The sequence below is a fragment of the Nocardioides sp. ChNu-153 genome (assembly GCF_030466625.1).
In the GTDB taxonomy this organism is placed as follows: domain Bacteria; phylum Actinomycetota; class Actinomycetes; order Propionibacteriales; family Nocardioidaceae; genus Nocardioides.
In genome coordinates, this window is sequence record NZ_JADEVT010000001.1 from 1 (window position 1) to 55,457 (window position 55,457).

Consider the following 55,457-nt stretch of genomic DNA (forward strand, 5'->3'; position numbering starts at 1 on the left):
CGACCGGTGCCCGCCTGGCCTGGGTGCCGCGCCGCGCCGGCGACCGCGGCGCCCTCGAGGCCGGCTGCCTGCCCACCCTGCTGCCCGGCGGCCGTCCGGTGGCCGACCCGGCCGCCCGCGTCGACGCGGCCACCGCCTGGGGCGTCGGCTCCCTGCCCGAGACCCCCGGACGTGACACGGACGGGATCGTGGCCGCCGCCGCGGCCGGCGAGCTCGCCGGCCTCGTCGTCGGCGGGGTCGCGGGGGAGGACCTCGCCGACCCGGCCGCGTTCACCGCCGCGCTGCGCGCCGCACGGTTCGTCGTCAGCCTCGAGCTGCGGGCCACCCAGGCCACCGCCCACGCCGACGTCGTGCTGCCCGTGGCCGCCGCCGCGGAGAAGGCCGGCACGTTCGTCACCTGGGAGGGCCGGGCCCGGCCGTTCCCCGTCGTGCTGCGCGGCAACGACCGCCTCCCGGACTCGCGCGTGCTCGCCGGCATCGCGGAGGAGATGGGCCACCCGCTCGGCTTCCGCACCGTCGACCAGGTGCGCGACCACCTCGAGGCCCTCGGCGGCTGGGACGGCGCCCGCCCGGCGCTGCCCGCGGCCCGTGGCGCTGACGCGGGCGCCGATGCGGGCGCCGGTGCGGGGAGGGGCGCCCCGGCTGCCCGCCCCCTGCCGGGCGCGCAGGTCGCCGACGGCGTGCTCGAGCTCGAGCTCGCCACGTGGAAGCAGCTCGTCGACCGCGGTTCGCTGCAGGACGGCGACGAGGCCTACCTCGCCACGATGCGCCCGGCGGTCGCGCTGCTCGGCACGGCGGCGTACGACGCCCTCGGCCGCCCCGCGGCCGTCACCCTCGCGGGGCCGCGGGGGAGCACGACGCTGCCCGCCGCGCACGAGCCGACCCTCGTCGACGGGGTCGTCTGGGCGCCCACCCGCGCCAGCGGCCGCGGCTTCCTCGCCGAGCTCGCCGGTCCGGGCGCCGTGGTGCGGGTCGCCCCGGCGGCCGCCGACCCGGTGCTCCCGAGCGGGCCCACGGGCGGCGCGACGGCGGTGACCGCGTGAGCTCCCTCGTCCCGGCGCCGGGGGGCCTGACGCCGATGGCACTCGAGGCCTTCGGCGACGACTCGATCTGGGTCGTGCTGCTCAAGGCCGTGCTCATCTTCGTGGTGCTCGTGCTGCTGACGCTGTTCAACATCTGGTTCGAGCGCCGCGTGGTGGCACGGATGCAGCACCGCATCGGCCCCAACATGCACGGCCCGTTCGGCCTGCTGCAGAGCCTGGCCGACGGCGTGAAGCTCGCGCTGAAGGAGGACATCATCCCGAAGGCGGCCGACAAGGTCGTCTTCGTGCTGGCCCCCGTCATCTGCGTGGTGCCGGCCTTCGTGACGTTCGCCGTCATCCCCTTCGGGCCCGAGGTGCGGATCCCGTTCACCGACACCGTCACGCCGCTGCAGCTGACCGACATGCCGGTGGCGGTGCTCTTCGTCATGGCGATCGCGTCGATCGGCATCTACGGGATCGTGCTCGGCGGCTGGTCGAGCGGCTCGACGTACTCGCTGCTCGGCGGCCTGCGCTCGAGCGCCCAGATGATCTCCTACGAGGTCGCGATGGGCCTCGCGCTCGTCAGCGTGTTCCTGTACGCCGGGTCCGCGTCGACCTCGGAGATCGTCGAGGCGCAGAGCGACGTCTGGTACGCCTTCTCGATGGCGCCGGCGTTCGTCGTCTACTGCATCGCGATGGTCGGCGAGGTCAACCGCGCGCCGTTCGACCTCCCGGAGGCCGAGGGCGAGCTGGTCGGCGGCTTCCACACCGAGTACAGCTCGCTGAAGTTCGCGCTGTTCTTCCTCGCCGAGTACATCAACATGGTCACCGTCTCGGCGCTGGCCACGACGCTGTTCCTCGGCGGGTGGCGTGCCCCCTTCGGCATCGGCACGCTGTGGGAGGGCGCGAACGAGGGCTACTGGCCGCTGCTGTGGTTCTTCGGCAAGGTCTTCTTCTTCATGTTCCTGTTCGTCTGGCTGCGCGGCACGCTGCCGCGGCTGCGCTACGACCAGTTCATGGACTTCGGGTGGAAGCGCCTCATCCCCGTGGCGCTGGCCTGGGTCGTCGTCGCGGCCGTCATGCGCCTCGTGCTGAACGACGACTCGGTCGACCGCCGCACGCTCATGCTGGTCTTCGGCACGGTCGCGGTCGTGCTGCTGGCGCTGACGTTCCTGCTGCCCTCGGGCTCGGCCGATGGCCCTGGCGACCCCGACCACCCCGACGACCTCGGGGACCCCGCCGACCCCCACGGCACCGGCGTACCCGCCCCGGCCCACGGCACGGGCGCCTACCCCGTCCCCCCGATGCCGTCCGGCGGTGCCGTCCGCGGCGCGGCCGCCCCGCTCACGTTCACCCACGCGCCCGGACCCGTGCGGTCCGGCGCCGAGGAGGAGAGCTGATGTCCGAGAAGGACCCGCACCGCGCGACGCCGTCGCCGTCGATCAAGGAGCAGGTCTGGGACCCGGTCGCCGGGTTCGGGGTCACGCTCACGACGATGTTCCGCAAGCCGGTCACGGAGCAGTACCCGCGGGAGAAGAAGCCGACCGCGCCCCGCTTCCACGGCCGCCACCAGCTCAACCGCTACCCCGACGGGCTGGAGAAGTGCATCGGCTGCGAGCTGTGCGCCTGGGCCTGCCCGGCGGACGCGATCTACGTCGAGGGCGCGGAGAACACCGAGGCCGAGCGCTACAGCCCCGGCGAGCGCTACGGCCGCGTCTACCAGATCAACTACCTGCGCTGCATCCTCTGCGGGCTGTGCATCGAGGCCTGCCCGACGCGGGCGCTCACGATGACGAACGAGTACGAGCTGGCCGACGACGACCGCGCGTCGCTCATCTACGAGAAGTCCGAGCTGCTCGCGCCGCTGGCCGAGGGCATGGAGCAGCCGCCGCACCCCATGCGCCTCGGCGCCGACGCGGGCGACTACTACCGCGGCGCGTTCTCGGTGCCCGAGCCCGGCGAGAAGATGACCGTCCCGGAGGGTGGTCGATGATCGCCTTCTGGCTGCTCGCCCCCGTCATGGTGGTGGCGGCGCTCGGCGTGCTGTTCGTGCGCAAGGCCGTGCACGCCGCGCTGTTGCTCGCCGTCGTCATGATCGGCCTCGCGGTGCTGTACGCCGCGCTCGAGGCCCCGTTCCTCTTCGCCGTGCAGATCGTCGTCTACACGGGCGCCATCATGATGCTGTTCCTCTTCGTGCTGATGCTCGTCGGCGTCGACGCGTCGGACTCGGTGGTCGAGACGATCCGCGGGCAGCGCGTGCTGGCCGTCGTCGTCGGCGGCGCGTTCGCAGCGCTCGTCGGCGTGCTGCTGGGCCAGGTCACGCTGGGCACCGCGGTCGGCCTGGAGGGCGCCAACGAGGGCGGCAACATCGAGGGCCTCGCCGACGTCCTGTTCTCCCGCTACGTGCTGGCCTTCGAGGCCACGGCGGCGCTGCTCGTCACGGCCGCGCTGGGCGCCATGGTGCTCGCCCACCGCGAGCGCCTCACGCCCCGGGAGACCCAGGCCGACCGGGCCCGCGCCCGGGTGCGCCTCTACGGCGAGGGCGGCGAGCACCTGGGCCCGAAGGCGGCGCCGGGGGTCTACGCCCGGCACAACGCGGTGGACACCCCCGCCCTGCTGCCCGACGGCACGCCGGCGGAGAGCTCGGTGCCGTCGATCATCTCGGCGCGCGGCACGGCCCGCAGCGCTCCGGCGTACCGCGACGTCGACGCCGTGGTGGGCCAGCTCGAGGCCGCGGACCACGACCGCGCCGACGGCGACCCGCGCCGCCGCCGCTCCGGGGACACCCAGGCCACCGGCGACGCCGACCGGGCCCGCGCCGACGGGGCCGCCGACGGCGCCCGTGACGGCGCACCCGGGGGAGGGGACGCGTGATGGACGACCTGACGCCCTACCTCGTGCTCTCCGCGATCCTCTTCAGCATCGGCGCCGTCGGGGTGCTGGTGCGCCGCAACGCCATCGTCGTGTTCATGTGCGTCGAGCTGATGCTCAACGCCTCGAACCTGGCGCTCGTGGTCTTCGCGAAGCAGCACGGCAACCTCGAGGGCCAGGTCGCGGCCTTCTTCGTCATGGTCGTCGCCGCCGCCGAGGTGGTCGTCGGGCTCGCCATCATCATGACGATCTTCCGCTCCCGCCGCTCGGCCTCGGTCGACGACGCCAGCCTGCTGAAGTACTGAGAGGGCAGCCGTGATCGCGACGCTCCCCCTGGCCGCCGAGGGCGGCCACCACTCCGTCCCGCTCGTCGACCCCGGTGCTGCCGACGGCGTGCTCGGCCTCGTGTGGCTGGTCATCGCGCTGCCGCTGGCCGGCGCCGTGGTGCTGCTCGTCGGCGGCCGGCGCACCGACCGCTGGGGCCACTGGCTGGGTACGGCGACCGTCGCCGCCTCGTTCGCGCTCTCCGTCGCGATGCTCGTCGCGCTGCTCGGCCGCGAGGAGGGCGACCGACAGGTCGGGCGGCACCTGTGGGACTGGGTGTCCGTCGGGGACTACCGGGTGGGGATGGACCTGCTCTACGACCCGCTGTCGGCGCTGTTCCTGCTGCTCATCACGGGCGTCAGCACGCTGATCCACGTCTACTCGATCGGCTACATGGCGCACGACGCGCGCCGCCGCCGGTTCTTCGGCTACCTCAACCTCTTCGTCGCGGCGATGCTGCTGCTCGTCCTGGCCGCCGACTACCTCGGCGTCTTCCTCGGGTGGGAGGGGGTCGGGCTCGCGTCGTACCTGCTCATCGGGTTCTGGCAGCACAAGCCCAGCGCGGCGGCCGCCGCGAAGAAGGCCTTCGTCATCAACCGCGTCGGCGACATCGGCATGAGCCTCGCGATCATGCTGATGTTCGTCACCTTCGGCACCACGGCGTTCGCCGGCGTGAGCGCCGCCGCGGGGGAGGCGCCCGAGTCGACGATGACCGCGATCGGCCTGCTGCTGCTGCTCGGCGCCTGCGGCAAGTCGGCGCAGGTGCCGCTCCAGGCCTGGCTGCTCGACGCGATGGAGGGCCCGACCCCGGTCTCCGCCCTCATCCACGCGGCCACGATGGTGACCGCGGGCGTCTACCTGGTGACGCGGTCCAACTTCGTGTTCGAGAACGCGCCGGTGGCGCAGACGGCCGTCGTGGTCGTGGCGTGCGTGACCCTGCTGTGGGGTGCGGTCATCGGCTGCGCGAAGGACGACATCAAGAAGGTGCTGGCCGGCTCCACGATGAGCCAGATCGGCTACATGATGCTCGCCGCCGGCCTCGGGCCCGCGGGCTACGCCTTCGCGATCTTCCACCTGCTCACGCACGGGTTCTTCAAGGCCAACATGTTCCTGGGCGCCGGCTCGGTGATGCACGGGACGGGCGACGACGTCGACATGCGGCACTACGGGGCGCTGCGGCGCGCCATGCCGGTCACGTTCCTGACCTTCGCGATGGGCTACCTCGCCATCATCGGCTTCCCCGGCTTCTCCGGGTTCTGGAGCAAGGACAAGATCGTCGAGGCCGCCATCGGGGAGAACTACCTCGTGGGCGCGGCCGCGCTCGTCGGCGCCGGGGTCACCGCGTTCTACATGACCCGCCTCATGCTCATGACGTTCTTCGGCGAGGCCCGCTGGGAGCCCGGCGTGCACCCGCACGAGTCCCCGAAGGTGATGACGGTGCCGCTGCTGGTGCTCGCGGCCCTGTCGGTGCTCGGCGGCCTCCTGCTGCTCGGCGACTGGATCGTCGACTGGCTGACGCCGGTGGTCGGGCCGGTGGAGCACCACGAGCTGCCGGTGCCGGTCTGGGCGATCACGCTGCTGGTGACCGCCGTCGTCGCCGTCGGTGTCGCCGTCGCCGTCCTGCTCGTCGGGCGGCGGCCGGTGCCGCGCGAGGCCCCCCGCGACGTCTCGTTCGCGACCCGGGCGGCCCGCGCCGACCTCTACGGCGACGCGATCAACCACGGGCTGGTGGTGGCGCCGGGCGGCGCCCTGGTCCGCGGCCTCGTCGCCACCGACCGGCACGGCGTCGACGGCGTCGTCGAGGGCGGTTCCGGCCTCGTCGGCGCGCTGTCGGACGTCCTCCGGCGCGCGCAGAACGGTTACGTCCGCACGTACGCCCTGTCGGTGCTCGGAGGTGCCGTGATCGTCGTCCTCGCCATGGTGGCGGTGAGCTGGTGATGCTGCTCGCCCTCGTCCTCGTCCCCCTCGTCGGCGCCGTCGCCGCCGCCGTCCTCGGCCGCCGGGGCGGCACGACGGCCCGCCTCGTCGGGCTCGTCGGCGCCCTCGCCACGCTCGGCGTCGCCGTGGCGGTGACCCTGGCCTACGACCACTCCGGCTCCGGGATGCAGCTGACCACCGAGCACGACTGGATCGGCCCCGTCGGCGCCCACCTCGCGCTCGGCGTCGACGGGCTCGCCCTCGTCATGGTGCTGCTGACCGTCGTGCTCGTGCCGATCGTGCTCGTCGCCGAGTGGCGCACCGGCGAGGCCGACGGCCGCACCGGCAGCTTCGCGGCCTGGGTGCTCGGCCTCGAGGCCACCGCCCTGGCGGTCTTCCTCGCCACCGACGTCTTCCTCTTCTACGTGGTCTTCGAGGCGACGCTGATACCGGCGTACTTCCTGGTGGGCGGCTTCGGCGGCCGCGGGCGGGCCAAGGCGGCCACGAAGTTCCTCGTCTACCAGCTCGCCGGCGGCCTCGTGATGCTGCTGAGCGTCGTGGGGCTCTACGTGGTCTCCGCGCAGCAGGGGGCGCCGTCGTACCTGGTCGACGACCTCGCCGGGCTCGACCTGTCCGAGGGCACGGGCCGCTGGCTGTTCCTCGGCTTCTTCGTCGCGTTCGCGGTGAAGGCGCCCCTGTTCCCGGTGCACACGTGGCTGGCGGACACCACCCAGGCGGCGACGCCGGGCACGAGCGTGCTGCTCATCTGCATCCTCGACAAGATCGGCACGTACGGGATGATCCGGTTCTGCCTGGGCCTGTTCCCCGAGGCCTCGGTGTGGGCGACGCCCGCCGTCGTGACGCTGGCGCTGATCTCGATCGTGTACGGCGCGCTCGTCGCCATCGGGCAGGACGACCTGCTGCGACTCGTGGGCCTCACGTCGCTGTCGCACTTCGGCTTCATCGTGCTCGGCATCTTCGTGCTCACCGACCAGGGCCACACCGGCGCGATCCTCTACATGGTCAACCACGGCATCGCGACGGCCGCACTGTTCCTCGTCGCCGGATTCGCGATCCGGCGCTCGGGCACCGCCTCGATCGCCGCGATGGGCGGGATGGAGAAGGCGGCCCCCGTGCTGGCCGGGCTGTTCCTCGTCGCCGGCATGGCGACGCTCGGCCTGCCGGGGCTCGCGCCCTTCGTGTCGGAGTTCCTGGTGACGCTCGCGGCCTTCGACTACGCCTGGTACGCCGGCGCGATCGCCGTGACCGGCATCGTGCTGGCCGCGATCTACGTGCTGTGGGCCTACCAGCGCACGATGACGGGCCCGCCGCGCGGCACCCCCGTCGTCGCGGGCGACCTCGACCGCCGCGAGGTCGGCGTGCTCGTGCCGCTCGTCGTGGCCCTCGTGGGCCTCGGGTTCTTCCCGTCGCTGCTCACCGACGTCGTCGAGCCCACCACGCAGGTGGTGCTCGAGCACGTGGGGGAGAACGGCGGACCGGCCGACGACGGGCCCGACGTGCCCGCGGCCGACAGCGAGCAGGGAGGTCGTTGACATGGGTGGCGAGTTCACGGCCCCGGAGTTCGCGTGGGCGCAGCTGTGGCCCCTGCTCGTCGTGTTCGGCACGGCGCTGGCCGGGGTGGGCGTCGAGGCGTTCGCGCCGCGGTCGGCGCGCCGGCTGCTCCAGGCGGGTCTCGCCGGGGCGGGCCTGCTGGCGGCCCTCGTCGGCACGATCGTCGTCGGTGCCGACCTCACCGAGCGGGGCGACGGTGCCGCCCGCGGCGAGGTGACGGCCGCGGGCGCGGTCGTCGTCGACGGCCCGACGGTGTTCCTGTGGGGCCTGCTCGTCGTAGTGGCCGCCGGGGGCCTGCTGCTGTTCGCCGAGCGTCGCGTCGACGCGGGCCTGCCGGTGTTCGCCGGCCAGGCCTCCGTGCCGCCGGGGACCTCCGCCTCGCCCGCCGGGGCGGGCGGTGCGGGTGACGCCGCCGGTGCGGGGGGCGCGGCGGGCGAGGCTCCGTCGTACGAGCGGTGGGAGCACACCGAGGTCTACCCGCTGCTGGTCTTCGCGCTCGCCGGGATGATGCTTTTCGCCGCGGCCGGCGACCTGCTGACGATGTTCGTCGCCCTCGAGGTCCTGTCGCTGCCGCTCTACCTGCTCTGCGGCCTGGCGCGCCGTCGCCGCCTGCTGAGCCAGGAGGCGGCGATGAAGTACTTCCTCCTCGGCGCCTACTCCTCGGGCTTCTTCGTCTACGGCGCGGCGCTGCTCTACGGGTACGCCGGCACCCTGTCGCTCGCGGGCATCGCGGCGTCCGTGCGCGCGGGCGCCGGCCCGGAGGTGCTCCTGCTGGCCGGCACGGCCCTCGTGCTCGTCGGGCTGTTCTTCAAGGTCGGCGCGGTGCCGTTCCACGCCTGGACGCCCGACGTGTACCAGGGCGCTCCGACCGCGGTGACCGCCTTCATGGCGGCCGCCACCAAGATCGCCGCCTTCGGCGCCATCCTGCGGCTGCTGCACGTGGGCCTGGGCGACGCGCGGTGGAACTGGACGCCGCTGCTGTGGGCCATCTCGATCCTCACCATGGTCGCCGGCGTCGTGCTCGCCGTGGGCCAGACCGAGGTCAAGCGACTGCTCGCCTACTCCTCGATCGCCCACACCGGGTTCCTGCTCACCGGCGTGCTCGGGCTGCGTGCGGCCGGGGACCTCGGCGAGGGCCAGGTGGGCTCGCTGCAGGCGGTGCTCTTCTACCTCGCGACGTACGGCGTCGCCACGGTCGGCATCTTCGCCGTCACGACCCTGGTGCGGGACCCGGGCGGGGAGGCGGGCGACGTGGCGCGCTGGTCGGGCCTGGGGCGCAGGTCGCCGCTGGTCGCCGGCACCTTCGCGGTCTTCCTGCTGAGCCTCGCCGGGATCCCGCTCACGGCCGGCTTCGTCGGCAAGTGGTCGGTCTTCGCGGTCGCGGCGAGCGCGGGCGCCTGGCCCGTCGTGGCGGTGGCCGTCACCTGCAGCATCGTGGCCGTCTACTTCTACGTGCGCCACATCGTGCTGATGTTCTTCGCCGACCCGCCGGTCGACCCGCCGGCCGTGGTCGTCCCGTCGCCGGCGACGTCGGTCACCATCGGCCTCGCGCTGGTCGCGACGGTCGCGCTCGGGGTCGTCCCGGGCCCGCTGCTCGACCTCGCGGGGCATGCGGGATCATTCCTCAGGTGAGCCCCATCGCATCCGGCCTGGCCCTCCCCGTGACCGACGCCGCCCTGGCGGAGCGGCTGCGCGAGCGCCTGGCCGTGGTGGAGCAGGCGCTGGCCGGGCACGTCGAGGGCTCGGCGCCCTTCGTCACCGAGGCCGCGGCCCACCTGCTGTCCGCGGGCGGCAAGCGCTTCCGGCCGCTGCTCGTGCTGCTGGCCGCGGAGGTCGGCGAGCGCCCCGACGCCCCCGAGGTCGAGACGGCGGCCTGCGTCGTCGAGCTCACCCACCTCGCGTCGCTCTACCACGACGACGTGATGGACGAGGCGCTGCTGCGCCGCGGGGCCGACTCGGCCAACGCCCGGTGGGGCAACCACGTCGCGATCCTCACCGGCGACTTCCTCTTCGGCCGCTCCTCGGAGCTGACCGCCGACCTCGGCCCGGAGGCGGTGCGCATCCAGGCGCGCACGTTCTCCCGCCTCGTCGAGGGCCAGATCCTCGAGACCGTGCCCCCGGCCGCGGGCGCGGACGCGGTGGCCCACCACCTCGCCGTCGTCGCCGGCAAGACCGGCTCGCTCATCGCCACCTCCGCGCGCTACGGCGCCATGTTCTCCGGCGCCGCGCCCGAGGTCGTCGAGGCGCTGCGGGCGTACGGCGAGATCGTCGGCTCGGCGTTCCAGCTCTCCGACGACATCCTCGACATCGCCTCCGACTCCGCGGAGTCGGGCAAGACGCCGGGCACGGACCTCAAGGAGGGCGTGCCCACGCTCCCCGTCCTCTACGTGCAGTCCGCGCAGGACCCGGCCGACGCGCGCCTGCGCGAGCTGCTCGACCCGGCGCGCAGCGACCTGGCCCACGACGAGGTGCTGCACGCCGAGGCCCTGCAGCTGCTGCGCGCCCACCCGGCGCTGGCGCGTGCGCGGGCCTACGTCGTGGCGATGGCCGAGGAGGCCAAGGCCCACCTCGCCGTGCTACCGCAGGGGCCGGTGCGCGACGCGCTCGAGGCGTTCGCCGACATCGTGGCGACGCGCTCCGCCTGAGCCGTCGGGGACGTCATACCGATCGTGGTGCTGGGCCTCGCGTTCGGATGACGTCCGGGGTACGGCGCAGCGTGGGGCGGTGGGCTGCCCGGCGGCGGCCGCGGGACGTCGTACCGATCGTGGTGCTGGGCCTCGGGTTCGGATGACGTCCGGGGTACGGCGCAGCGTGGGGCGGCGGGCGGTCAGCCGGGCTGCTCGCACTCCACGCCGGTCACCGTCAGCACGCGGTGGGCGATCGAGCCCTCGGCTGCGACGACCCGGATCTGCGTCCCGTGGGCGCGGGCCCGGCGCCGCAGCGCGACCAGCGTGCCGATGCCCAGGCTCGGGAAGAACTGGGCGGCGGAGAGGTCGAGGGTGATCGACGAGCGGAGGTCGTCCGAGGCGCTCATGATCGCGGCGTCGAGCTTCTCGACGTCACGGAAGTCGTAGACCCCGCCGACGATCGTCACCGTCGAGGTGGCGGCGTCGAACGTCGACGCGAACTCGATCTCCTGCACGACCAACCACCCTAACCACCCAGCCCCGGCCCGTCACCGGCGGACCACCGGCCGGACCACCGGGCGGACCGGACGGACCCCTTGGTCGGCGCCCCGCCGAGGGCTTAGGCTCGGGGCTCGTCGTCCGGACCAGGGAGGCCCGTGTGACTGCTCCTCCCGTCGACACGGGCGCCCCCCGCGGGGACTCGTCGGCCGACCTGACGGTCTTCGACGCCGAGCTGCCGTTCACCGAGCGCACGACGTACTGGGCCCGGGTGCTGCTCCGCAACCAGCTGCACGCCCACGAGGCCCGCCGCAGCCTCGTGGAGAACGCGACCCTCATCATCCACGAGCTCGTCAGCAACTGCATGGACCACGGCTACCCCTGCCCCAACGAGACGCTCAAGGTGGGCTGGCGCCTCAGCCCGGAGGCCCTCGAGCTGCACGTGACCGACTGCGGCCCCGACCCCCGCTGCCCCCAGTGCCACCCCGGCGGCGCCGCGGGGTCGACGCACACGGACGGTGGCCGGGGCCCCCGCATCGTGCCCCGCGACGCGGCGTACGACGAGCAGCGCGGCCGCGGCCTCCTCCTCGTGGACGCGCTGAGCGACCACTGGGAGGTGGAGTCCACGGAGAGCTCCACCACCGTGCGCGTCAGCATCTCCCGCGCCTGAGCCCCGCACCTCGACCCCGGGCCGAGCGCACCCTGGGCGGTGGTTTCGAGGGGTTGCCAGAGCAACCCACCTCGACCACCGGGGCCAGGGCGACCCACCTCGACCACCGGCGCTGGAGCGACCCACCTCGACCACCAGGTGGGGCGACGCGGACGGGCCGCCGCCGGACCGGCGGGACGAGGCGCGTCCCGGGGGTCCGACGGCGGCCCGTCGGTCGTGGTGCGGGTGCTGCGGGGTCAGACCTTCCAGGTCACGACCACCGCGGGGCGGGGGTAGCGGTTGGTGTGCGGCCACAGGCCCGCGGGCTCGGCGAACGTGCCGCCCTCGCCCGGGTGCTGCACCGCGACCCACACGCAGCGGTCGCCGTGGGTGATGAGCGGGCCGCACGCCTCGGCGCCGAGCGGCGTCGTGAGGAACTGCTGCGTGGCGCCGCGGTAGGGACCGTCGACGAAGACGCGGAAGATGCCGTCGTTCGAGCCCAGCGCGTTGCCGTCGGTGGAGACCCACAGGTTGCCGGCCGAGTCGAAGGCCACGTTGTCCGGGCAGCTGATCGGGCTGACGCGGCTCTTCGGGTACCCGGCGAAGTAGGTCTCCGGGGCCTCCGGGTCGCCGCACACGAGCAGCAGGCGCCACGTGAACGCGCCACCCGTGTGGGAGCCGGTCGCCTCCATCTCGAGCACGTAGCCGTTGCGGTTGCCGCTCGCGGGCTGCAGCGGGGCTCCGAGCGAGGGGCGCACCATCGACGTGCCCACCGGGTTGGCCTCGTCGGTCGGGAAGCGCGTGCCGCGGTTGGAGTTGTTCGTCAGCGCGACGTAGACGCGGCCGTTGACGAGGTTCGGCTCCACGTCCTCGGGGCGGTCCATCTTGGTCGGGCTCACCGTGTCCGCCGCGAGGCGGGTGTCGATGAGCACGTCCGCGACGCTCCAGCCGGGCACGTAGCTGCGGTTGTCGCTCGCCAGCGGGATCCACTCGCCGGTGCCGTCCCACTGGCCGTCCTCGGTGCCGTCGCCGGTGAGGCGGGCCACGAAGAGCGTGCCCTTGGTGAGCAGCGACTTGTTCTTGGCGCGGGCGGCGTTCGTCGTCGCCGGGTCGTAGCGCTCCGCGGAGACGAACTTGTAGAGGTAGTCACCGCGCTCGTCGTCGCCCATGTAGACCACGACGCGGCCGTTGCGCTCGACGTACACGTTCGCGCCCTCGTGCTTGAAGCGGCCCAGCATCGTGTGCTTGACCGGCGCGGCGTCGGGCCACAGCGGGTCGACCTCGACGATCCAGCCGAAGCGGTTGGGCTCGTTCGGCTCCTTCGCCAGGTCGAAGCGGTCCCACGTGAGGTGCCAGCCGCGGCTGCCCTCGGCGGAGATGCCGTAGCGCGCGAACGCCGTCGCGCGGTCGGCCGGGATCTGCCCGGTGGTGCCGAAGTACTGGTTGAAGTTCTCCTCGCCCGACAGCACCGTGCCCCACGGCGTCGTGCCGCCGGCGCAGTTGTTGAGCGTGCCGAGGATCGTCATGCCCTCGGGGTCGTCCGTGGTGCGCAGGCGCTCGTGGCCGGCGACGGGGCCGGTGACCGCGAACGGCGTCTCACCCGTGATCCGCTTGTTGTACGGCGAGCGGTCGGCGCTGGGCGCCCAGTTGCCGTGGCTGGTGGAGCGGCGCTCGATCGCCATGACGCTCATGCCGTGCGACGCGATCGCGATGCGGCGCTGCTCCTCGTCGGTGTAGACGCCCGGCGGGAACATCAGCTCCTCGTTCGTGTACTCGTGGTTGGCCACGAGCAGCGCCTTCGTCTGCGTGATGTTGAGGACGCCGACGTAGTCGTTGTTGTAGCCGAACTGCTGGGCGGCGGCCTCGGCGGTCTGCTTGTAGACGTCGAAGCGCGGCGCGCCGGGCGCGACCGGGTCGCCCCACGCGGCGACGACCACCGCGGCGTACCCGCGGGGCACCGTCAGCGCGTCCTTCTTGTTCGGGGGGACGACGGCGAAGGCGTCGTTCGAGACCATCTTGCCGCGCACGGCGCCGGCGGTGCTGCCGCCCGCGTTCCAGCGGTTGTCGGCCGCGGCGGCTGCGCCGGCGGTGCCGAGCACCACGGCGCCCGCGCCGACGGCCGCGCCGCCGAGCAGGGTGCGGCGCTTGATCGCCTTGGTGATGACGTCCTGGACGTGCTCGTTGTCCGTGGTGTTGGGCACGGGCTTGTCGCACGCGTTGCCGCAGCGGTAGAAGCACGTGGCCCAGCTGCGCGAGCCGTGCGGACCGCCCTGCCGCCGCCACAGCGGCAGGGTGCGTCGGCCGGCGGGCGCGGTCGGGGAGGCTGCGGTGGAACCTGCGTCGGCGGCGCCGTCGCAGCAGGCGGGGGCGGAGGCGGGCTCCGAGAGGTGCTGCGTCATGGGGGCTGGTCGCTCCTCTGTCACAGGACGCCGCGTCCGTCGCGACGCCGTCCGGCGCAACGTAGGAGCGCGCGCGTGCGCACCGGCGAACCCCAGGTGGAGCCCGGGTGAACGCCCTGGTGCCACCGGGCTCCGGCCTCGGCCGGGACTCAGGCCGCCGTGCTCGCCCGGGTCGCGAGCCGCAGCTGGCGACGCCGGTGCGTCACCATCTCGGCGGTGAAGAGGGCGAGGGCGACCCACACGAGCACGAACCCGATCCACCGGGTCGCCGGCATGTGCTCGCCGAAGTAGGTGAGCGCGAGGACGAACTGGAACGTCGGCGCCAGGTACTGCAGGAGCCCCAGCGCGACCATCGGCACGCGCGTGGCGGCGCCGCCGAAGAGGATCAGCGGGACAGCGGTGATGATGCCGCTCGCCGCGAAGACCACCGCGTGGCCCGCGCCCTGGGTGCCGAACACGAGCCCGCCGGTGGCGGCCAGCCACGCGACGTACGCCGCGGCCAGCGGGGCGAGCAGCGTCGTCTCCACCGCGAGGCTCTCGACGGCCCCGACGTCGGCGGTCTTCTTGACCAGGCCGTAGGTGCCGAAGCTGAAGGCCAGCAGGAGCGCCACCCACGGCAGCCGGCCGTAGTCGACCGTCAGCACGACGACGGCCAGGGTGGCCACCCCGACGGCCGCCCACTGCGCCCGGCGCAGACGCTCGCCGAGCAGCAGGACGCCCATCATCACGGTCACCAGCGGGTTCACGAAGTAGCCCAGCGACACCTCGAGCACCCGCCCGGTGCTGACGCCGAAGATGAACATGCCCCAGTTGACGCTGATGGTCAGGGCCGCCACCAGCAGCAGGCCCACGAGCCGCCGCGAGCGGAGCAGGGCTCGCAGCTGCGTCGTACGCCGCAGGAGCACCACGAGCAGGCCCATGACCACGGTCGACCACAGCACGCGCTGGGCCAGGATCTCGGCGGGGCCGGCCGGCTCGAGGAGGGGGAAGTAGAGCGGGAAGACGCCCCACAGGGTGTAGGCGCCCACGCCCATCGCGAGGCCCGCCCCCACGCGGGAGGTGGGAGCGGTCGTCGTCACCGGCCGATGGTAGGCGCGGGTCCTACCGCACCCCGCACCCGCCCGGTGCGCCATCCACCCACCGGACAATCGCGACTCCACCACCAAAGATTCCTAGTCTTCTCGACATTGTCCGGTCCGGACCCGCCCGAGAGGGTCCGGCCGCTCCGCTCGTCGAGAGGTGTCACCCACGATGTCCCCGCACCGCACCCCCCGCCGCACGCTCCTCGTCGGCACGCTCGCCACGTCGCTCGCCGTGACCCTCGCGTCCTGCGCGAGCGCCTCCGGCGGCGGCGAGGGCGACGACCGCCCGCTGTACGTCGTGGGCTTCGCCGTGCCCGAGGCCGCGAACGAGGCCATCGAGGCCAAGTTCGTGGAGACGCCCGAGGGCGAGGGCGTGACATTCTCGGGCTCGTACGGCGCGTCCGGCGACCAGAGCCGCAAGGTCGTCGACGGCGCCGACGCCGACTACGTCCACTTCTCGCTCGAGGGCGACGTGACCCGCCTGGTCGAGGCCGGGATCGTGGCGGAGGACTGGAACCAGAACGAGACGCAGGGCATCGTGTCGGACTCCGTCGTCGTCCTGGTGGTGCCGGAGGGGAATCCCGACGACATCCAGGGCTGGGACGACCTGACGCGCGACGACGTCGACATCATCACGCCCGACCCCGACTCCTCGGGCTCCGCGCGCTGGAACATCCTCGGCGCCTACGGCCACGCGATCGCCGCGGGCGGCAGCGAGGAGGAGGCGGCGGCGTACCTGACCGACGTGTTCGCCAACGTCGCCCAGTGGGCCGGCAGCGGCCGTGAGGCCACGGAGGCCTTCGACCAGGGCATCGGCAACGTGCTCATCAGCTACGAGAACGAGGCGATCCTGGCCCGCCAGGAGGGCAAGCCCTACGACTACGTCGTCCCGGACACGACGCTGCTCATCGAGAACCCGGGCGCCGTCACCGTGGACGCGCACCCGGCGGCGCAGGACTGGCTCGACTTCGTGCTGTCCGAGGAGGGCCAGACCGAGTTCGTGAGGAAGGGCTTCCGCCCCGTGATCGACGGGGTCGAGGGCATCGAGGTCGAGGGCGCCAACGACCCGTCCGACCCGTTCCCGACGCCGGAGAACCTGCTGACGATCGCCGACGACTTCGGCGGCTGGAGCGCGGTCAACGAGAAGTTCTTCGCCGACGGTGCCCTCGTGCAGCAGCTGCGCGAGGCGGCGTCCCAGCGGTGAGCACCCCCACCCTCGCGGCCACCGCGCCGGGCTCCGGCCCGGCCGGTGGCCCCGGTGCGCCCCAGCGGGGGCGCCGGAGACCCCGGGGCGTCGAGGCGCTGACCCCGGCGGCGGGCCTGGGGCTCGGTGTGGCGATGCTGTGGTTCAGCCTGCTCGTCCTGCTGCCGCTCACGGCCGTGGTCGTGACGGCGCTCGAGGGCGGCTGGGGCACGTTCGTCGACGTGGTCGCCGAGCCCGACACCCGCGCGGCCCTCCTGCTCACCATCACCGAGGCGCTCGGGGTCGCCGTCGTCAACGTCGTCGTGGGCACGGTGATCGCGTGGGTGCTGGTGCGCGACGACTTCCCCGGCAAGCGGGTGCTCGAGGTCGTCATCGACGTGCCCTTCGCGCTGCCCACCATCGTCGCCGGCCTCGTGCTGCTCAGCCTCTACGGCCCGCGGAGCCCGATCGGCGTGAACGTCGTCGGCACCCGCGAGGGCATCTTCCTGGCGCTGCTCTTCGTCACCCTGCCGTTCGTGGTGCGCACGGTGCAGCCGGTGCTCATCGAGCTGGACGCCGACGTGGAGGAGGCCGCCGCCTCCCTGGGCGCCTCGCCCGCGACGATCCTGCGCCGCATCGTGCTCCCCAGCCTCGCGCCGGCCATCACGGCGGGCGCCTCGCTGGCGTTCGCCCGCGCGATCAGCGAGTTCGGCTCGCTGGTGCTCATCGCCGGGAACGTGCCCGGCGAGACGGAGGTGGCGTCGCTGCGGATCCTCAAGTTCATCGAGGGCGACCGCTACGCGAGCGCCGCCGCCGTGGCGTTCATCCTGCTGCTGGTCTCGGCGCTGGTGATCGCGACGCTCGACGTCGTGTCCCGACGGGTGGCGCGCCGTGGCTGAGTCGACGTTGACCCGCCGCGGTCGCCGCGGACCGCTCACCTACGTGCTGCGCGTGCTGGTGCTCGTCTACCTGCTGCTGCTCGTCGCCTGGCCCGTCTCCCTCATCGCGCAGCGGGCGCTCCTCCCGGTCGACGACCCCGGCGGCCTCGGGCCCTTCCTCGAGCGGCTCACCGAGCCGTCCACCGTCTACGCGTTCAACCTGACGCTGACCGTGGCCTTCTGGGCGGTGCTCGCCAACACCGTCTTCGGCGTCAGCATCTCGCTGCTGCTCGTGCGCTACCGGTTCTGGGGGCGCCGGGCGCTCTCCGTGCTCGTCGACCTGCCGCTGAGCGTCTCGCCCGTCGTCGTCGGCCTGGCGCTCGTGCTGGCCTACAGCTCCACCCGCGGCTGGTTCGGCGACGCGCTGGGGTCGGTCGGGGTGCAGGTCGTCTTCTCGACTCCCGGCCTCGTCCTGGCCACCGCCTTCGTCAGCCTCCCGCTCGTGGTGCGCGAGGTCGTGCCGGTGCTCGAGGAGATCGGCACCGACGCCGAGCAGGCGGCGCGCAGCCTGGGGGCGAACGGCCGGCAGACCTTCTGGCGCATCACGCTGCCGTCGATCAAGTGGGCGGTGCTGTACGGCGTCGTGCTCACCGCGGCGCGCTCGTTGGGCGAGTTCGGCGCGGTGAAGATCGTCAGCCAGGGCGCGGAGTTCAACGGCGAGACCGCGACGCTGCTCGTGCAGAACGAGTACGGCGCCTTCAACGAGCCCGCGGCGTACGCCGTCGCGCTGGTGCTCGTCCTCATCTCGATCATCGCCCTGGTGGTGGTCACCTACCTGCGACCGAAGGAGGACCGCGCATGAGCATCGAGGTCCGCGGCATCAGCAAGCACTACGGGGACTTCGTCGCGCTGGGCGACGTCGACCTCTCGATCCCGACCGGGCGGCTCACCGCGCTGCTCGGCCCCTCCGGCGGCGGCAAGTCGACGCTGCTGCGCATCATCGCGGGCCTCGAGGTCGCCGACACGGGCACCGTCGAGATCGAGGGGGTGGACGCGACCCGCCTGCCGCCGCAGCGGCGCGACGTCGGCTTCGTCTTCCAGCACTACGCGGCCTTCAAGCACATGACGGTGGCGAAGAACGTCGCCTTCGGCCTCGAGATCCGCAAGCGGCCGAAGAAGGAGGTCCGCGCGAAGGTGCAGGAGCTGCTCGAGCTCGTGCACCTCGAGCAGTTCGCCGACCGCCTCCCGGCCCAGCTGTCGGGCGGCCAGCGCCAGCGCATGGCGCTGGCGCGCGCCCTCGCGGTCGAGCCGAAGGTGCTGCTGCTCGACGAGCCGTTCGGCGCCCTCGACGCGAAGGTCCGCAAGGAGCTGCGCGACTGGCTGCGCCGCCTCCACGACGAGGTGCACGTGACGACCGTGTTCGTGACGCACGACCAGGAGGAGGCCCTCGAGGTCGCCGACGAGATCGTCGTCATCAACCACGGCCGGATCGAGCAGGTGGGGTCGCCGGAGGACCTCTACGACGAGCCCGCCAACGAGTTCGTCATGGGGTTCCTCGGCGAGGTCACCACCCTCGACGGCCACCTCGTGCGCCCCCACGACGTGCAGGTCCACACCTCCGGCGAGCGGGGCGGCGTGCCCGGCACGGTCGTCCGCGCGCTGCGCATCGGCTTCGAGGTGCGCCTGATCGTGCGCCCCGAGGGCGCCGCCGACGAGGGCAGCGACGTGGTCGTGACGCTCACCCGCACCTTCGCCCGCTCGCTCGGGCTCGAGGTCGGCACGCCCGTGTGGCTGGAGCCCGAGCAGGGCGCGCGCGTCGTGCCGGTACGCCGCGCGCCCGCCGCCGCGCTCGACGGCGACGTCCTGGGGGCGGAGGGCGCGCTGGTCTGAGCGCGTCGGGCCGGCTGGTCGGCTCGCTCAGCCCGGGAGGGCGGCGAGCAGCTCGAGGACGCCGAGGCCGGCGACGGCGAGCGCGAGGGTGAGCGTCGTCGTACCCCCGGGGCGGGCGCCGGGGCGCTGCAGCCACCGGGCGGAGGCCAGCACCGCGACGGCGGCGACGGCGGCGACGAGCGCCCCGACGACGGCGAGCACGCCGAGGTCGCCGTACGACAGCCGGCCCACGACGGCGGCCGCCACGACGAGGGCGAGGGCGGTGCGCTGCCACGCGAGGGCGGTGCGCTCGGGGGCGGCGGAGTCGTCGCGGTACGCCGTCGGCGAGCCGTAGCCGGCGCTCACCGCAGCGAGACCAGCACGAGCACCGCGGCCACCAGGACGCCGAGCGCCAGCAGCGCGCCCAGCGGCGAGCCGGGCAGGGGCGCGGAGCGCCGCAGGGCCCGCTCGACCCGGCCCCAGCGCACCCACCCGCCCAGCGCGCAGACCACGCCGAGGCCGACGAGCACGACGGCCAGCGGCAGCCGCACCTCCTCGGCGAGGCCGAGGTCCACGGCGTCGACCGCGACGCCGGCGGCCACGAGGGCCAGGGCGGTGCGGATCCAGGCGAGGAAGGTGCGCTCGTTGGCGAGGGTGAAGCGGGGGTCGGGCTCGGTGCCCGCGCCGTACACCTGGCGGGGCCAGCGGCGGTCGGCGCTCATGGCGCCACCGTAGCGAGCCCCAGCCGGTCAGCGGCTGCCGAGGCGGTCCCACAGGTAGGTGCGGGTGTCCTGCCAGGGCAGCGCCGGCGCGATGAGGTTGGTGGCCGAGCTGGTGAGCACCGCGAAGCGGCCGTCGGCCGACAGCGCGACGGGGAACGACGGCCCGTCGCCGCCCGCGCCGTCGCCGGCCCGCTGGGACAGCAGGGTCACGGCGTAGTCCGCGAGGTCGAGGACGTAGGCGTCGTCGACGGCGCCGTCGGTGCCGGGGTGCTGGTTCGGGGCGGCCGCTCCCCAGGCGACGTGGCGGCCGTCGGCGGACAGGACCGGGTTGCTGGCCGGACCGTCGCCCGGCGCGCCCCCGGAGCCGGACAGGCGGCGGACGCCGTCGGCGCCCTGCACCCACAGGTAGACCTGCCAGTGGCCGCCCGCCGGTCCCGCGCCCACGAGGCTCGCGGAGTCGGACACGAACGCGACCCGGGTGCCGTCGGCGGAGATGGACGGGCTGGTGCTCCAGCCGTCGCCGGCCGTGGCGCGCCGCGAGAGCCGGGAGACGGGGGTGCCGGCGTCGCGGGTCCAGAGGAAGACGTCCGCGGCGGCGTCGGTGTCGTCGCCCGTCATGCCGTCGTGCGTCGAGGTGAAGGCCACCCGGGAGCCGTCGGCGCTGATGGACGGGTCGGTGCCGTCGGCCCCCGCGTCGCCGTCGACGGCGACGCTGGCCGTGCGGGCCTCGCCCGTGGTGCGGTCGAGGACGACGACGCCGCGGTTGGTCATCGCGCCCGTCGCGGCGTCGAGGCCGTGGCGCTCGAACGCGACGTACCGGCCGTCCTGGCTGAGGTCCGCCGCCGTCGAGGCGCCGGCGCCCCCGCCGAGCGGCAGGGTCGTGGCGGTGCCCGTGGCCCGCTCCCACACGACGACGCGGGGCGTGCCGGGCGACTCGGGCGTCGACCACGAGGTGTAGGCGACCGTGCTGCCGTCGCCGGAGATGGCGGGCGCGTCGGCGGGCTGGTCGCCAGTGCGGGCGGGCTGGCCCGGCACGTGGGAGACGAGCCGGCGGGCGCCCGTCACGGTGTCGAGCAGCACGACGTCGAGGCCGCCGTTGAGGTCCTGCGCCGAGATCGGCGCGCCCTCGAGGTGCACGACCCAGCGACCGTCGGCGGAGACGTCGCCGGTACCGCCCCAGCCCTCGGCCGCGTTCAGGCCGCGCAGCGCGGCGCCGGGCGCGGGCCCGGTGCCCGGGTCGGTGCCGGGATCCGGGGCGGGTGCGGCGACCGCGAGGGGGAGCGTGGCCGAGGCCGTCGTGCCGTCGTCGGCGGTGAAGGTGACGGCGACGTCGGTGGTGCCCTCGGTCGCCGGGGTGCCGGTGATCCGGCCGTAGGCGGCCTGGAGGGCCAGGCCTGCGGGCAGCCCGGTCGCCGACCACGAACCCGGGCGGGGCGCGGCGAGGGCGAGCGTGGCGTCGTACGGCGACCCGACCCGGCCCGCCGGCAGGCTGGTCGTCGCGATGCGCGGCGTCTCGGTGGCGGGCGGCACCGGCGCGGCGGTGACGGGCACGCGCGACGGCGGGCTCATGAGGGTGCGGTGGGCGCTCGTGGGCGGTACGGCGACGCGCACCGTCGTGGTGGTCGCGCCGGCGGTGCGGTAGAAGCGGAAGAAGCCGGCGCTGGTGACCTGGCCCTGCGCGACGGTCGTCCAGGTGGTGCCGCGCTCCTCCTGCAGGTGCACGGGGCCGCCGGTCAGCGGCAGGTGGCCGGTGACCGTGTAGACGGCGCCCGCGGCGACCGGCGTCGGGGTGACGCGGGGGACGCCGGTGGCCGCGACCTCGGCCGACGTGGTCCAGCGGCCGCCGTCGTTGACGACGGCGCGGTAGCGGGTGATGCCGACGCGCGGCGTCGCGCGGAAGTCGGCGGCGGCGTCACGGCCGAGCACCTGGGAGGTCAGCGAGGTCCAGCGCGCCGTGGGGGAGAGGGTCTCGAGGCCCTGCAGCGTGACCTTGGCGCTCGCGCCCACGCTCGCGGTGCGCACCGCGACGGTCACCGGGTTGCCCGAGAGCACGGCGCGCGGCGTGGCGCTCACGGCGACCCGCGGGAGCTGCGCCGCGTCGCTGGGGACGGTCGCGAGCGTCGTGCCCAGCGCGACCGCGGCCACGAGGGTCAGGGCGGCGCGCCGCCGCCGGGGCGCGGACACGCCCGGCGTGCCGGGGACAGGGCTGGACATGGGTCACCTCCGAGCAGGGCGGACTCCCGCCGGAGGGTCGATCGGCGCGGGGCTTGGGGACCTGAGGGGTTTGGGGAGGTGGGTGGCGGGGTGGCGGGTTCCCCGGTGCACCGGGGAACCCGCCACTTCCGGTGCCAAGCTTTCGCCCGGAAGTGGCGGGTTCGGTCCCGACCTCGGCCCAGGGCGCTCGGGACCGGCCGCCGAGCTCAGCGGTAGTTCGTGAACTGCACCGCGAACTCGTAGTCCTGCTCCTTGACCAGCGCCTGCACGGCCTGGAGGTCGTCGCGCTTCTTCGACGACACACGCAGCTCGTCGCCCTGGATCTGCGCCTTGACGCCCTTCGGGCCCTCGTCGCGGATCAGCTTCGAGATCTTCTTCGCGTCCTCGGAGCTGATGCCCTCCTTCAGCGTGATGCCGATCTTGGAGGTCTGGCCCGACTGGCGCGGCTCGGAGGCGTCGAGCACCTTCAGCGACACGTTGCGCTTGATCAGCTTGCCCTTGAAGACGTCGAGCACGGCGGTCGCGCGGTCGTCGGCGGACGCGGTGATCTCGATGACCTCGTCGCCCTTCCACTCGATGGCGGCGCCGGTGCCCTTGAAGTCGTACCGCGTCGCGATCTCCTTCGCGGTCTGGCCGAGCGCGTTGTCGACCTCCTGGCGGTCGAGCTTGCTGACGATGTCGAACGACGAGTCGGCCATGGTTCTCCTGCTCCTGGGGTGGTGCGGTCGGTACGGCGCGCGCTCGCGGCGGTTTCCACGCTCGCGAGGGCGTGCGCTATTGTTTCGTGCTGTTGTCGCCCGGCCAAGTCGGGAGGCACGAGCACGGCGGGTTGCCCGAGCGGCCAATGGGAGCGGACTGTAAATCCGTCGGCGTAGCCTTCGAAGGTTCGAATCCTTCACCCGCCACGCGTGCGAGGGACGGCCCCCGGCCTGCAGAGATGCGGATCGGGGGCCGTTCTGCGTCCCGGGCGGAGGGCTCAGCCCGGGAAGGTCACGCCCAGCTGGCGGCGCAGGTCGTCCATCTGCGCCATCAGCGTCAGCGTCTGCGCGTGCGGCACGAGCGGGCTCTCGAGCAGCCCCGCCGCGAGGCAGCGACCGACCTCGACGATCTCGTTGCCGTAGCCCGCGCCGATCACCGGCTCCTCGCCCTCGATCGTCACCGGGTCGCCGTCGATCGGGTGGAAGACCGCACGGGCCGGGTGGTGGAACGGCGGCTCGAGCTCGACGAGGCCGCGGTCGGTGGCGATGCGGCCCGAGCGCCCCGACCACGACGTCATGGAGGCGGTCATCGTCGCGAGCGCGCCGCCGGGGTAGCGCCCCGTGACCGCGCAGTCGAGGTCGATCCCGCGGTCCGACAGGGCGGCGACGCCGGTCAGCTCCTCGGCCTCGCCCAGCGCGAGGTGGGCCAGGGTCAGTGGGTAGATCCCCATGTCGAGCAGCGCGCTCGCACCCAGCGCCGGGTCGAGCATCCGGTCGTCGGGGTCGGCGTCGACGACGAAGCCGAGCTCCGCGTGCAGGTGACGGGGGGTGCCGAGCTCCCCGGCGCGCAGCCGGCGCGCCACCTCCCGGACCACGGGGTGGGTCGCCATCCACATGGCCTCCATGAAGAAGAGGCCGCGCTCCGTCGCGAGGGCGATCATCTCCTCGGCGTCGGCCCGGGCGAGCGCGACCGGCTTCTCGCAGAGCACGTGCTTGCCGGCCTCGAGGGCGAGCCGCACGTGCGCGAGGTGCAACGCGTGGGGGGACGCGACGTACACGACCTCCACCTCCTCGTCGGCGACGAGGGCCTCGTACGACGCGTGCGCCCGCGGGACGTCGAACTCCGTCGCGAAGGCGGTGGCGCTCCCGGCGCTGCGCGAGCCGACGGCGACCACCCGTGCGTCCGGGACGAGGGCCAGGTCGCGCGCGAAGCTCCGCGCGATCTTGCCGGTGGCGAGGATCCCCCAGTTGACCATGCGGCCGAGCGTAGCGGCGGGGCCGTGCGGGGTGGCACGGGAGGCCCCAGGGCGTCCTGCTCGTGGACTGGAGCCGGGTCACCGGGGGCGTCGAGGAGCGCTTCCGCGTGTACCGCACGCGCACCGGCCGCTTCGCGCTGCACGTCGCCCGCCCCAAGGGGTTCGTCCACACCGCGGGCAAGGCCGGTGAGCTGACCGGCTGGCGCAAGCACTTCGCCTCCGAGCAGCAGTGGGGCGAGACCGCCGCCTCCGCCGTCCTCGAGGTCTTCGAGACCGCCGAGGAGCTGCAGGCGGCACTACCGGCCGAGCTGGCCGACCTGGTGGGGGCCCTGGCCACCGCCGAACCCGAGGTCGAGGACCTCGACATCTGACGCGCCCCGACGTCGCCGGGGCGTTCCCGGCGACGCTTCGAGGAGCGCACATGTCCACCAGTCCCGTCCCGGCGATCGAGGTCACCGGGCTCCGCAAGACCTACCGCGACCGCGCCGTGCTGCACGGTCTCGACCTCACCGTGCCCGCGGGCACCGTGACCGCACTGCTGGGGCCCAACGGCGCCGGCAAGACCACGACCGTCTCGATCCTGTCGACGCTGCTGCCCGCCGACGGCGGCACCGCCCGCGTGCTCGGCCACGACGTGGCCCGCGACCCGCAGGCCGTGCGCCGCGTCATCGGCGTGACGGGCCAGCTGTCCGCCGTCGACCCGCTGCTGACGGTGACCGAGAACCTGCGGCTCGTCGCCGACCTGTTCCACCTGCCCCGGGCCCACGCACGGCGTCCTACGACGGAGCTCACCGACCGCTTCGGGCTCGGCGACGCCGCGCGCCAGCCGGCCCAGCGGCTGTCGGGCGGCATGCGCCGCAAGCTCGACCTCGCGATGACCCTCGTCGGCGACCCGCAGGTCGTGTTCCTCGACGAGCCCACCACCGGGCTGGACCCCCGCGCCCGCCGCGACCTGTGGGACCAGGTGCGCGCGCTGGTGGCCTCGGGCGTGACCGTCCTGCTCACCACGCAGTACCTCGACGAGGCCGACCAGCTCGCCGACCGCGTCGCGGTGCTGCACGAGGGGCGGCTCGTCGCCCACGACACCCCGGCCGGGCTCAAGGACGCCCACGCGGCCGGCTCGCTCGACGACGTCTTCCTCGCCCTCACCGCCCCGGCCGCCCCGGGGACCGACACCGCCCCGGAGGCCCGCTCATGACCACCGCCACGCCCGCCGTCCTCCCCGCTCGTCCCCACGAGCGTCTCGCGTGGCTGCTCGCCGGGCGCGACCTCGTCACCATGACGCGGCGCAGCCTGCTGCGGATGGTCCGCTACCCGTCGTTGACGGTGCTGATCGTCGCGATGCCCGTCGTGCTGCTGCTCGTCTTCGTCTACGTCTTCGGCGGGGCCGTCGGCGCCGGGGTGGTGCCCGGCGCGGTGCCGGGGGCCTCGGGTCGGGAGGCCTACCTCGACTACATCACCCCCGGCATCCTCGCGATGACCGGCGCCAGCATCGCCCAGTCGACCTCGATCAGCGTCGCGATGGACATGTCGGACGGTGTCGTCACGCGGCTGCGGACCATGCCGGTCGCGCCCCTGGCGGTGTTAGGCGGCCACGTCGTCGCCGCGGTCGTGCAGACGCTGATGGCGATCGCCGCGGTGCTCGGCGTCGCCGTGCTGCTGGGCTTCCGCCCGGACGCCGGGCCGGCCCACTGGCTGCTGCTCCTCGGCTTCGTCGCCCTGGTCGCGCTGATGCTCACGTGGCTGAGCGCGGCGATGGGCGCCGCGGCGCCGTCGGTCGAGTCGGCGTCGAACACGCCGATGCTGCTCCTGCTCCTGCCGTTCCTCAGCAGCGGCTTCGTGCCCGTCGAGACCATGCCGGGCCCGGTGCGGTTCTTCGCCGAGCACCAGCCGTTCACGCCGATCATCGAGACCCTCCGCGGCCTGCTGGCCGGGCAGGCCGTCGACGCCACGACGGCCGGCGCCGCGGTCGCCTGGTGCGTCGGGCTCGGGGCGCTCGGGTGGCTGTGGGCGCGCGCGGCCTACCGCCGTCCCCGCGTCTGACGTTCCCGCCCGGGGCGGCCGGCGCGCGTGCCACGATGGGCGCCGCCGGTCGCCCCGACCGGCGAGCGAGGGGGGCGGGTGACAGCGACGACGACGGCCCCGGCGGTGGCGACGGGACGCGGTGACCTGACGCGGGTGCTGCAGGTGGGCTACCTGTACGTCGCGCTCGCCGCGGTCGGGCACGCGGTCTGCGTGCTGGTGCACCGCGCCGAGGTCGAGGAGCTCGTCGCCGCCCTCGAGGGCGGGTCCGGTTGGATCGCCTGGGTGGCGACGCCGGTCCTCCCGCTCGCGTCGCGCCTGGCGCTCGCGGCCGCCGCCGTGGTCGTGGTGGCCACGGTCCTGGCGGTGCGCGCGCTGCCCGTGCCCGTCGTCCTGACGAGCGCGGCGCTGCTCGTGCCGCTGCTCGGTGTCGTGCCGCCCGGACCATGGCCTCCCGGGCAGTGGGAGGGGACGAGCGCGGCCACCGCCGACGACTGGTCGCCGTACGTCGCTCCGCTGGCCGCCGACGCCGTCGCCGTGGGCGTGGCGCTGCTCCTGGCCGCGGTCGTCACGGTGCGGCGACGCACCGGGGAGCGTGGCACGACCCGTACGACGCTGCTCACCGTCGCGGCACTGGCGGCGATCACGGCGGTGCCGGTCGGCATGACGTTCCTCGAACCGCTCCGGTGGCTGCCCTGACGGGTGCCGCTCGATCGGCGGCGCGTCAGGTTTGCCGGCGTCGCGCCGGCGTCATCCTCGCCGGCATGGCCGACGACTTCGACGTCACGTACCGCCCCGACGAGTCCGCGCGCAGCCGGGCGGTCGCCGTGCTCGTCGCCGTCCTGGGGCTGGTGGCGCTCGTGCTCGCCCTGGTGCGTCTCGTCGACGGCGCGGAGGTCGACGGCCCCGACGCCGTCAGCACGGAGACGTTCACCGTCGCCTGCGCGTCCGTGCTGGCCGGCCCCGCGGAGCCGGCCGACGACGAGACCGACGACGGGCCGGACGGTGGCGGACGGCTCGGCGAGGACGGTGAGCCGGTGGTCGAGGACGACCCCGGCCTGGGCGGCGCCGACGGCGTCGGCCCGGCCCGCGACGCGTGCGACCGGGCGCGGACGCAGCGCCTGGGCCAGGCGGGCGTGCTCGCCGTCGCGGGCCTGCTCGCCCTCGCCGGCGCGGGCGTCCTGCGGGCGCGCGCCGACGCGGACTGAGCCACGGCGGGCCTGCGGCGGTGACGGGGAGCGGTCTGCGCCGCGTGCTCCTCAGGCGCAGCGGGCGATGACCGTGCCCGTGCGCCGGGGCTCCTCGCCGGTGTCGACGTCCAGGTCGACACCGGACTGGAACAGCAGGATCAGGTCGGAGCCGCCGAACTGGAAGAACCCGAACTCCTCGCCCTTGGTGACGAGGCGGCCCTCCGTGGTGGTGAGGTTGACCAACGCCACGTGCGACATGCCCACGGGCACGATCGCCACCAGGCCGACGTCGCCGTCGGGGGAGTCGGCGGTGTCGAGCACGACGACCCCGCGGGTCTGGCTGAACTCGTAGCCCGTCTCGGCGTCGTCGAGAGACAGCAGCTCGCCGTCGGTCAGCTCGACCTGCGCGTAGACCCGGCCGGGCACGACGTACGACTCGAGCACCCGCCCCGACACGGGGAGGTGGTAGCGGTGGTAGGCCGGGGGCGGCAGCACGTAGTGCACGAACGTCCCGCCCGCGAAGGCGTCGGCGTACGCGCTGCCCTCCAGCAGCTGGCGCAGGTTGCCGTAGGTGTGGGTCTGCTTGACCCGGGTCGCCGGGATCGCGGAGTCGTCGCCGACCGCGTAGGTGGCCACGTAGCTGCAGTCGCCGGGGCAGGTGACGACGCGGTTGTCGCCCGGACCGGCGAGCGGGCGCAGGCCGGGGTTGAGCTCGCGCGCGAAGAACTGGTTGAACGTCAGCCAGCCGCTGGGGGAGTTGGGCCGGCCGTCGGGCATGAGGGAGTCCTCGACGGCGTACTCCTCACCGTTCTCGCGGAAGGAGCCGAGAACCTCGTCGGAGAACGACTCGGGGGTGTCGAGGAACGCGCCCCACTCCCGGGCGAAGCGCGTCATCCAGTCGCGGAACGCCGCGTGGCTGCCGCCGACGGTGTCGCTGTCGTCGTCGTCCGCCGGCTGGTCGAGGAGCCAGTAGAAGTGCGCGAGCCGGTGCGCGACCTCCTTGGAGTACTGCTCGTGGGGGGCTCCCACCGCCCAGACGGGGTCGCCGCCGTGCCGGGGGATCCAGCGCACGAACCCGCGCAGGTAGGCGTCGTACGACGCGAGGTCCACCGGTTAGTCGAGCGCGGCGAACAGGTCCGGCCGCAGGCCCTCCTCACCGCGCTCGCGGGCTCGGGCGAGCGAGGCCAGCAGGCGCTCGGTGAGCGCCTCGTCCTCGGCGAGCAGGGCGCGCAGGGCGTCGACGACGTCGTCGGGGTGGGGCACGACCGATCGGTACCCAGCTGCGGGGCGTCCGCTCAGAACGAGGCCTGCGGGTCGAGCCCGGTCCGCAGGCGCCACGCGGTCAGCGCGAGCGTCAGACCCGCCCGGTGCTCGGGGTCGTCGAGGCTCACGCCGAGCAGGCGCTCGACGCGCTCGAGGCGGGCGTAGAGCGACTGCCGGCGGATGCCGAGGGCCTGCGCGGTCGCCGCCTTCGACAAGGCGTGGCGCAGGTAGGCGTCGAGGGTGCGGAGGAGGGCCGAGCCGTGGGACCGGTCGGCGTCGACGAGCGGGCCGAGCTGCTCGGCGACGAAGGCCGCGACCTCGTCGGCGCTGGTCACCGACGCGAGGAGTCGCTGCACGCCGAGGTCGCGCGCGAGCACGGCGCCGCCCGGGCTGCCGTGGCGGCGGGCGAGCCGCAGGAGGTCGCGGGCCTCCTCGAGGCGGGGCGCGAGGGTCGTCAGGTCGCCGGTCGGCGAGGTCACGGCGAGCAGGACGGCGCTGGGGCACCCCAGGTGCCGGCCCACCGCGTCGGCGACGTCGGCCAGGTGGCGCCGCGTCGTCCGCGCGTCCCACGACGGCGGCAGCCGGGTGACGCTCACGACGTGGGTGCCCACGACGCCGGCCACCGCGGGCGCGGGTGGCGCGTGCTCGCGCAGCGCCGCCAGCAGGTCGGTGGGGGCGACGTCGGGCCCGGCGTCCAGCGCGGTGGTCGCCACCAGGTCGCCGGCGGCGACCCGCAGCCCGGCGTGCGCCAGGCGCGAGGCCACGTCGCCGGCCGAGACGAGCACGCCCGCGTGGAGGTCGCTGATCATGGCCTGCTCGGCCGAGGAGTGCTGCCCGGGGTCGGGGTGGCGGGCCAGCTCGAGCGCCACCGCGACGGCCGCCTGCGCCGCGACCCGGCGGGTCAGCGGGGTCGCCGGGGCGAGCAGCACGAGCGTCGCCCGGGCGCCGCGCCGCCCGAGCACCGGCGCGGTCGTGCGGTCGTCGGGGGAGCGCACCGTGCGGATCCGGCTGCGCTCGACCAGCCGCCCGCCCATGTCGTGCACCTCGGCCTGGCAGCCGGCGGCGCGCGCCACCTCGTCGAGCAGTGCCCGCAGCCCCGCGGCCGAGAGCACGAGGTCGACGAAGCGCCGGGGGATGGCGTCCCCGCCGCCGTCGGGGTCGGAGCGGCGCCGCAGCACCAGCTCGTGGAAGTCCTCGACGTGCCGCTCGAAGGGCACGACCGCGCCGAAGGCGAGCAGCACGAGCCCCCGCTCCCGCGCGCGGCGCACGAGCGGCTCGGGGACGTCGAGGAACGACCGGCCCAGCTCGAGGCCGAGAGCGACGCACCCGGCGTCGGCGAGCTGGTCGACGTACGTCGCGAGCTGGGCGTCGGTGCGTCCGTGCAGCCCGAGGCCGGTGGTGAGCAGCACCTCGCCGCCCTCGAGCAGGGCGCCCATCTCGTAGACCTCCGAGGAGTGGACCCACCGCACCTCGGCGCCCGCCACCTCGCCCGCGAGGACGGTGGGCCGGGCCGCCCGGAAGGCCGGCAGGGCCAGCACGTCGGCCAGGGGGACCACCGCCACGCACCTCCCGCTCGACGTCCGGTCTCCGTTCGGGAGACGATGTGTCCACCCGACCGGCCGTCAGCGCGGACAGCCTGTCCCTTGGGCGTCGCGTGCCATCCCACCAGCATGTGACCCGTACCACAAGGGCGAGCCGCCCTACCCGACCGAGAGGTGAGCACCGTGCGAGACCAGGACCGACAGTTCCTCGACCAGGCCGTCGAGCAGGCCAGGATCGGCTGGGAGGAGGGCGGCGTCCCCATCGGGGCCGCCCTCGTGCACGGGGGCGAGCTGCTCGCCGTCGGCCGCAACCGCCGCGTGCAGCTGGGCAGCGCCATCCGCCACGGCGAGACCGACTGCCTGGAGAACGCGGGCCGGCTGCCGGCCCGCACCTACCGGGAGAGCACGCTCTACACGACCCTCTCGCCCTGCTACATGTGCGCCGGCACGATCGTGCTCTACGGCATCCCGCGCGTCGTCGTCGGCGAGAACGAGAGCTTCCAGGCGTCGGAGGAGTGGCTGCGCTCGCACGGCGTCGAGGTCGACGTCGTCGACGACGCCGAGTGTCGCGCCCTCATGGAGAAGATGATGGCCGAGCGGCCGGAGATCTGGGCCGAGGACATCGGGGAGGAGGCGTGAGCACCGAGGCGGTGCGCGCCGGCGGCCCGGCGGGGGCGGGCGGCCCCGGTGGCGGGCCCGGCGACGGGCCCCGCGGAGCCGAGGGCGCGGTCGTCGACCACGACTACCCGGTCACCCCGGTCCCGGCCCACGCCCGGAAGTCGCTGTTCTCGCTGGCCGTCGTGCTGCTGGGCTTCACGGTCTTCACGCCCACGATGCTGGCGGGCGCGGAGCTCGGCAACGCGTTCCCGCTGGCCGACCTGCTCTGGGTGATCCTGCTCGGCTCGCTCATCCTCGGCGCCTACGTGGCGGTGCTCGGCTGGATCGGCGCGCGCACGGGCCTGACGACGGTGGTGATGGCGCGCTACACGCTCGGCACCTCGGGCTCGCGCTTCGCCTCGCTGCTGCTGGGCGGCACGCAGATCGGCTGGTACGGCGTCATCATCGGAACGATCGGCGCCCTCACCGCCCAGGCGTTCGGGTGGGAGTCCTACGCCGCCGAGGCGGCCGTCATGATCGCGGCCAGCGTGCTGATGTGCGTCACGGCCTGCTACGGCTACCGCGGGATGTACTGGGTCTCGCTCATCTCGACCCCGCTCATCCTCGTGCTGGCCGTCTGGGTCGTGCACCGCTCGCTGCAGGAGGTCGGCGGCTGGTCCGGGCTCGCCGACGTCGACCCCGACGGCTCCATGACGCTGGCCGTCGCGGTGACGACCGTGGTCGGCACGTTCGTGTCCGCCGGCACGCAGACCCCGAACTGGACCCGCTTCGCCCGCCACGGGTGGCACGCCGTCCTCGCCTGCTGCATCGGCTTCCTCGTCGGCAACGGGCTGATGATCTTCTTCGGCGCCGTCGGCGCCATGACCTTCGGCGAGGGCGACTTCGTGCTGGTGCTCTACCAGCTGGGCCTCGTCGGCTGGGGCCTGTTCCTGCTCTTCGGCAACCTGTGGAAGTCGAACGCGGACACGGCGTACGCCTTCGGCGTCGCGGGCGCCGCCATGTTCGATAAGCCGAGCAAGATCCCGTTCGTCGTCGGCGGCTCGGTCATCGGCACGGTGCTGGCCCTCGCGGGCATGCACGAGCACCTCGTCGACTACCTGGTGCTGCTCGGCATCTTCGTGCCGCCGCTGGGCGGCGTCATCATCGGGGACTACCTCGCCCGCTGGCGCCGGGGCATGCCCGAGGGGGCGCGGCTGCCGTCGTACGACGTGCCCGTCCTCGCCTGCTACGTGGTCGCGAGCGCCCTGGCGTGGGGCTCGGACCACCTCGAGATCGGCATCCCGCCGCTCGTCGGCATCCTCGTGGCCGCCGCCCTCGCGTACGTCGTGGGTCGGGTCCGCCCCGGCACCGCGGTCGGCGCGGGGGAGACCTCGGTGACCTCGGCGCGCTGAGCCCGACCGGCACCACACGGCGACGGCCCCGCCCCCACGAGGGGACGGGGCCGTCGTGCCGTGCGGGTCAGATCCAGCGCGCGCCGATCTCGTCGTGCAGCTGCTGGGTCTTGCGGACCTTCAGCACCCCGTCCTCGACCCGGGCCTCGAGGCCGACCTCCGTGGCGATCGCGATGATCGCGTCCCGCTCCTCGGGGTGGTCGTCGGCGTCGCCGCCGTCCCACAGATCCAGCCACTGGTCGGTCGGGTCGTCGCTGCCCACGTCGGCCCACACCCGGCAGATCCGGTCGAGCTCGTCCTGCGTCATCGGGCGGGTGGGGGTGGCGTACATCGGCGGCTCTCCTGGGTCGTGGGGTAGGTCGTGGGCTGGATCCGGGTGGGGCGTGACCGCTCCGGACGTCCCCCGCCGCCGGGCGGGGCAAACCCCGGGTCAGGAGCGCCGGCCCACCGTGGCGAGCAGTCCGCCGAGGCCGATGAGGGCGACGCCCGAGACGCGGTCGACCACCAGCCGGGAGCGCCGCGCCCCGAGCGCCGAGCGCAGCCGCTGCACCCCGGCGACGAAGACGGCCCACCACACGAGGCCGAGCGCGACGTCGAGGGTGCCCAGCAGCAGCACCTGCGGGGCGACCGCGGACGACGTCGACAGGAACTGGGGCAGCACGGCGACGAAGAACAGCGCCGCCTTGGGGTTCAGGACGTTGGCGACGAACGACTGGCGCCACACGGCGAGCGAGGACGTGGCGGGGGTCGGGCCGCCGTCCGCCTGCGCCTCGGCGAGCCGGTGGCGGAAGGAGTCGCGCAGGGCGCGGGCGCCCAGGAAGACGAGGTACGCCGCGCCCACCAGCTTCAGCACGAGGAACGCCTCCGCGCTGGCCAGCAGCACGGCGGCCACGCCGACGGCCGCCGCGGTCATGTGCACCACCAGGCCCGACTGCACCCCGAGGGCGGCGACGAGCCCGGCCCGTCGCGAGGTGGCCGCGTGGCGCATCACCACGAACCAGTCCGGACCCGGCGTCACGTAGGCCACCGTGGCGACGAGGAGGAAGGCGCCGATCGTCCCGAGATCCATCACCCCACCCTCGCGCCGCCGACGGGAACGGACAAGGGGGGTACGACGAACGGGCGGGCGCCGCGGGTCGCGACGCCCGCCCGTCGGCGGAGCGGGTTCCGGGCCCTGACACCGGGCCCCGGGGCCTCAGCGCAGGGTGACGAGGCGGACCGGGGAGCCGGCCGAGTTACCGAGGCGGTTGGCGGCGTACACGCGGAAGTAGTGGTTCCCGCGGCCCAGGCCCCGGAAGGTCAGCTCGCGCGTGGAGGCCGGGACGGCGACGTAGGTGTTGCCGTGCTGCACGACGTACCCGGTCACGGGGAAGCCGCCGTCGGTGCGGGGCGGGGTCCAGCCGACGGTGACGTCGGCGCCGCGCACCCGGACGCCCGGGAGGGCCGGGGCGGCCGGCGGGCGGACGACGTTCGTGGTCACGACCGGGCTGCCGGCCGAGTTCCCCTTGCGGTTCGCGGCGTAGACGCGGAACGCGTGCGTGCCCGCAGCCTGGCCGCGCATCGTGACGCGCCCGAGGTCACCGGGGACGGTGAACCAGCGGGAGCCGCCGACGCCGGTCTGGTGCACGACGTACTCGGTCACGGGGCTGCCGCCGTCGGCCACGCGGCCCCAGGTCAGGGTGACGTCGCCGGTCGTCGTGGAGCGCACCACGGGCGTGGTCGGGGTCGCGGGGCGCGTCGCCGCCGGGCTGCCGTCGCAGACGGTGGTGCTGCCGACGTGGTACTCGAGGGAGTCACCGAAGTGGTCGTCCTCCTCGATCGAGAACTCCGACCAGTAGACCTCGATGCCCTCCTCGCCGACGCCGGAGAAGTCGAACGTGACCGGGGCGTCGCCCATCCACTCGTCGAACCAGTCGGGGTCGATCGGCTCGTAGTCGGTGATCTCGACGCCGTCGAGCGACATGGCGCCGTCGGCGTCGCGGTAGAAGACGTGCCCCAGCTGCAGGAAGCGGTCGTGCGGCGGCACGAAGGTCAGCTCGCAGCCGGCGACGCCGACCCGGGAGGTCTGCGTGCCCTCGCCGACGCCGCACTCGAACGTGTCGACGGAGTCGATCGCGGGCTCGCTGTCGTCGTCGGGGTGCTGGGCGAGGAACTCGACCGAGGTCCAGGCGCTGGTGACGGTGAACGCCCCGCCCGGCTGCAGGAGGACGGTCTCGAAGTAGTCCTCGTACTCCCACTCGCCGTCGACCTCGACGGTCTCACCGCTCCCGGCCTCGCGGGCCAGCTGGGTGTCGGAGGCCGCGAGACGCTCGCGCATCTGCTGCGGCACGGCGAGGGCGATGAGCAGGCCGCCCTCGGCGTAGGCCAGCTCGACCGGGTAGTCCCGCTCGTTGCGGATGTCGACGGCGCACCCGTCGCTCACCACCGTGAGCAGGTCGGTGCCCTGCTGGGTCGTGAAGTGGTCCGACGCGCGGCCGGTCCCGGAGTCGTACTCCTCCCACCCGTGCGGGGCCAGCGCGTAGCCGCGGGTCGGGGCCGCGGTGATGAGCAGCTGCCGATACCCCTGCTCGTCCGCCGCCGGCACGTCGACCTCGCCGGTGAGGGTGCGGCCACGCTCGTCGAGGTACCGCACGCCCTCCACGGTCGGGATGAGCAGGGTGTCGAAGTCGACGTACGACGGCCGCGGCGGCACGACCGCGGTGGCGGCCCCCGCGGCGGGCGCGATCGCGGTCGTCGCGGCCACGCCGGTGGCGAGCGTCGCGGTCAGCGAGACGGACAGGGCGGCGACGCGCGTCAGCGCGTGCCGAGGACGAGTGGTCACGAGTGGTCCCCCGGTGTCGGTGGTGCCGCGCCCCCCGGCGCGCGAGCGAAGTAAAGCGCCCCGCGGGCCCCGGTGTCGCGGCGACGACCGGTCCGGCCGCAGGCGGTCCAGACCAGGGGGCGGGATCCGCGCGTCGGGGGAACCGTCGGGCGCTCCCGCGGCGTCCGGGATGGTCGTCGGGTCCGCTGGCGCGGCTACCTCGACCACCGACTCCCGGTGGTCGAGGTGGGTCGGTCTGGCAACCCCTCGACACCCGACGACCACCGTCCCCGATGGTTGAGGTGGGTTGGTCTGGCAACCCCTCGAAACCAGACGACCACCGTCCCCGGTGGTTGAGGTGGGTTGCTCTGGCAACCCCTCGAAACCACGCGGTCATCGGCGGGTGGGGTGGTTTCGAGGGCCGCTGGCGCGGCCACCTCGACCACCGTCCCCGGTGGTTGAGGTGGGTTGCTCTGGCAACCCCTCGAAACCACAGGGCCATCGGCGGGCGGGGTGGTTTCGAGGGCCGCTGGCGCGGCCACCTCAACCACCGGTACGGGCCGCTGGCGCGGCCACCTCGACCACCGCTCTAGGCCGCTGGCGCGGCCACCTCGACCACCGGTACGGGCCGCCGTACCCCTCAGGCGTGGTGCACGTGCCGGCCGGTGACCTGGTGCGGCTGGATGCGCAGCGTCCACGACCTCGGACCGCCGGGCCACGGCACGAGTCGGTGCAACGCCTCGGCGGCCAGCAGCTGCTCGTCGTCGACGAGGCCGCTGGTGCCCCGCACCACGACGCTCCAGCCGTCGCGCGCGAGCTGCGCGTGGTGGTCGGCCTCGAAGACGACCTCGCCGTCGTGGTCGGCCAGGGCGGCCAGGGCGCTCTCGGGGGAGGTGCGCAGGAAGATCGCGCCCTCCACGACGCGGTAGTTGACCGGCAGCAGCACGATCCCGTCGGGGCCGAGGAACGCGACCCGTCCGACGGTCGTGGTCGCGAGGAGCTCGTAACACCGCTCGGTGCTCAGCTCCTGCGACGTGCCCTCCGCGGCGGACCTGTCGGTCGTGCCCGGGTCCGTGCTGCGCTGGTCCGTCGAGTCCATGCCTGCTCCTCCCGTCACGGGCGGCGGCGGACCGCCCTCGTCAGGCTAGCGCCGGGGGCGGTAGCGCCCGGCGGGTCAGCAGGGTCCGGGGTCGCTGCGGGTGCACGCCCGCGGGTCGGGGGCGATGCGGTCGAGCGCGCGGACCAGCTGCTGCAGGTCGAATCCGTCGACCTGCTCGATCAGGTGGTGCCGCACGCTCGCGAGGTGGGCCGGCCACGCCTGGCGCAGCCGCTCCAGCCCGGCGTCCGTCAGCACCGCGGTGGCGCCGCGCCCGTCGTCGGTGGCACGGCGCCGCTCCACCCAGCCCTCGCGCTCGAGCCGCTGCACGACCCGGGTCATCCCGCTCAGCGACAGGTTGGCCGCCAGGGCCAGGTCGCCCATGCGCAGCGTCCGACCGTCGGCCTCCGACAGGTGCATCAGGGTGAAGTAGTCGGTCAGCGCCAGCCCCTCCTCCCGCACGAGATCGGCGTCGAACGAGCGGGTGACGACCGCCGAGGCGCGCGCGAAGGCCCGCATGAAGGCCTCCTCGTCCGGCGAGAGCGGGACGGGGTGCTCCTCCGCGCGGTCGCCCGTGGGGTCGCCGGGATGGTCCGTGGTCACCAAGACAGGTTACTTGACTCTGCAATGATCCACGAGTGCCGCCGCGACGGCGCGTGCGTCGCGTCGTACCGACGGGGTCCCGCCCCCGTCGCCCCCGTCGCCCCCGTCGCCCTCGTGGGCCGTGTCGCGCAGCCGCATCGCGAGCTCCCCGGACACCACCAGCAGCAGGGCCTCTGCCAGCGCGTCGGCCCCCGCCTCGCCGACGACCGGTACGGCGAGCCGCCGCAGCGTCGCGCGCAGTGTGGTCGTGTCCCGCGCGACGGCGACGGCCAGTGGCGGGGGAGGGTCGACGTACTCCGCCGCGGTGCCGAGGAACGCGCACCAGCGCGCGGCGCCCGGCCGGGTGCGGAAGGTGTCGAGCGCGTCGAAGACCGCGAGCAGCCGGTCGGTGTCGGTCGTCGCGGCGGCGACGGCGGCCTCCCAGGTGGCGACCCACTCGTCGTGACGACGCTCCAGGGCCGCGGCGAGCAGGCCGTCCTTGCTGCCGTAGGCGCGGTAGAGGGTCGCGGGGGACACCCCGGCGAGCGCGAGCACCTCGTCGACGGGCGTGGCCGCGATGCCGCGGGTGAAGAGGAGGTGCTCGGCCGCGTCGAGGAGCTTCTTCTCGGTGCTCGCGCGGGTGGCCACGCCCTCCACCCTAGACTCGGGAGAATGAAACGCACGTTATCGTTTGTCGAGCCCCGTCCGATGGCCCTCGTCGTGACCGGGACGTGCCTCGTGGCGGCGACCTACGGTCTCGTGCGGCTGGCCTACGGGCTGTTCCTCCCCGACGTCGCGGCCTCGCTCGACCTCGACCCGCGGCTCGCCGGCTGGACCTCGTCGGCGGCGTCGCTGTCCTACTGCGTCGGCGCGCTCCTCGGGCTGGGGGCCGACCGGGCACCCCGGCTCGTCGTCGTCGGCGCGCTCGCGACGGGCGCGGTGGGCTCGGCCGGCATGGCGCTGGCCCCCGACCGCGCCTGGTTCGCGGCGCTGGCGGTCCTCGGGTCCGCCGGCGCCGGCCTCGCCTCGCCGGGGCTCGTCGGCCTCGTCGACCGGGTCGTCCCGGCCGAGGGCCGCGCGCGGGCCCAGGCGGTGGTCAACTCCGGCACCGGGCCGGGGCTCGTCGCGGCCGGCCTGCTCGCGCTGCTGCTCCTGCCGGACTGGCGCCTCGGCTTCGCCGTCAGCGCCGGGCTGACGCTGCTGGCCGGCGCGGGCGTGCTGCTCGCGGCCGGCCGCGGCGCGGCGTACGGGGTGGGGGCCGACCGGCCCGAGCGCCGTGGGCAGGCGGAGGGTCGGGGTCGAGCAGGACGGGGTCTCGTGGTCGCGCTGGCCGCCCCGGCGGCGGGCGCGCTCGGCCTGGGAGCGGCGTCGGCCGCGGTGTGGACCTACGGACGCACGCTGCTCGTCGACGAGGGCGCGGGGCCGACCGGCTCGACGGTGGGCTGGATCGCCGTCGGGGTCGGGGGCGCGGCCACCGTCCTCACCGCCGGCGTCCTCGGCGCCCTCCGGCCACAGGTCGCGTGGCGCGCGACGGTGCTGGCCGTCGCGCTCGTGCTGCTCGTGCTGGGGGTCGCCGCCGGGAGGCTGCCGCTCGCGGTGGCGGCCTGCGCCGTCTTCGGCTGGGGGTTCGTGGCGGCGACGTCCGCGCTCATCGCGTGGGCCGCCGAGGTGCGCCCGGAGCGGGCGGCGGCGGGCACCGCGCTGCTCTTCGTCACCCTCGTGCTCGGTCAGGCCGTCGGGTCGGCCGTGGTCGGCGAGATCGGCGCACGCACCGACCTCGCCGTCGGCTTCCGCGTGGCGGCCGGTACGGCGGCACTCGCCGCAGCGGCCGGGTTGCGCGGGCGCCGGGCCAGGGGTTGACCCGCGCCCGCGCGGCGGCTCACGCCGGGAGGTCGTCCTCGTCGACGACGTGGACCGCGGCCTCCTCGGCCCCGGCGGCGGCGCCGTCGATGCCGACGTCGCTCGCGACGAGGTCCTTCTCGGTGTCGGTGCGCACGCCCTCGTCGGGGGCCACGAGGCGCCCGGACCGGGGGTCGCCGACCTCGCGGGTCTCCGTGCCCTGCGCGGCCTGGTCCTCCGCCGTCGGCTCCTCGCTCACCAGCGTGGCCAGGTCGCCCGCCGCGTCGGCCCGCTCGGCCTCCTCGTACGGGTCCGGCTCGGGCTCCTCCTGCTCGAGGCGCTGGTCGAGCGACTCGCCCAGGCTCTCCTCGAGCGGGGTGTTGCCGTAGCGCTGGCCGGCCGACCACTTCTCGGGCGGCGAGTAGCCCTCGTCCAGCGGGTCGACGAGCCCGCGGTCGTCGTCGACCAGGCTGTCCCCCGTGCTCTGCGGCTGCGTCTCGTCGTCGACGCTGTAGCCGTGGTAGTTCTCGTCGTCGGTCGTGTCACCGGACACGTCGACGCCGGGGTCGGTGCCGATCTCGCTCGCCACGCCGTCCTGGCTCATGGTTCCTCCGTCTCGCTCGGGTCCGTGCCGGTACCCCGCGGGGGAGCGGGCAGCGGAGCGGGGCCGTGTGACGGACACCCCGAGGACGGAGGATCGCCGGCGTGAGCCCCTCGTCACCCGTGCCCGGCCGCGTGCCCGGCCGCGCGCCCGGTCGTCGCTGGTCCACCCGGGTGGGCCTCCTGCTGGTCGCGCTCGGGCTCGGCGTCCTCGCCCACCTGGCCTGGCAGCTGTGGGGGACGAACGTCGTCGCGGAGCGCCGCCACGACGAGGCGGTCACCGCTCTCGAGCGCGCCTGGGACGACGGCCGTGACTCCGCACGCGTCGACGCCGGGGAGGTCACGGCGGTCGTGCGCGTGCCGCGCTTCGGCGAGGAGTACGCCGTACCCGTGCTGGAGGGCACCAGCGACACCGCGCTGGCCTCGGGTCTCGGGCACTTCGCCGGCTCGGCGGCGCCCGGGGAGGTCGGGAACGTCGCCCTCGCCGGGCACCGGGTGACGCACGGCGAGCCGCTGCGCCGCATGGCCGAGCTGCAGGTGGGCGACCTCGTCGTCGTCGAGACCCGCGCCGCCACCCACACCTACCGGCTGACGACCGGCGGCGACGACCTCGAGGTGTCGTTCACCGACACCTGGGTCGTCGACCCGCGCCCCGTCGACCCGTCGGGGGACGGACCCCGGCCGGTCGCGGCGCCGGGCGCCCGGCTGCTCACGCTGACGACCTGCGCCGAACTGTTCCACACCGACCGGCGGCTCGTGGCGTTCGCCGAGCTCGTCGAGACCGTCGAGCGCTGAGGGCGCCCGGTGCCCCCGGCACCGTTCCCCACCCGGGTTCACCCCCGGCGCACAACCCGGTGCCTGTCGTCCCACCCCGCGCGGGTGAGGGTCCACCCCGAGGATGCCGAACAATGGCGAGATGGCTGGACGACGCTCGACCGACGGTGACGACCCGACTCCCATCCGGGGGGTGCGCCTGGGCGAGCAGGACGGGCGGCGCAGCTCGACGCGGTACGGCGCGGCCGTCGTCGCCGACTCGCTGCGCGGCACCGACCCCGCCCTCGCCGACGAGGTGGCCGCGGGCGGCGACTGGCGACGGGAGTACGCCGGGCACCTCGCCCGCTCCACGGCGCTCGCGGCGAGCGCCGACACTGCGGTGCGCATCGCCCGCGACGGGCTGGCCGCGGCGCACGCGCGGGCCGTCCTCGTCGACGACGCGGGCGTCGAGGCCCCACTCGACGCGTGGCGGCGGACGGCCGACGTCGCCGCGGCCCCGGCGCTCGGCACGACGACCGTCGAGGGGACGGGCGAGCGACTCGGGCGCGTCGAGGTGCCCTACCGCGGCGCGGTGCTGAGCGGCGCCGTCCTGCTGCGCCAGCTCGACACGTGGGTCGCCGACGGCGTCGTCGAGCCCGGGTTCGCAGCGGCGATCGCGCGGGTCGAGGCCCACCCGGAGTGGCTGCGGCTGCCCGACCACCAGGTCGTGCTGCTCGGGGCCGGCGCCGCGATGGGTCCGCTGCCGTCGCTGGTGCGGTGGGGCGCCGACGTGGTCGCCGTCGACGTGCCCACGCCCCGCGTGTGGGAACGCATCGCGGGCCTGGCGCGGGCGGGCGCCGGGCGGGTCACCGCGCCGGTCCGGGAGCCGGACGACGCGGGGGCCGCGGTCGTTCCCGGCGTCCACGTCGCCCAGGACCTCGCCGCCCTGCGCCGCTGGCTGGCCGAGCGCCACGCCGGCGGCCCGGCGCCGGTGCTCGGGACCCACCTGTACGCCGACGGCACGGCCCACGTCGAGCTGACGCTGGCCGCCGACGTGCTCGCCCAGGACGTCGCGACCACGACGGAGGGCGTGCTCGCCTACCTCAACACCCCCACCGACAGCTTCCTCGTGCCCGAGGAGGTCGTCGCCGCCGCCCGCGAGCGGGCCGGTGACCGGGCGTGGAACGGCCTCGTGCACCGCACCGCCCACCGGGCGAGCGGCGACCGGCTGTTCCGCCCGGGCTACGCCACGACGTACGCCGACGAGCAGGGCGGGCGCTGGGGCCTCGTCGACACCCTCGTCGACGTGCAGGGCCCGAACTACGCCCTGGCGAAGCGGATGCAGCGCTGGCGCGGCGTCGTCAACGTCGCCGACGGGCGGCCCACCTCGAGCACGGTCGCGCCCGCCTCGTGGACCCGCTCGGTGACGAAGAACCGCGTGCTCGCGTCCGTGTACGCCGGCGCGCACCGCTTCGGCGTCGAGATCTTCCAGCCCGAGACGGCCGCGGCGCTGATGGCGGCGAAGCTGGTCGCCGACGTCCACGACGGGCCGGACGGCTCCGCCCACCCCGAGGCGCTCTTCAGCAGCACCGCGGTGCACGGCGGCCTGTGGCGCCAGCCGTTCGAGCCGCGCTCCGCGCTGGGGGTGGCCGCGCTCGTCGGCGGGCCGGGGACGCTCGCGCGGGCGCTGCCGGTGCCCCGCCGTACCGGCGCGCGGGGCTGACGCCCCGCCGGGTCAGAGGTGGGCGCCGAGGAACGCCAGCTGGGCGGGCGCCGTGCGGCGCCAGTAGCCGACGTCGTGGTCGCCCCGCTCGAACGCACCGGCCGGGCGCTGCGCGAAGCCGTCGACGTAGTCCTCGGTCGCCGCGCAGAAGGGGTCGCCCAGCCCGCAGTCCACGCGCGTCGGGATGTCGGCGAGCCGGGACTGGCGGCCCATCACGGTGACGGCCTCGAGGTCGGCCTCGTCGTCGAACGCCCCGGGGGCGGTGTCGCGGTGGTCGTGCCACAGCGCGGGGCTCATGACCGCGACGGCCCGCACCCGCTCCGGGCCCAGGAGCCCCGCGAGGTGCAGCGCCCCGAAGCCGCCCATCGACCACCCGCACTCCCGGCCCCGCCGCGCCCGGGAGACGAGCACCCCGCTGTCCACCGGGCCCCGGCGGCCTCCAGCACGGTGCCGTCGGCGCCGTCGAGGCCCGGGTGGCGGTAGAGCGTCGCGCGACCGGGCAGCACGCCCTCCACGACGCCGACCCCTCCGGCGGCCGCCGCCAGGGCCCCGGCTCCGGCGCCGAGCAGCACGCCGCGGCGCGTCACGCCCCGCACGCCGGGCCCGCCTCGAGGTGGAGTCGCGCCTGGCGCAGCGCGTTGGTCAGACGGGTTCGGGCCTCCGCGCGGTGGTAGCCGTTGCGGGGCGAGGGGTGCGGTACGGCGAGCACCGGCAGGAGGCGGGGCAGGGGGCCCGGGCCGGCGTTTTCCTCGGTGCCGAGGGTGAGGTGGCGCATGACGCCGGTGAGGGCCGGCGTACCGACCGTGACGACGACGGCGAGGTCCGGGCAGGCAGCGAGGACGGCGCGCAGCGCCGGGCGGGCGGCGTCGAGGTCGGCGGTGGTCGGGGCACGGCGGCGCCCGTCGGCGTCGTGCAGGGGCCACGGCACGACGTTCCAGCGCAGGTAGTGCGAGCGCTCCAGGCCGGCCTCGACGCGGGCGGCCCGCAGCACGGCGCTCGTCGGGTCGGTGTTGTCCTCCGAGCTGAAGCCCAGGTCGCCCGCGGCCACGGTGCGCGGCCCGGGGGACTCCATCAGCACCAGGACCCTGGCAGCCGTGCCGGCACCGGCGGGGTCGAACCAGGGGACGAAGCGGCCGTCCGAGCGCCACCCGCGGGCGAGCGCGTTGAGGGCGGCCACGTGCGGGGCGTCGACCCGGCGCAGCTTGTCCTCCACCCGCGCATCCTCACACCCCCGGGCGGACGGGCCGCGGTGGCGCCCCGGTCGGTCCCTAGCGCGCCGAGCGCCAGAGCACGGAGCCGTCCGGGGCGCGCACGAGGGCGGCCGGCGCGCCCTCGAGGTCGATCTCGACGTCGAGGTGGTCGTCGGCGGAGGTGCGCGACGTGGCCCGGTAGGCGTACCGCGTGTTGTCGAGCCGCAGCGACCGGGTGGTCGCGTCCACGAGCCAGGGGTGCCGCCGGCGCAGCGCGACCAGCGCCTGGTGCGCCCGGAACACGGGCTCGCCGAGCGGGCTCAGGTCGGCCGGCGAGGCGGGGAACGCCGGCCGCACGGCGTCGTCGCCGCCCAGGCGCTCTTCCTTCGTGCCCGTGAAGCCGTGCTCGTCCCCGGCGTACACCGACGGGATGCCACCGACGGTCATCAGCACCGCGAGCGCCACGACCGCGCCCTCGGCGCCCAAGGTGGTCGCGATGCGGGTGACGTCGTGGTTACCCACGAAGGTCTGCGGCACGAAGGAGCGCAGGAACTCCGCGTGCCGCCCCAGCGCGTGGTCCAGCTCGTGGAGGTTGCGGTCGAGGATGCTCGACCAGATCGCCTTCCACAGCTCGTACTGCGTCACCGAGTCGACGCCCGACGCGGCGACGAAGGCCGGGTAGTCGCCGTGGATGACCTCGCCCAGGAACCACGCCTCGGGGTGCTCGGCACGCACCCGGGGCAGCACCGCGGCCCAGAAGGCGGGGTCGACCGAGTACGCCGCGTCGAGCCGCCACCCGTCGACGCCCCGGCGCAGCCAGTGGCCCATCACGTCCACGACGAGGTCCGCCGTCGCCGGGTCGGAGTGGTCGAGGCGCACCAGGGCGTCGTGGCCCTCGAACACCCGCGGGCGGGGACCGCCGGGTGCGCCGCGGTCGAGGTCGACGACGCGGGCCGCGTCGCCGTCCGGGTCGGCCAGGGCCTGCGCGACCAGCGGGTGCTCCCGCCCGACGTGGCTGAAGACCCCGTCGAGCAGCACGCGGATGCCGCGGCGCCGGCACTCCGCGAGCAGCAGGTCGAGGTCGGCGTCGTCACCGAGGCGCGGGTCGACGCGGAAGTGGTCGACCGTGTCGTAGCCGTGGGTCTCGGACGCGAACACCGGGCCCAGCAGCAGCCCCGAGGCGCCGAGCTCGATGACGTGGTCGAGCCACGGCAGCAGGGTCCGCAGGCGCGGGCCGGGCGACGGGTCCGGCTCCCGGATCGGCGCGCCGCTGAAGCCGAGGGGATAGACGTGCCACCAGATCACGTGCCGCTGCCAGTCCATCGGTGACGCCTTCCCTCGGTGGGCCCTCGGTGGGCACGGACCCGCCGAGTCTGTCCGTGCGGGCCAAGCGGGCTCGCTACCCTCGCGGCTGTGTCGACCCCGCTCAGCCCGGCCACCGTCAAGGTGGTGCCCGACGGCCCCCACCCACCCCGGGTGGGCGGGCGATGAGGGTGATGGGCGCGGACCGGGTGGAGCCCCCGGTCGACGGTCCCGCCGTACCCCGGCCCGGCCGGGCCCTGTGCTGGGACGCCACGGTCGAGGTCGTCGAGCCCGCGGGGGTACGGCGGCGCCCGGGCGTCGTGGTCGTCCACCACGACGACACGGGCCGGCTGCGGATCCACCGGCTCGCCGCGGACCCCGAGGCGTGGGGCCGTCCGGGTGACCGCTACTCCCTCGTGCTCGTCTCCCGGGCGGGCGACCTGCAGGAGGCGCGGGAGGTGGCGCTGCCGCACGGGTGGGTGCGCGTCGGGACCGAGTTGACCGCGGTGGCCGCCGAGCCGGTCCCCACCCCCGGCGCCTTCCTCGTCGAGCTCTACGCCCACGCACCCGCCTGACGCGGTCCGCGTGACCGGCACCACGCGCGGTGCCCGGAACACGCGCCCGGGGCGCCTCGTTGTGCAGGTCGCGTCGGTCCGAGTTCATGCCCCCGGGCCTCACCCCTTGCCGCTACGAGCGGCCTTTCGCCGAGAGGCGGCTGACGGGCCGGCGAGCACGACCACGCGGCCACCCGCCGGGTAAGCCCCGGCCGGGTGGCCGCGTGCGTGAGGGGGGGTGGAGGTGGGTCCCCTGGGTACCGGGGGCACCGTGGAAGCCGCCTCCGGACCCCTCGTGAGCAGCGCTCGACGCCCCCGTCGAGCCCCCTTCGTCCCGGTGGCTAACCTCGGGACCATGACTGCCACGTACGTCGAGCGCCGGTGAGGGTCTGCGTCGTCGCGTCCAGCCGCTTCCCGCTGGCCGAGCCCTTCGCCGGAGGCCTCGAAGCCCACAGCCACCACCTCGTCACCGAGCTCCGCCGCCGCGGCCACGAGGTGACGGTCTTCGCCGCGCCGGGGTCCGACGAGTCCCTCGGCGCCCATCACCTCGACGTGCAGCCCTTCGCGTCCACGCCGACCGCGCGTGCCGACGTCGCGGCACCGCCGGAGTGGTGGATGCAGGAGCACCACGCCTACCTCAGCCTCATGCTCGACCTGCGCGACCGGGGTGTGGACGTCATCCACAACAACAGCCTCCACCACCTGCCCGTCGCGCTCTCGCGGATCGTGGACGCCCCCGTCGTCACGACCCTGCACACCCCGCCGCTGCCGTGGCTCGAGTCCGCCGTGCGGCTCGCCTCGGACCGCTGCCGCTTCATCTCCGTGAGCGCGGCGATGGCCGAGAGCTGGTCGCCCAGCGTGGCCTCGACCGTCGTGCCCAACGGCATCGACCCCGCCCGTTGGACGCCCGGCCCCGGTGGCGACCGCGCGGTGTGGGCCGGCCGGCTCGTGCCGGAGAAGGCACCCCACCTCGCGATCGCCGCGGCCCGCCGGGCGGGCATGGGCCTCGACCTGGTCGGCCCGCTCGGTGACCACTCGTACGTCGCGGAGCACGTGCTGCCGCAGCTCGACGACCAGGTGCGCCACCTGGGCCACCTGGGCCAGCAGCAGCTGAACGAGGTGCTCGGCCGTGCCGCCGTCGCCGTCGTGACCCCCGCCTGGGACGAGCCGTTCGGCCTCGTCGCCGTCGAGGCCATGGCGTCGGGCACCCCGGTGGCGGCGTTCGCGCGGGGCGCCCTGCCGGAGATCGTCGACGGCTCCTCGGGCCGCCTCGCCGCGCCGGACGACGTCGACGGCCTCGCCGCGGCCATGCGCGAGGCCGCGGGCCTCGACCGGCGCGCGGTGCGCGAGCGCGTGGAGCAGGCGTTCTCGCTGCGGGCCATGGTCGACTCCTACGAGGGCGTCTACCGCGACGTGGTGGCCTCCGCGTCGAGGGCGGCGTGACCGCTGCCCGGCCGCGCGTCGGCTGGTACGTCCACCACCACGGCCACGGGCACCTGCACCGGGCCCTCGCGGTCGGCGCCGAGCTCGGCCGCCGCGGCGCCGAGGTCACCGTGCTCAGCAGCCTCGCGCCCGACCCCGCGCACGCGGGCCCGTGGGTGCGGCTGCCCCGTGACGACGGCGGCGACCCCGCCGCCCTGGCCGACCCCACCGCCCGCGGGCGGCTGCACTGGGCCCCGGTGCACCACGACGGCCTCCGCGAGCGCACCCACCGCGTCTCCGCGTGGATCGCCGAGCACCGGCCCGACGTGGTCGTCTGCGACGTCTCCCAGGAGGTCGCGCTGCTGTGCCGCCTCCACGGCGTGCCCGTCGTCTCCGTCGTGCAGCCGGGCGATCGGGGCGACGGTCCGCACCGCCTCGGGCTCGGGCTCGCCGCCGCGCTCGTCGCGTGCTGGCCGCCCGCGGCCGGGGACCTCGTGAGCGGCCTGCCCGCGACCGACGTACGCCGCGTGGTCGCCGTCGGCGGCCTCTCCCGCTTCCCCGTGGCCCCGGCGCTGCCGGCCGCGGAGCGCACGGGCGAGGTCGTGGTGTTCGGCGGCTCCGGCGGAACGGCCTGGACGCCCGCGCAGCTCGACGTCCTCGCGACGCGCGCGGGGCGTCCCGTGCAGGTGCTCGGCACCGGGTCGTGGGAGGAGCGCCCGTTCGACCGGCTGCGCAGCGCCGCCGTCGTCGTCGTGCAGGCGGGGCAGAACGCGTTGGCCGAGGTGGCGGCGGCCCGGGTGCCCGCGGTCGTCGTACCGGCCGACCGGCCCCACGACGAGCAGCGCACGACGGCCCGGGCGCTGGCGCGCGGGGACTGGCCCGTGCGCGTGCTCGACGACCTCGAGCACGACGACTGGCCCACGCTGCTCACCGAGGTCGCGAGCCTCGACGGCGCGCGCTGGGCGGGCTGGTGCGACGGGGGAGCGCCCGTGCGGTTCGCCGACGTCGTCCTCGACGTGGCCGCCGGCGCGCGGCACCCCGGCGACGGGCTGGTCGCGTGAGCCGCACCGCGGTGCTGACGGTGGCGCACGGGCGCCACGAGCACCTCGCCGCCCAGGAGGCCTCGCTCGCGACGAGCACCCGCCCCGCGGACGTGCGCGTCGTCGTCGCCCTCGGCGACCCTGCGATCCAGGGCCCGCACGTGCTCCACGTCGACGCCGACCCCGCCGCCCTCCCCGTGGCGGCCGGTCGCAACCGCGCCGCCGAGGCCGCGATCGCCGCGGGCGCCGAGGTGCTGGTCTTCCTCGACGTCGACTGCCTCGTCGCCCCGGGCACGGTCGCCGCGTACGAGCGGGCGGTCGCCGCCCGGCCCGACGCGCTGTGGTCGGGCCCCGTCACCTACCTGCCCGCCGAGGCCCGCCCGTACCGCCTCGACGCCCTGCCCGACCTCGACGACCCCCACCCCGCCCGGCCCGCGCCCGCCCCGGGCGAGCGGGTGCCCGAGCCGCGCTGGGAGCTGTTCTGGTCGCTGTCGTTCGCGCTGCACGCGGACGCCTGGCGCGCGACGGGCGGCTTCGACGAGGCCTACGCCGGCTACGGCGCCGAGGACACCGACTTCGGGCAGCGCGCCGCCCGCGCCGGCCTGGAGCTGTGGTGGGACGGCAGCGCCCGCGCCTACCACCAGCACCACCCCGTCTCCCGGCCGCCGGTCGAGCACGCGGCGGCGATCGTGCGCAACGGGCGCGTCTTCCACGAGCGCTGGGGGTGGTGGCCGATGAGCGGCTGGCTCGAGGAGATGGCCGCGCTCGGCGTCGTGCGCCGCGACGGCGACGGCTGGGCGCTCGCGGAGCCGGCCCCATGAGCGTGCCCACCCACCTCGTGCTCGGCGGGCCCGACCACGGCGTCGCCCGCTGCGCCCGCGACGTCGCCGGCCGCGTCGGCGCCCGCGTGGTCACGGACGCCGCCGACCTCCGGCCGGGCGAGCGGGTGCACCTCCACCTCACCGACCGCGTCGTCGCCGACGACCTCGACACCGCGGCCCGCGAGGTCGAGGCGCTCGCCGCGCGCGTGCGGCTCACGGTGACGCTGCACGACGTACCCCAGCCGACCGACGGGCGGGCCTTCGACCGGCGCGTGGACTGCTACCGCCGCGTCGTCGCGGCCGCCGGGGGCTGGGCGACCAACTCCGAGCACGAGCGGGCCGGGGTCGAGGAGCGGTGCGCGCCGCCCACCGCCGGGGTCGTGGTGCCGCTACCCGTCGTGCCGGCGCCGGGCGGGGGCGCGCCTACCGCCGCGGAGGTCGCGACCGCGGCCGCCGACGCCGCCGTCGCAGTGTTCGGGTTCGTCTACCCGGGCAAGGGCCACGCCGAGGCGCTCGAGGCCGTCGCGGCCCTGCGCGCCGGCGGGCGGGAGGTCACCGCCGCGTTCCTGGGCGCCCCGGCCCCGGGCCACGCCCAGGACCTCGACGCGCTGGTACGGCGGGCGGCCGACCTCGGCGTGCCCCTGCGGGTGACGGGCGCGGTGCCCGACGACGAGCTCGTCGCCGCGCTGCGGGGCGTCGCCGTCGCGGTCGTGGGCCACCGCAACGTCTCGGCGTCGGGCAGCCTCAACTCGTGGCTGGCCGCCGGCCGCCGCCCGCTGGTGCGCGACGGCGCCTACGCCCGCGAGATGGCCGGGCTGCGCCCCGGCACCGTCGTCACCTACCGCGACGACGACCTCGTGCCCGCCCTCGCCGCCGCCCTCGACGACCCCGCCGCGACCTGGCTCGCCCCCGGCACGGACCTGCGCCCCGGGCCCGACGAGGTGGCCGCGGCCTACCGCGCCTGGTGGGACCGCCTGGCGGAGGACGACGTCGCGTGAGCACCCCGCCTGCACCGCCGACCTCGCCGCCCCCGGGTCCGCCCTCGTGGGGGACCACCGTGCCCGGCAACGCGTGGGACGCCGCCCCCGCCCCCGACCCCGCCGCCGACCCCGCCGCCGACCCCGCCGCCGAGCACCGCCCCGTGACGGTCGTCGTGACGCACTTCGAGCAGCCGGCCGAGCTCGCCCGCACCCTGGCGGCGCTGGCGCGCCAGACCCTCGCCCCGCACCAGGTGGTCGTCGCCGACGACGGCTCGGCGACCGCGCCCGTCGTGCCGCCCGGCGTCGAGCTGGTGCGGCAGGAGGACCGGGGGTTCCGGGCCGCCGCCGCCCGCAACCTCGGCGCCGCCCGCGCGACCGGCGACGTGCTCGTCTTCCTCGACGCCGATACCAGCCCGGAGCCCGACTTCCTCGCCCGGCTCACCCGGCTGCCGTCCGCGCTGCCCGAGCTGCTCGCCGTGGGCCGCCGCCGTCACGCGGACCTGACCGGGGTGCCGCCCGACGCGCCGCTGCCCGCGGCCGCCGCGGGGCGCGAGCTGGCCGAGCCGGCCTGGCTGCGCGACGCCTACCGCCGCAGCGACGACCTGCGGGCCGCCGACGCGACGAGCTTCCGGTTCGTCATCTCCGCGGTGCTCGCCTGCTCGCGCTGGTGGTTCGAGCGGCTGGGCGGCTTCGACGAGACGTTCGGCGGCTACGGCGGCGAGGACTGGGAGCTCGCCCACCGCTCGTGGCTCGCCGGCGGGCTCGTCGCGCACGTGCCGGGGGCCGTGGCCTGGCACGACGGCCCCGACGCCGGCGTGGCCCCCCGCGCCGTCGACGACGGGCTGGCCGAGGCGGTCGCGGTGGCCGACCGGGTCGCCGTACCGGGGGTCGCGTGGCGCGGCCTGCTGCGCGGACCCGTCGACGTCGTCGCGAGCGTGCCCGCCGACCTCGGGGGTACGGCGCTGCTCGCCACCGTGGACGGCCTCCTGGCCGCCCTCCCCACCGTGCGCGTCCTCGTCGCGCCCGACCAGCACCGGGTGCTCGGGGACGACCCGCGCCTCGTGCCCCACGACGCCGGCGCCGACCTGCTGGAGCGGGCCCGCCTCCACCTCGAGCTGCACCGCGGCCTGCGGGGCGACGCGGCGGCGTACCGGGAGCTGCTGGCGCCGCTCGCCGGCCCGTCGGAGACCGGCACGTTCGTGCTGGGCGACGGCCTCGTCGCGGTCCACGACCTGCGCCTGCACCGGCGCGCCGCCCGGTGGGGCCGCCCCGACCTGGCGCCGATCGTCGCCCTCGACGTGCCGGGCCTCGACGCGGTGCCCGCCGACGGCGAGCTCCGCGCGTACCTGGGTCAGTGGTGGTGAGTCAGTGGTGGTGAGCCGCCGCGGCGAGCGCCTGCGCGTAGACCGCGTCGTGGGCCTCGGCGACGACCGCGCGCTGCGCCCGGCGCTCCGCGACGGTGACGGGCGGGCGGCTGCCCCGCTCGTGGGCCGCGCGCAGGGCTGCGGCGAGCGAGCCGGCGTCGATGCCGTCGTCGTCGAGGTCGAAGAGGTCGACCGGGCCCTGGTCGCGGTAGAAGCCGCCGCGCGGCGCGACCACGTCGGTGCCGAGGTCGCGGCAGGCCTCGAGCCAGCCCGAGTGCGTGCCGAAGCGGTAGGGGAGCACCGAGACGTCGAGCGCGGCGAGGTGCGCCCACAGCTCGTCGTCGGGGAGGTAGTCGTGGACGAGCACCTCCACGTGGTCGCGCCGGCCCGCCTCGTCGAGCAGGCGGACGACCTCCGGGTCGTGGCGCGGCGCGTCCGGCCGCAGGGCCGCGGCGTGCACCGCGACCTGCAGGGTCGATCCTGGCAGGGCCGCGACGGCCTCGACGAGGGCGGGCAGCACGTCGCGGGCCGCGACGTTGGCCCGCAGGCTCTTGAGGTCGACGCCCACCCGCAGCGGCGCACCCGGCGGCCGCGGGGCGCGGCGGGCCTGCCACTGCTCCATGGCGTCGAGCGGTACGACGTGGGGGTGCGGCACGACGGTCGGCCGGCGGCCCCAGCGGCGCTCGACCGCGTCGGCCGCGCCGTCGGTGAGGGTGACGAGGGCGTCGGCGGCGGGCACGAGCACGTCGAGCTGCCGCTCGTGGGCACCTGCGTCGGGCAGGTGGGGGTTGCGCAGGTCGTGGACGGTGAGCACGAGCGCGCGACCCCGGGCGTGCAGCGCGGCGACGAGCTCCGCGAGCTGCTCCGGGGTGCGGCCCTCGAACCCGAAGTGCACGTGGAGGAGGTCGAGGCCGGTGGTGTCGGCGACCTCGGCGACGTACGCCGCCTCGAGCAGCCGCGGCGGCCACCAGTGACCGGTCGGCACGCCGTCGGCGTCGAGGCCCGGCGGGTCCGGCAGGCGCAGCGGGCCCTCTCGGTCGAGCGGCGCGACGTGGTGCACGTAGGCGTGGTCGGCGGGCACGGAGCCGACGACCACCCGGGCGCCGCGGTCGGTCTGCTGCTCGTCGGGGGGCGTCACCCGGTGGAGCGTAGGGGACGGCCCCACGCCCTCCGGCGGGTGGCGGCGGCCCGGACGGGGGTGCGTGCGTGACGCGCAGCGAGGCCGAGAGGCAGCACTTCGGCGCGTTCCACGGGCTGCGCGACGCCGATCCCGCCGACGCGTCGTCGGGTGCGGCGCCGCCCGCCGCGGACGCCCCGCTCGTGGTCGTCGTCGGCAACTGCCAGGCCGAGTCGCTGCGGCTCCTGCTGGCCTCCGACGACGTGCGCACCGTGCGGCTGCCCGCGATCCACGAGCTCGGCGCCGACGACGTGCCGCTCCTGCGGACGCTCCTGGCCCGCACCGACCTGTTCGTCTCCCAGCCGGTGGGCGCCGGCTACCGCGGCCTGCCGCTCGGCACCGAGGAGCTCGCCGCGCACCTGCCGCCGAGCGCGCGCACCGTGCTCGTGCCGCCGATCCGCTACCACGGCCTGCACCCGTGGCACGTCGTCGCGCACCCGCCGGGCCTGGCGGAACCGGACCCGCCGCGCGCGGCGTACCACGACCTCCGCACGCTCGCCGCGGCCCTGGGGGCCGGGTCAGGGGCCGGGTCCGGGGCCGGTGCGAGCGCTGGTCCCGCGTCGTACGACGTGGTGCCCGACCCCGCCGCGCTGCGGGAGCTGGCCGCCGCCTCGGTGACGGAGCTCGAGCGGCGGCAGCGGCTGCACGGCACGGTGGCGGTCGCCGACCTGTTCGCCCGACCCTCGCGGGACGCGATGCGCACCGTCAACCACCCGGGCAACGTGGTGCTGGCGCCCGTGGCCGCCCGGGTGCGGGAGGCCGCCGGCCTGGCGTCGCGGCCGCCGGGCGTCACCCGTCCGCTGCTCGCCGGGGTGCACGCCCCGCTCGAGGCGCCGGTGCTCGCGGCGCTCGACCTTCCGGGGGAGCCGGAGCCGGACTGGCGCATCGCCGGGCAGGCGGTCCCGGCCGCCGAGGTGGCGGCCGCGCACCGGGCGTTCTACGCGGCGCGGCCGGACGTCGTGGAGGTGCTGGTGCGGCGCTACGCCCCGACCATGCGCCTGCTCGGGCTGCCGGGGGTCTGAGCCGCCTCAGGCGTGCTCGGCGGGCGCGTCGGCGCCGGTGAAGACGGTGTCGGGCCCCAGGTAGGGCCACGAGGCGGCGCACGGGAACTCACCCTCGGCGTCCCGCACGACGCCCTCGGCCGCGACGTGGGCCTGCAGCGAGTCGTGCTCGCAGCAGTCGCACTCGTGCAGCCCACCGTGACCCCGTCCGCGCACGCAGCGGTGCGACCCCCAGAACACCCGGCACTCCATCGCGCGAAGGTAGGCGCCGCCGGTCGCGCTGCGACGCGCGTTTCGCACAGGTTTCCTCGTGCATCGCCTCAACGCGCCGCGGGGTCACCTCAAGGTGGCCTCAGGCGGCGCCCGTGCCGCCGGACCGTGGCCCCCGGCGTCCGGTGGGTGACCCGCCGACCGGTCGCGGCGCCGTACGCGGGATCCTGGGAGCGCACCCGCCCCGCCCACCCGAGGAGCCTGTCATCGCCGCGCCCGACGCCGACCGTCCGACCGTCCTGCAGCTCGCGGACGTGACCCTGCGGCGGGGGGCGAAGGAGATCCTGTGCGGCATCGACCTGGAGGTGCGGGCCGGCGAGCACTGGGCGGTGCTGGGGCCGAACGGTGCGGGCAAGAGCACGGTGCTCAGCCTCTGCGGCGCGAACCAGCACCCGACGTCGGGCACCGTCCGCGTGCTCGGCCACCAGCTCGGCCGGATCGACGTGCAGTCGCTGCGCCGCCTCATCGGCCACGTGAACCCGCGGCACACGCTGCACTCGCCGCTGACGGTGGAGCAGGTGGTGCTGACCGGGCTGACCGGTACGGCGGACCTCCCCCGCCGCTGGGAGCCCGCCGCCGACGAGCTGGCGCTGACCCACGAGCTGCTCGCCCAGGTGGGCATGGGCGCGAAGGCCCAGGAGCGGTGGCCAACGCTGTCGCAGGGCGAGCGGGGCCGGGTGCTCATCGCCCGCGCGCTCGTCGGGCGGCCCCGCCTGCTGCTGCTCGACGAGCCCACCACGGGCCTGGACCTCGCAGCGCGCGAGCAGCTGCTGACCGCGATCGACGACGTGGTGACCGAGCGTCCGGACACCGCCACGGTGCTCGTCACGCACCACCTCGAGGAGCTGCCGCGCTCCACCAGCCACGCCGCGCTCGTGCGCGACGGCCGGCTCACCGCCGCCGGCCCCATCGACGAGGCGCTGACGAGCGCCGCCGTCAGCGAGGCGTTCGACCACCCCATCGAGGTGCACCGCACGGCCGGCCGCTGGCACGCGAGCGCCGGCGAGCGCGCCGCGCGCGTCGGCTGAGCCCCTAGGGTGCGGCCATGACGCGCGCGCGCAGGTCCCTCCCCCGTCCAGTCGCGGCCGGTGTCCTCCTCGTCGGCGCGCTCCTGGTGGCGGCGTGCTCGGGCTCGAACGAGGCGGACGGCCCGTCACCGGAGGCATGCGCCGACCTGGTCCGGCAGGCGACGTACGAGGCGATGGCCGACGCCGCCGAGGCGGGTCTCGCGGCCGACCCCGGCCGGCTGGCTGAGGCTCTCGGCGACCGGGCTCCGGCGCAGGCCCCGGCCGAGGCCCCGGCGGAGCTGCCGACGTGGGAGGAGCTGTCGTCGTGGGAGGACGGTGAACGCGAGACCCTCGTCGAGACCCTCGCCTCGACCAGTGCTGGAGTGGGCGCGGTCGTCGGCCCCGAGACGATCTCGGACTCCCTCGACGCGTCCGGCCCGTGCGCGGGTTGGCAGTCCTAGGACCGATGCCCGGGCGCGCCCGCGTCGGCTGAGCCTTGCGGCCGGCGCCCCGGGCCGAGCGGCGGAAGTGTGCGTGGATTCAGTCCGCGGCGGGGCTCGCGGCTGAACCTGCGCACTCGACCGGGGCCCTCCCGCCGTGCTCCCTGACGATCTGGCGGCGACACGCCGACGGGGACCGCCCGATACGTCAGGGACTCCGCACCAGCAGGTGACAGGCGACCCCGCGCACTGGGTACCCGGGAAGGGTCAGCAGCCCGAGCCCCAGGAGGAACCGCGCATGAACCACTACCCCCGCCTCGCCGTCGTGACCGGAGCGGACTCGGGCATCGGCCGGGCCACCGCCCAGCTGCTCGCCACGGAGGGCTTCGACGTCGGCATCACCCGCCACCACGACGCGGAGGGCGTGGCGGAGACGGTGGCGGAGATCGAGCGCCGCGGCCAGCGCGCGTTCGTGGCCGACTTCGATGCCGCGTCACCCGACGCGGGCGCGGTCGTGGACCAGCTCGTGGACCAGCTCGGCGGCCTGGGCGTCCTCGTCAACGTCGCCGGCACCGGGCACAGCAGCCGGGTGCTCGACCTGACGCCGGAGAAGTGGCACGAGGTCATCGCCACCGACCTCGACGGCCCGTTCCTCACCTCCCAGCGCGCCGCCCGCCACCTGGTGGACGCCGGCCAGGGCGGGCGGATCATCAACATCACGAGCGTGCACGAGTACGTCCCCCGGCTCGGGGCGGCGGCGTACTGCGCCGCGAAGGCCGGCCTCGGCGCCCTCAGCAAGGTGCTCGCACTCGAGCTGGGGGAGCACGGCATCACCGTCAACACGGTGGCGCCCGGCGAGATCAGCACCGAGATGACGGGCCAGGAGACCGAGGAGGCCTACCACCAGGAGCGCCCCGGCAACCCGCTCGGCCGCCCGGGCCACGTCAACGAGGTCGCCTCGCTGATCGGCTTCCTGGCCTCGCCGCGGTCGGCCTACGTCACCGGCAGCACCTTCACCGTCGACGGCGGTCTGGGCCTCATGGCCGCCCACGGGCACGACCACGCCAGCGCGGAGTGGCGCCAGGTCTGAGCGCGACGGCCGCGGGCGGCCGCGATGGCCTCAGACCCGCGCCGCCCGCAGCCGCTGCAGCTGCCGCGCGCACTCGGCCGCGAGGGCGACCGCGAGCTCCTCGGGCGACTCGCCCACGACCTCCGGGACGAGGTGCTGCACCGTGCCGTCGGCGAGCAGGTCGTGCGCCCGCACGCGCTGCCGCTCCGCCATCTGCGCCGCGTGGTCGGCGACGCCGTGCACGATGACGCTGGCGCCCTCGGGCGGCAGCGGCGACAGCCACGCGTCGCCGGCCGCCACCACGACGTCGGCCGGCAGCAGGGCCAGCGCGCCGCCGCCGCAGCCCTGGCCCATGAGCAGCGCCACGGTCGGCACCGTCATCGTCGTCATGGTCGCGATGCAGCGCGCGATCTCGCCGGCGATCGACCCCTGCTCGGCCGCCACCGACAGCTCGGCGCCCGGCGTGTCGATGACCGTCACGAGCGGGAGGCGCAGCTCCTCGGCCAGCCGCATCGCGCGCCGCGCCTCGCGGAGCGCGGCGGGACCCATGGGGGTGGCCGCCGTCTGTCGCGCGCGGTCCTGCCCGACCAGCACGCACGGCTGCCCGTCGAGGCGGGTGAG

The 55,457-nt window shown here is 75.5% G+C and carries 58 protein-coding genes and 1 tRNA gene (1 of these 59 running past the window's edge); 35 read left to right on the plus strand and 24 right to left on the minus strand.

Going from position 1 to position 55,457, the window contains the following annotated elements; all coding sequences use genetic code 11:
* The 9 genes from INN71_RS00005 to INN71_RS00045 form a co-directional block, all read left to right on the plus strand.
* The coding region (locus tag INN71_RS00005) for a molybdopterin-dependent oxidoreductase (RefSeq protein WP_301799157.1) at positions 1–1,043 on the plus strand (1,043 nt) is incomplete at its 5' end.
* 35 nt (positions 1,044–1,078) lie between these two features.
* Entirely contained in the window at positions 1,079–2,422 is a 1,344-nt protein-coding gene (gene nuoH, locus INN71_RS00010) for an NADH-quinone oxidoreductase subunit NuoH (RefSeq protein ID WP_277497510.1), read from the plus strand.
* Positions 2,422–3,015 (plus strand): NADH-quinone oxidoreductase subunit NuoI, encoded by a 594-nt coding sequence (nuoI, locus tag INN71_RS00015; protein ID WP_277497499.1) that lies wholly within the window; start codon positions 2,422–2,424, stop codon positions 3,013–3,015. Before nuoH ends, nuoI begins: the two co-directional genes overlap by 1 nt.
* Positions 3,012–3,896 carry an NADH-quinone oxidoreductase subunit J gene (locus INN71_RS00020; protein ID WP_277497498.1) on the plus strand — a complete coding sequence of 295 codons (885 nt, stop codon included), beginning with the start codon at positions 3,012–3,014 and terminating at the stop codon, positions 3,894–3,896. The genes nuoI and INN71_RS00020 overlap by 4 nt, the downstream gene beginning before the upstream one ends.
* A complete protein-coding gene (gene nuoK / locus INN71_RS00025) occupies positions 3,896–4,198 on the plus strand; it encodes an NADH-quinone oxidoreductase subunit NuoK (protein ID WP_277497497.1) in 303 nt (100 codons plus the stop codon). Before INN71_RS00020 ends, nuoK begins: the two co-directional genes overlap by 1 nt.
* Before the next feature lie 88 nt (positions 4,199–4,286).
* Positions 4,287–6,155, plus strand: coding sequence for an NADH-quinone oxidoreductase subunit L (gene nuoL / locus INN71_RS00030; RefSeq protein WP_277497509.1), 1,869 nt, complete (start codon positions 4,287–4,289; stop codon positions 6,153–6,155).
* A complete protein-coding gene (locus INN71_RS00035) occupies positions 6,155–7,687 on the plus strand; it encodes an NADH-quinone oxidoreductase subunit M (protein ID WP_277497508.1) in 1,533 nt (510 codons plus the stop codon). The genes nuoL and INN71_RS00035 overlap by 1 nt, the downstream gene beginning before the upstream one ends.
* 1 nt (position 7,688) lies before the next feature.
* Positions 7,689–9,338 carry an NADH-quinone oxidoreductase subunit NuoN gene (gene nuoN / locus INN71_RS00040; RefSeq protein ID WP_301799161.1) on the plus strand — a complete coding sequence of 550 codons (1,650 nt, stop codon included), beginning with the start codon at positions 7,689–7,691 and terminating at the stop codon, positions 9,336–9,338.
* The gene (locus tag INN71_RS00045) at positions 9,335–10,351 is read left to right on the plus strand and encodes a polyprenyl synthetase family protein (RefSeq protein WP_277497495.1); all 1,017 of its coding nucleotides are present in this window, start codon (positions 9,335–9,337) and stop codon (positions 10,349–10,351) included. Before nuoN ends, INN71_RS00045 begins: the two co-directional genes overlap by 4 nt.
* 182 nt (positions 10,352–10,533) lie before the next feature.
* Here INN71_RS00045 and INN71_RS00050 read toward each other — a convergent pair whose 3' ends face one another.
* Positions 10,534–10,848 carry an STAS domain-containing protein gene (locus INN71_RS00050; RefSeq protein WP_277497494.1) on the minus strand — a complete coding sequence of 105 codons (315 nt, stop codon included), beginning with the start codon at positions 10,846–10,848 and terminating at the stop codon, positions 10,534–10,536.
* Between the two features lie 143 nt (positions 10,849–10,991).
* Between INN71_RS00050 and INN71_RS00055 the strand changes: the two genes are divergently transcribed.
* Complete coding sequence (locus tag INN71_RS00055; RefSeq protein ID WP_277497493.1) at positions 10,992–11,501, plus strand: ATP-binding protein; 510 nt, start codon at positions 10,992–10,994, stop codon at positions 11,499–11,501.
* A 236-nt stretch (positions 11,502–11,737) separates the two neighbouring features.
* Here INN71_RS00055 and INN71_RS00060 read toward each other — a convergent pair whose 3' ends face one another.
* Together INN71_RS00060 and rarD are read right to left on the minus strand one after the other, a co-directional pair.
* Positions 11,738–13,879, minus strand: a complete 2,142-nt coding sequence (locus INN71_RS00060; protein ID WP_277497492.1) for a PhoX family phosphatase — start codon at positions 13,877–13,879, stop codon at positions 11,738–11,740.
* Between the two features lie 149 nt (positions 13,880–14,028).
* A complete protein-coding gene (gene rarD / locus INN71_RS00065; RefSeq protein WP_277497491.1) occupies positions 14,029–14,958 on the minus strand; it encodes an EamA family transporter RarD in 930 nt (309 codons plus the stop codon).
* A gap of 172 nt (positions 14,959–15,130) precedes the next feature.
* On the opposite strand from rarD, the gene INN71_RS00070 reads away from it, so the two are divergent.
* The 4 genes from INN71_RS00070 to INN71_RS00085 are packed head-to-tail and all read left to right on the plus strand — an operon-like array spanning position 15,131 to position 18,912.
* Positions 15,131–16,165: a sulfate ABC transporter substrate-binding protein gene (locus tag INN71_RS00070; protein WP_277497490.1), complete on the plus strand. Its 1,035-nt coding sequence runs from the start codon at positions 15,131–15,133 to the stop codon at positions 16,163–16,165.
* Positions 16,162–17,043, plus strand: coding sequence for a sulfate ABC transporter permease subunit CysT (gene cysT / locus INN71_RS00075; RefSeq protein WP_277497489.1), 882 nt, complete (start codon positions 16,162–16,164; stop codon positions 17,041–17,043). The genes INN71_RS00070 and cysT overlap by 4 nt, the downstream gene beginning before the upstream one ends.
* Positions 17,036–17,884: a sulfate ABC transporter permease gene (locus INN71_RS00080; protein ID WP_277497488.1), complete on the plus strand. Its 849-nt coding sequence runs from the start codon at positions 17,036–17,038 to the stop codon at positions 17,882–17,884. Before cysT ends, INN71_RS00080 begins: the two co-directional genes overlap by 8 nt.
* Positions 17,881–18,912: a sulfate/molybdate ABC transporter ATP-binding protein gene (locus INN71_RS00085; RefSeq protein ID WP_277497487.1), complete on the plus strand. Its 1,032-nt coding sequence runs from the start codon at positions 17,881–17,883 to the stop codon at positions 18,910–18,912. Before INN71_RS00080 ends, INN71_RS00085 begins: the two co-directional genes overlap by 4 nt.
* Positions 18,913–18,939: 27 nt before the next feature.
* Here INN71_RS00085 and INN71_RS00090 read toward each other — a convergent pair whose 3' ends face one another.
* The 4 genes from INN71_RS00090 to INN71_RS00105 all read right to left on the minus strand — a co-directional run bounded on the left by INN71_RS00090 (position 18,940) and on the right by INN71_RS00105 (position 22,525).
* Positions 18,940–19,257 carry a DUF202 domain-containing protein gene (locus INN71_RS00090; protein ID WP_277497486.1) on the minus strand — a complete coding sequence of 106 codons (318 nt, stop codon included), beginning with the start codon at positions 19,255–19,257 and terminating at the stop codon, positions 18,940–18,942.
* A complete protein-coding gene (locus INN71_RS00095) occupies positions 19,254–19,613 on the minus strand; it encodes a YidH family protein (protein ID WP_277497485.1) in 360 nt (119 codons plus the stop codon). The genes INN71_RS00090 and INN71_RS00095 overlap by 4 nt, the downstream gene beginning before the upstream one ends.
* 27 nt (positions 19,614–19,640) lie before the next feature.
* A complete protein-coding gene (locus INN71_RS00100) occupies positions 19,641–21,827 on the minus strand; it encodes a putative Ig domain-containing protein (RefSeq protein WP_277497484.1) in 2,187 nt (728 codons plus the stop codon).
* 206 nt (positions 21,828–22,033) lie between these two features.
* Positions 22,034–22,525, minus strand: coding sequence for a YajQ family cyclic di-GMP-binding protein (locus INN71_RS00105; protein WP_277497482.1), 492 nt, complete (start codon positions 22,523–22,525; stop codon positions 22,034–22,036).
* A 125-nt stretch (positions 22,526–22,650) separates the two neighbouring features.
* Between INN71_RS00105 and INN71_RS00110 the strand changes: the two genes are divergently transcribed.
* Positions 22,651–22,732 (plus strand) — tRNA-Tyr (locus INN71_RS00110).
* Positions 22,733–22,803: 71 nt separating this feature from the next.
* On the opposite strand, the gene INN71_RS00115 is transcribed toward INN71_RS00110, so the two are convergent.
* Positions 22,804–23,781 (minus strand): Gfo/Idh/MocA family protein, encoded by a 978-nt coding sequence (locus INN71_RS00115; RefSeq protein ID WP_301799166.1) that lies wholly within the window; start codon positions 23,779–23,781, stop codon positions 22,804–22,806.
* A 56-nt stretch (positions 23,782–23,837) separates the two neighbouring features.
* Between INN71_RS00115 and INN71_RS00120 the strand changes: the two genes are divergently transcribed.
* From INN71_RS00120 to INN71_RS00140, 5 genes are all read left to right on the plus strand, one after another.
* Entirely contained in the window at positions 23,838–24,152 is a 315-nt protein-coding gene (locus INN71_RS00120; RefSeq protein ID WP_277497506.1) for an EXLDI protein, read from the plus strand.
* A gap of 50 nt (positions 24,153–24,202) precedes the next feature.
* Entirely contained in the window at positions 24,203–24,979 is a 777-nt protein-coding gene (locus INN71_RS00125) for an ABC transporter ATP-binding protein (protein WP_277497480.1), read from the plus strand.
* Positions 24,976–25,824: an ABC transporter permease gene (locus INN71_RS00130; protein ID WP_277497479.1), complete on the plus strand. Its 849-nt coding sequence runs from the start codon at positions 24,976–24,978 to the stop codon at positions 25,822–25,824. Before INN71_RS00125 ends, INN71_RS00130 begins: the two co-directional genes overlap by 4 nt.
* A gap of 78 nt (positions 25,825–25,902) precedes the next feature.
* The gene (locus INN71_RS00135; RefSeq protein WP_277497478.1) at positions 25,903–26,502 is read left to right on the plus strand and encodes a hypothetical protein; all 600 of its coding nucleotides are present in this window, start codon (positions 25,903–25,905) and stop codon (positions 26,500–26,502) included.
* A gap of 65 nt (positions 26,503–26,567) precedes the next feature.
* The gene (locus INN71_RS00140) at positions 26,568–27,011 is read left to right on the plus strand and encodes a hypothetical protein (protein WP_277497477.1); all 444 of its coding nucleotides are present in this window, start codon (positions 26,568–26,570) and stop codon (positions 27,009–27,011) included.
* Between the two features lie 51 nt (positions 27,012–27,062).
* On the opposite strand, the gene INN71_RS00145 is transcribed toward INN71_RS00140, so the two are convergent.
* From INN71_RS00145 to INN71_RS00155, 3 genes are read right to left on the minus strand one after another with little or no spacing between them, the layout of a single operon-like run.
* Entirely contained in the window at positions 27,063–28,103 is a 1,041-nt protein-coding gene (locus tag INN71_RS00145; RefSeq protein ID WP_277497476.1) for a phosphatidylserine decarboxylase, read from the minus strand.
* 3 nt (positions 28,104–28,106) lie between these two features.
* Complete coding sequence (locus INN71_RS00150) at positions 28,107–28,256, minus strand: hypothetical protein (RefSeq protein ID WP_277497475.1); 150 nt, start codon at positions 28,254–28,256, stop codon at positions 28,107–28,109.
* A gap of 32 nt (positions 28,257–28,288) precedes the next feature.
* A complete protein-coding gene (locus INN71_RS00155; RefSeq protein WP_277497474.1) occupies positions 28,289–29,812 on the minus strand; it encodes a PucR family transcriptional regulator in 1,524 nt (507 codons plus the stop codon).
* Positions 29,813–29,971: 159 nt separating this feature from the next.
* On the opposite strand from INN71_RS00155, the gene INN71_RS00160 reads away from it, so the two are divergent.
* Complete coding sequence (locus tag INN71_RS00160) at positions 29,972–30,436, plus strand: nucleoside deaminase (protein WP_277497473.1); 465 nt, start codon at positions 29,972–29,974, stop codon at positions 30,434–30,436.
* Complete coding sequence (gene codB / locus INN71_RS00165) at positions 30,433–31,806, plus strand: cytosine permease (protein ID WP_277497472.1); 1,374 nt, start codon at positions 30,433–30,435, stop codon at positions 31,804–31,806. The genes INN71_RS00160 and codB overlap by 4 nt, the downstream gene beginning before the upstream one ends.
* 67 nt (positions 31,807–31,873) lie before the next feature.
* On the opposite strand, the gene INN71_RS00170 is transcribed toward codB, so the two are convergent.
* The 6 genes from INN71_RS00170 to INN71_RS00195 form a co-directional block, all read right to left on the minus strand.
* Positions 31,874–32,137 (minus strand): hypothetical protein, encoded by a 264-nt coding sequence (locus tag INN71_RS00170; RefSeq protein ID WP_277497471.1) that lies wholly within the window; start codon positions 32,135–32,137, stop codon positions 31,874–31,876.
* A gap of 99 nt (positions 32,138–32,236) precedes the next feature.
* On the minus strand, positions 32,237–32,875 hold the full coding sequence (locus INN71_RS00175) for a LysE family translocator (protein WP_277497470.1): 639 nt from the start codon (positions 32,873–32,875) through the stop codon (positions 32,237–32,239).
* Positions 32,876–33,001: 126 nt separating this feature from the next.
* Positions 33,002–34,627 carry a fibronectin type III domain-containing protein gene (locus INN71_RS00180; RefSeq protein ID WP_277497469.1) on the minus strand — a complete coding sequence of 542 codons (1,626 nt, stop codon included), beginning with the start codon at positions 34,625–34,627 and terminating at the stop codon, positions 33,002–33,004.
* A 619-nt stretch (positions 34,628–35,246) separates the two neighbouring features.
* The gene (locus INN71_RS00185) at positions 35,247–35,705 is read right to left on the minus strand and encodes a pyridoxamine 5'-phosphate oxidase family protein (protein ID WP_277497468.1); all 459 of its coding nucleotides are present in this window, start codon (positions 35,703–35,705) and stop codon (positions 35,247–35,249) included.
* A gap of 75 nt (positions 35,706–35,780) precedes the next feature.
* Positions 35,781–36,305 (minus strand): MarR family winged helix-turn-helix transcriptional regulator, encoded by a 525-nt coding sequence (locus INN71_RS00190; RefSeq protein ID WP_277497467.1) that lies wholly within the window; start codon positions 36,303–36,305, stop codon positions 35,781–35,783.
* Between the two features lie 9 nt (positions 36,306–36,314).
* A complete protein-coding gene (locus tag INN71_RS00195) occupies positions 36,315–36,932 on the minus strand; it encodes a TetR/AcrR family transcriptional regulator (RefSeq protein ID WP_277497466.1) in 618 nt (205 codons plus the stop codon).
* Positions 36,933–36,956: 24 nt separating this feature from the next.
* Here INN71_RS00195 and INN71_RS00200 point away from each other — a divergent pair, with 24 nt between their 5' ends.
* A complete protein-coding gene (locus tag INN71_RS00200; RefSeq protein ID WP_277497465.1) occupies positions 36,957–38,144 on the plus strand; it encodes an MFS transporter in 1,188 nt (395 codons plus the stop codon).
* A gap of 19 nt (positions 38,145–38,163) precedes the next feature.
* Here INN71_RS00200 and INN71_RS00205 read toward each other — a convergent pair whose 3' ends face one another.
* Positions 38,164–38,727 (minus strand): DUF5709 domain-containing protein, encoded by a 564-nt coding sequence (locus tag INN71_RS00205; RefSeq protein WP_277497464.1) that lies wholly within the window; start codon positions 38,725–38,727, stop codon positions 38,164–38,166.
* A 101-nt stretch (positions 38,728–38,828) separates the two neighbouring features.
* Here INN71_RS00205 and INN71_RS00210 point away from each other — a divergent pair, with 101 nt between their 5' ends.
* Positions 38,829–39,518: a class E sortase gene (locus INN71_RS00210; protein ID WP_277497463.1), complete on the plus strand. Its 690-nt coding sequence runs from the start codon at positions 38,829–38,831 to the stop codon at positions 39,516–39,518.
* A gap of 121 nt (positions 39,519–39,639) precedes the next feature.
* Entirely contained in the window at positions 39,640–41,199 is a 1,560-nt protein-coding gene (locus tag INN71_RS00215; RefSeq protein WP_277497462.1) for a hypothetical protein, read from the plus strand.
* A 12-nt stretch (positions 41,200–41,211) separates the two neighbouring features.
* On the opposite strand, the gene INN71_RS00220 is transcribed toward INN71_RS00215, so the two are convergent.
* The 3 genes from INN71_RS00220 to INN71_RS00230 all read right to left on the minus strand — a co-directional run bounded on the left by INN71_RS00220 (position 41,212) and on the right by INN71_RS00230 (position 43,712).
* Positions 41,212–41,610 carry an alpha/beta hydrolase-fold protein gene (locus INN71_RS00220; protein ID WP_277497461.1) on the minus strand — a complete coding sequence of 133 codons (399 nt, stop codon included), beginning with the start codon at positions 41,608–41,610 and terminating at the stop codon, positions 41,212–41,214.
* Positions 41,611–41,782: 172 nt separating this feature from the next.
* Complete coding sequence (locus INN71_RS00225; RefSeq protein WP_277497460.1) at positions 41,783–42,412, minus strand: uracil-DNA glycosylase; 630 nt, start codon at positions 42,410–42,412, stop codon at positions 41,783–41,785.
* 55 nt (positions 42,413–42,467) lie between these two features.
* Entirely contained in the window at positions 42,468–43,712 is a 1,245-nt protein-coding gene (locus INN71_RS00230) for an alpha-amylase family protein (protein WP_277497459.1), read from the minus strand.
* Positions 43,713–43,885: 173 nt separating this feature from the next.
* Between INN71_RS00230 and INN71_RS00235 the strand changes: the two genes are divergently transcribed.
* From INN71_RS00235 to INN71_RS00260, 6 genes are all read left to right on the plus strand, one after another.
* Positions 43,886–44,266, plus strand: a complete 381-nt coding sequence (locus INN71_RS00235) for a hypothetical protein (RefSeq protein WP_301799172.1) — start codon at positions 43,886–43,888, stop codon at positions 44,264–44,266.
* A 360-nt stretch (positions 44,267–44,626) separates the two neighbouring features.
* Positions 44,627–45,688, plus strand: a complete 1,062-nt coding sequence (locus tag INN71_RS00240) for a glycosyltransferase family 4 protein (RefSeq protein ID WP_301799173.1) — start codon at positions 44,627–44,629, stop codon at positions 45,686–45,688.
* Positions 45,685–46,728 (plus strand): glycosyltransferase, encoded by a 1,044-nt coding sequence (locus INN71_RS00245; protein WP_301799175.1) that lies wholly within the window; start codon positions 45,685–45,687, stop codon positions 46,726–46,728. Before INN71_RS00240 ends, INN71_RS00245 begins: the two co-directional genes overlap by 4 nt.
* On the plus strand, positions 46,725–47,528 hold the full coding sequence (locus tag INN71_RS00250; protein WP_301799178.1) for a glycosyltransferase family 2 protein: 804 nt from the start codon (positions 46,725–46,727) through the stop codon (positions 47,526–47,528). The genes INN71_RS00245 and INN71_RS00250 overlap by 4 nt, the downstream gene beginning before the upstream one ends.
* A complete protein-coding gene (locus INN71_RS00255; protein ID WP_301799180.1) occupies positions 47,525–48,526 on the plus strand; it encodes a hypothetical protein in 1,002 nt (333 codons plus the stop codon). Before INN71_RS00250 ends, INN71_RS00255 begins: the two co-directional genes overlap by 4 nt.
* Positions 48,523–49,872, plus strand: a complete 1,350-nt coding sequence (locus tag INN71_RS00260; RefSeq protein WP_301799182.1) for a glycosyltransferase — start codon at positions 48,523–48,525, stop codon at positions 49,870–49,872. Before INN71_RS00255 ends, INN71_RS00260 begins: the two co-directional genes overlap by 4 nt.
* A 1-nt stretch (position 49,873) precedes the next feature.
* Here INN71_RS00260 and INN71_RS00265 read toward each other — a convergent pair whose 3' ends face one another.
* The gene (locus tag INN71_RS00265) at positions 49,874–51,010 is read right to left on the minus strand and encodes a glycosyltransferase family 1 protein (protein WP_301799183.1); all 1,137 of its coding nucleotides are present in this window, start codon (positions 51,008–51,010) and stop codon (positions 49,874–49,876) included.
* Between the two features lie 68 nt (positions 51,011–51,078).
* Here INN71_RS00265 and INN71_RS00270 point away from each other — a divergent pair, with 68 nt between their 5' ends.
* Entirely contained in the window at positions 51,079–52,071 is a 993-nt protein-coding gene (locus tag INN71_RS00270; RefSeq protein ID WP_301799185.1) for a WcbI family polysaccharide biosynthesis putative acetyltransferase, read from the plus strand.
* A 6-nt stretch (positions 52,072–52,077) separates the two neighbouring features.
* Here INN71_RS00270 and INN71_RS00275 read toward each other — a convergent pair whose 3' ends face one another.
* The gene (locus tag INN71_RS00275; RefSeq protein ID WP_277497450.1) at positions 52,078–52,302 is read right to left on the minus strand and encodes a hypothetical protein; all 225 of its coding nucleotides are present in this window, start codon (positions 52,300–52,302) and stop codon (positions 52,078–52,080) included.
* 272 nt (positions 52,303–52,574) lie between these two features.
* On the opposite strand from INN71_RS00275, the gene INN71_RS00280 reads away from it, so the two are divergent.
* The 3 genes from INN71_RS00280 (at position 52,575) to INN71_RS00290 (ending at position 54,857) form a co-directional block, all read left to right on the plus strand.
* Positions 52,575–53,348: an ABC transporter ATP-binding protein gene (locus tag INN71_RS00280; RefSeq protein WP_301799186.1), complete on the plus strand. Its 774-nt coding sequence runs from the start codon at positions 52,575–52,577 to the stop codon at positions 53,346–53,348.
* A gap of 17 nt (positions 53,349–53,365) precedes the next feature.
* The gene (locus tag INN71_RS00285; protein ID WP_301799187.1) at positions 53,366–53,788 is read left to right on the plus strand and encodes a hypothetical protein; all 423 of its coding nucleotides are present in this window, start codon (positions 53,366–53,368) and stop codon (positions 53,786–53,788) included.
* 277 nt (positions 53,789–54,065) lie between these two features.
* Positions 54,066–54,857: an SDR family oxidoreductase gene (locus INN71_RS00290; RefSeq protein ID WP_301799188.1), complete on the plus strand. Its 792-nt coding sequence runs from the start codon at positions 54,066–54,068 to the stop codon at positions 54,855–54,857.
* 30 nt (positions 54,858–54,887) lie between these two features.
* Here the strand turns inward: INN71_RS00290 and INN71_RS00295 are convergent, their stop codons facing one another.
* Positions 54,888–55,457 carry the end of a carboxyl transferase domain-containing protein gene (locus INN71_RS00295; RefSeq protein WP_301799191.1) on the minus strand. Its footprint extends 933 nt past the window's final position, so 570 of the gene's 1,503 nt are visible here — the last part of the coding sequence; the start codon falls outside the window, past its right edge; it ends in the stop codon at positions 54,888–54,890.

What these genes read in the sequence shown, in the direction of transcription:
- INN71_RS00215 (WP_277497462.1), top strand. Translation starts at nt 39,640, where the DNA reads ATGGCTGGACGACGCTCGACCGACGGTGACGACCCGACTCCCATCCGG.
- nuoK (WP_277497497.1), top strand. Translation starts at nt 3,896, where the DNA reads ATGGACGACCTGACGCCCTACCTCGTGCTCTCCGCGATCCTCTTCAGC.
- INN71_RS00275 (WP_277497450.1), bottom strand. Translation starts at nt 52,302, where the DNA reads ATGGAGTGCCGGGTGTTCTGGGGGTCGCACCGCTGCGTGCGCGGACGG.
- INN71_RS00290 (WP_301799188.1), top strand. Translation starts at nt 54,066, where the DNA reads ATGAACCACTACCCCCGCCTCGCCGTCGTGACCGGAGCGGACTCGGGC.
- nuoN (WP_301799161.1), top strand. Translation starts at nt 7,689, where the DNA reads ATGGGTGGCGAGTTCACGGCCCCGGAGTTCGCGTGGGCGCAGCTGTGG.
- INN71_RS00095 (WP_277497485.1), bottom strand. Translation starts at nt 19,613, where the DNA reads ATGAGCGCCGACCGCCGCTGGCCCCGCCAGGTGTACGGCGCGGGCACC.
- INN71_RS00185 (WP_277497468.1), bottom strand. Translation starts at nt 35,705, where the DNA reads ATGGACTCGACGGACCAGCGCAGCACGGACCCGGGCACGACCGACAGG.
- INN71_RS00140 (WP_277497477.1), top strand. Translation starts at nt 26,568, where the DNA reads ATGGCCGACGACTTCGACGTCACGTACCGCCCCGACGAGTCCGCGCGC.
- nuoI (WP_277497499.1), top strand. Translation starts at nt 2,422, where the DNA reads ATGTCCGAGAAGGACCCGCACCGCGCGACGCCGTCGCCGTCGATCAAG.
- INN71_RS00130 (WP_277497479.1), top strand. Translation starts at nt 24,976, where the DNA reads ATGACCACCGCCACGCCCGCCGTCCTCCCCGCTCGTCCCCACGAGCGT.
- INN71_RS00230 (WP_277497459.1), bottom strand. Translation starts at nt 43,712, where the DNA reads ATGGACTGGCAGCGGCACGTGATCTGGTGGCACGTCTATCCCCTCGGC.
- INN71_RS00255 (WP_301799180.1), top strand. Translation starts at nt 47,525, where the DNA reads ATGAGCGTGCCCACCCACCTCGTGCTCGGCGGGCCCGACCACGGCGTC.
- INN71_RS00060 (WP_277497492.1), bottom strand. Translation starts at nt 13,879, where the DNA reads ATGACGCAGCACCTCTCGGAGCCCGCCTCCGCCCCCGCCTGCTGCGAC.
- INN71_RS00105 (WP_277497482.1), bottom strand. Translation starts at nt 22,525, where the DNA reads ATGGCCGACTCGTCGTTCGACATCGTCAGCAAGCTCGACCGCCAGGAG.
- INN71_RS00205 (WP_277497464.1), bottom strand. Translation starts at nt 38,727, where the DNA reads ATGAGCCAGGACGGCGTGGCGAGCGAGATCGGCACCGACCCCGGCGTC.
- INN71_RS00020 (WP_277497498.1), top strand. Translation starts at nt 3,012, where the DNA reads ATGATCGCCTTCTGGCTGCTCGCCCCCGTCATGGTGGTGGCGGCGCTC.
- INN71_RS00100 (WP_277497484.1), bottom strand. Translation starts at nt 21,827, where the DNA reads ATGTCCAGCCCTGTCCCCGGCACGCCGGGCGTGTCCGCGCCCCGGCGG.
- INN71_RS00115 (WP_301799166.1), bottom strand. Translation starts at nt 23,781, where the DNA reads ATGGTCAACTGGGGGATCCTCGCCACCGGCAAGATCGCGCGGAGCTTC.
- INN71_RS00235 (WP_301799172.1), top strand. Translation starts at nt 43,886, where the DNA reads ATGGGCGCGGACCGGGTGGAGCCCCCGGTCGACGGTCCCGCCGTACCC.
- INN71_RS00125 (WP_277497480.1), top strand. Translation starts at nt 24,203, where the DNA reads ATGTCCACCAGTCCCGTCCCGGCGATCGAGGTCACCGGGCTCCGCAAG.
- INN71_RS00285 (WP_301799187.1), top strand. Translation starts at nt 53,366, where the DNA reads ATGACGCGCGCGCGCAGGTCCCTCCCCCGTCCAGTCGCGGCCGGTGTC.
- nuoH (WP_277497510.1), top strand. Translation starts at nt 1,079, where the DNA reads ATGGCACTCGAGGCCTTCGGCGACGACTCGATCTGGGTCGTGCTGCTC.
- INN71_RS00170 (WP_277497471.1), bottom strand. Translation starts at nt 32,137, where the DNA reads ATGTACGCCACCCCCACCCGCCCGATGACGCAGGACGAGCTCGACCGG.
- INN71_RS00070 (WP_277497490.1), top strand. Translation starts at nt 15,131, where the DNA reads ATGTCCCCGCACCGCACCCCCCGCCGCACGCTCCTCGTCGGCACGCTC.
- INN71_RS00200 (WP_277497465.1), top strand. Translation starts at nt 36,957, where the DNA reads ATGAAACGCACGTTATCGTTTGTCGAGCCCCGTCCGATGGCCCTCGTC.
- INN71_RS00035 (WP_277497508.1), top strand. Translation starts at nt 6,155, where the DNA reads ATGCTGCTCGCCCTCGTCCTCGTCCCCCTCGTCGGCGCCGTCGCCGCC.
- INN71_RS00085 (WP_277497487.1), top strand. Translation starts at nt 17,881, where the DNA reads ATGAGCATCGAGGTCCGCGGCATCAGCAAGCACTACGGGGACTTCGTC.
- INN71_RS00175 (WP_277497470.1), bottom strand. Translation starts at nt 32,875, where the DNA reads ATGGATCTCGGGACGATCGGCGCCTTCCTCCTCGTCGCCACGGTGGCC.